Annotated in this window: 58 protein-coding genes and 2 pseudogenes (1 of these 60 cut by a window edge); 26 read left to right on the forward strand and 34 right to left on the reverse strand. The window is 42.5% G+C overall.

Annotated elements, in window-relative coordinates; genetic code table 11:
- Positions 1–219, forward strand: a 219-nt coding sequence (locus FTU64_RS10555) for a zinc ribbon domain-containing protein (RefSeq protein ID WP_180059732.1), incomplete at its 5' end; no start/stop codon positions are given.
- 18 nt (positions 220–237) lie between these two features.
- On the opposite strand, the pseudogene FTU64_RS10560 reads toward FTU64_RS10555, so the two are convergent.
- The 5 genes and pseudogenes from FTU64_RS10560 to ribF form a co-directional block, all read right to left on the reverse strand.
- A pseudogene (locus FTU64_RS10560) lies at positions 238–447 on the reverse strand (NADPH-dependent FMN reductase); the annotation flags it as partial.
- Positions 448–592: 145 nt separating this feature from the next.
- The gene (locus FTU64_RS10565; protein ID WP_078190656.1) at positions 593–1,075 is read right to left on the reverse strand and encodes a peptidylprolyl isomerase; all 483 of its coding nucleotides are present in this window, start codon (positions 1,073–1,075) and stop codon (positions 593–595) included.
- The gene (lspA, locus tag FTU64_RS10570) at positions 1,068–1,607 is read right to left on the reverse strand and encodes a signal peptidase II (RefSeq protein ID WP_078190655.1); all 540 of its coding nucleotides are present in this window, start codon (positions 1,605–1,607) and stop codon (positions 1,068–1,070) included. The genes FTU64_RS10565 and lspA overlap by 8 nt, the downstream gene beginning before the upstream one ends.
- Positions 1,600–4,446, reverse strand: coding sequence for an isoleucine--tRNA ligase (gene ileS / locus FTU64_RS10575; RefSeq protein WP_180054139.1), 2,847 nt, complete (start codon positions 4,444–4,446; stop codon positions 1,600–1,602). Before ileS ends, lspA begins: the two co-directional genes overlap by 8 nt.
- A 63-nt stretch (positions 4,447–4,509) precedes the next feature.
- Positions 4,510–5,511, reverse strand: coding sequence for a riboflavin biosynthesis protein RibF (gene ribF / locus FTU64_RS10580; RefSeq protein WP_168379800.1), 1,002 nt, complete (start codon positions 5,509–5,511; stop codon positions 4,510–4,512).
- 208 nt (positions 5,512–5,719) lie between these two features.
- Here ribF and FTU64_RS10585 point away from each other — a divergent pair.
- The 3 genes and pseudogenes from FTU64_RS10585 (at position 5,720) to FTU64_RS10595 (ending at position 8,872) form a co-directional block, all read left to right on the forward strand.
- Positions 5,720–6,851 (forward strand): annotated as a pseudogene (locus FTU64_RS10585) (TDT family transporter).
- A gap of 259 nt (positions 6,852–7,110) precedes the next feature.
- On the forward strand, positions 7,111–8,187 hold the full coding sequence (locus FTU64_RS10590) for an aromatic ring-hydroxylating dioxygenase subunit alpha (RefSeq protein WP_180054141.1): 1,077 nt from the start codon (positions 7,111–7,113) through the stop codon (positions 8,185–8,187).
- Positions 8,188–8,305: 118 nt separating this feature from the next.
- Complete coding sequence (locus tag FTU64_RS10595) at positions 8,306–8,872, forward strand: 5'-nucleosidase (RefSeq protein WP_111886021.1); 567 nt, start codon at positions 8,306–8,308, stop codon at positions 8,870–8,872.
- A gap of 69 nt (positions 8,873–8,941) precedes the next feature.
- On the opposite strand, the gene FTU64_RS10600 is transcribed toward FTU64_RS10595, so the two are convergent.
- The 15 genes from FTU64_RS10600 to ubiG form a co-directional block, all read right to left on the reverse strand.
- Positions 8,942–9,562, reverse strand: coding sequence for a TetR/AcrR family transcriptional regulator (locus FTU64_RS10600; protein WP_078190649.1), 621 nt, complete (start codon positions 9,560–9,562; stop codon positions 8,942–8,944).
- 347 nt (positions 9,563–9,909) lie between these two features.
- Positions 9,910–10,716, reverse strand: coding sequence for an ABC transporter ATP-binding protein (locus FTU64_RS10605; protein ID WP_180059733.1), 807 nt, complete (start codon positions 10,714–10,716; stop codon positions 9,910–9,912).
- A 10-nt stretch (positions 10,717–10,726) separates the two neighbouring features.
- Positions 10,727–11,542 carry an aliphatic sulfonate ABC transporter permease SsuC gene (ssuC, locus tag FTU64_RS10610; RefSeq protein WP_180059734.1) on the reverse strand — a complete coding sequence of 272 codons (816 nt, stop codon included), beginning with the start codon at positions 11,540–11,542 and terminating at the stop codon, positions 10,727–10,729.
- Positions 11,542–12,717, reverse strand: coding sequence for an FMNH2-dependent alkanesulfonate monooxygenase (ssuD, locus tag FTU64_RS10615; protein ID WP_168379803.1), 1,176 nt, complete (start codon positions 12,715–12,717; stop codon positions 11,542–11,544). Before ssuD ends, ssuC begins: the two co-directional genes overlap by 1 nt.
- 33 nt (positions 12,718–12,750) lie before the next feature.
- Positions 12,751–13,740: an aliphatic sulfonate ABC transporter substrate-binding protein gene (locus FTU64_RS10620; RefSeq protein WP_111886024.1), complete on the reverse strand. Its 990-nt coding sequence runs from the start codon at positions 13,738–13,740 to the stop codon at positions 12,751–12,753.
- A gap of 26 nt (positions 13,741–13,766) precedes the next feature.
- Positions 13,767–14,729: a sulfonate ABC transporter substrate-binding protein gene (locus FTU64_RS10625; protein ID WP_180059735.1), complete on the reverse strand. Its 963-nt coding sequence runs from the start codon at positions 14,727–14,729 to the stop codon at positions 13,767–13,769.
- Between the two features lie 338 nt (positions 14,730–15,067).
- On the reverse strand, positions 15,068–16,420 hold the full coding sequence (argA, locus tag FTU64_RS10630; RefSeq protein ID WP_180004326.1) for an amino-acid N-acetyltransferase: 1,353 nt from the start codon (positions 16,418–16,420) through the stop codon (positions 15,068–15,070).
- A gap of 86 nt (positions 16,421–16,506) precedes the next feature.
- Positions 16,507–17,568, reverse strand: coding sequence for an RNA-guided endonuclease TnpB family protein (locus tag FTU64_RS10635; RefSeq protein ID WP_180059736.1), 1,062 nt, complete (start codon positions 17,566–17,568; stop codon positions 16,507–16,509).
- A 178-nt stretch (positions 17,569–17,746) separates the two neighbouring features.
- Positions 17,747–18,157, reverse strand: coding sequence for an RcnB family protein (locus FTU64_RS10640; protein WP_111885092.1), 411 nt, complete (start codon positions 18,155–18,157; stop codon positions 17,747–17,749).
- 242 nt (positions 18,158–18,399) lie between these two features.
- Positions 18,400–18,810, reverse strand: coding sequence for an RcnB family protein (locus FTU64_RS10645; protein ID WP_180059737.1), 411 nt, complete (start codon positions 18,808–18,810; stop codon positions 18,400–18,402).
- A gap of 311 nt (positions 18,811–19,121) precedes the next feature.
- Positions 19,122–19,277: a hypothetical protein gene (locus tag FTU64_RS10650; RefSeq protein WP_168379727.1), complete on the reverse strand. Its 156-nt coding sequence runs from the start codon at positions 19,275–19,277 to the stop codon at positions 19,122–19,124.
- A gap of 232 nt (positions 19,278–19,509) precedes the next feature.
- Positions 19,510–19,929 (reverse strand): hypothetical protein, encoded by a 420-nt coding sequence (locus FTU64_RS10655; RefSeq protein ID WP_111885093.1) that lies wholly within the window; start codon positions 19,927–19,929, stop codon positions 19,510–19,512.
- Between the two features lie 169 nt (positions 19,930–20,098).
- Complete coding sequence (locus tag FTU64_RS10660) at positions 20,099–20,848, reverse strand: YciK family oxidoreductase (RefSeq protein ID WP_078190639.1); 750 nt, start codon at positions 20,846–20,848, stop codon at positions 20,099–20,101.
- A 36-nt stretch (positions 20,849–20,884) separates the two neighbouring features.
- A complete protein-coding gene (locus tag FTU64_RS10665) occupies positions 20,885–21,583 on the reverse strand; it encodes an HAD family hydrolase (RefSeq protein ID WP_180059738.1) in 699 nt (232 codons plus the stop codon).
- Entirely contained in the window at positions 21,583–22,293 is a 711-nt protein-coding gene (gene ubiG, locus FTU64_RS10670) for a bifunctional 2-polyprenyl-6-hydroxyphenol methylase/3-demethylubiquinol 3-O-methyltransferase UbiG (protein WP_078190637.1), read from the reverse strand. The genes FTU64_RS10665 and ubiG overlap by 1 nt, the downstream gene beginning before the upstream one ends.
- Positions 22,294–22,475: 182 nt before the next feature.
- Here ubiG and FTU64_RS10675 point away from each other — a divergent pair, with 182 nt between their 5' ends.
- Positions 22,476–23,093 (forward strand): thiol:disulfide interchange protein DsbA/DsbL, encoded by a 618-nt coding sequence (locus FTU64_RS10675; RefSeq protein ID WP_078193271.1) that lies wholly within the window; start codon positions 22,476–22,478, stop codon positions 23,091–23,093.
- A 59-nt stretch (positions 23,094–23,152) separates the two neighbouring features.
- On the opposite strand, the gene FTU64_RS10680 is transcribed toward FTU64_RS10675, so the two are convergent.
- Positions 23,153–23,830: a TetR family transcriptional regulator gene (locus tag FTU64_RS10680; RefSeq protein WP_078190635.1), complete on the reverse strand. Its 678-nt coding sequence runs from the start codon at positions 23,828–23,830 to the stop codon at positions 23,153–23,155.
- 176 nt (positions 23,831–24,006) lie between these two features.
- Here FTU64_RS10680 and rph point away from each other — a divergent pair, with 176 nt between their 5' ends.
- On the forward strand, positions 24,007–24,723 hold the full coding sequence (gene rph, locus FTU64_RS10685; protein WP_078190634.1) for a ribonuclease PH: 717 nt from the start codon (positions 24,007–24,009) through the stop codon (positions 24,721–24,723).
- Positions 24,724–24,873: 150 nt separating this feature from the next.
- Positions 24,874–25,113 carry a hypothetical protein gene (locus FTU64_RS10690; RefSeq protein WP_168379723.1) on the forward strand — a complete coding sequence of 80 codons (240 nt, stop codon included), beginning with the start codon at positions 24,874–24,876 and terminating at the stop codon, positions 25,111–25,113.
- Between the two features lie 73 nt (positions 25,114–25,186).
- Here FTU64_RS10690 and nadC read toward each other — a convergent pair whose 3' ends face one another.
- Positions 25,187–26,032 carry a carboxylating nicotinate-nucleotide diphosphorylase gene (gene nadC / locus FTU64_RS10695; protein WP_180054153.1) on the reverse strand — a complete coding sequence of 282 codons (846 nt, stop codon included), beginning with the start codon at positions 26,030–26,032 and terminating at the stop codon, positions 25,187–25,189.
- Positions 26,033–26,230: 198 nt separating this feature from the next.
- Between nadC and ampD the strand changes: the two genes are divergently transcribed.
- Positions 26,231–26,803, forward strand: a complete 573-nt coding sequence (gene ampD / locus FTU64_RS10700; RefSeq protein WP_078190631.1) for a 1,6-anhydro-N-acetylmuramyl-L-alanine amidase AmpD — start codon at positions 26,231–26,233, stop codon at positions 26,801–26,803.
- A gap of 86 nt (positions 26,804–26,889) precedes the next feature.
- Positions 26,890–28,431 (forward strand): murein biosynthesis integral membrane protein MurJ, encoded by a 1,542-nt coding sequence (gene murJ, locus FTU64_RS10705; RefSeq protein ID WP_078193266.1) that lies wholly within the window; start codon positions 26,890–26,892, stop codon positions 28,429–28,431.
- A 163-nt stretch (positions 28,432–28,594) separates the two neighbouring features.
- Here murJ and FTU64_RS10710 read toward each other — a convergent pair whose 3' ends face one another.
- A complete protein-coding gene (locus FTU64_RS10710; protein ID WP_005006601.1) occupies positions 28,595–28,753 on the reverse strand; it encodes a DUF1328 domain-containing protein in 159 nt (52 codons plus the stop codon).
- 167 nt (positions 28,754–28,920) lie between these two features.
- Here FTU64_RS10710 and FTU64_RS10715 point away from each other — a divergent pair, with 167 nt between their 5' ends.
- On the forward strand, positions 28,921–29,373 hold the full coding sequence (locus FTU64_RS10715; protein ID WP_168379729.1) for a YcgN family cysteine cluster protein: 453 nt from the start codon (positions 28,921–28,923) through the stop codon (positions 29,371–29,373).
- A 27-nt stretch (positions 29,374–29,400) separates the two neighbouring features.
- Here FTU64_RS10715 and FTU64_RS10720 read toward each other — a convergent pair whose 3' ends face one another.
- Positions 29,401–29,877: a DUF523 domain-containing protein gene (locus FTU64_RS10720; protein ID WP_180022315.1), complete on the reverse strand. Its 477-nt coding sequence runs from the start codon at positions 29,875–29,877 to the stop codon at positions 29,401–29,403.
- Positions 29,878–29,897: 20 nt separating this feature from the next.
- Complete coding sequence (locus tag FTU64_RS10725) at positions 29,898–31,694, reverse strand: EAL domain-containing protein (RefSeq protein WP_180059739.1); 1,797 nt, start codon at positions 31,692–31,694, stop codon at positions 29,898–29,900.
- A 252-nt stretch (positions 31,695–31,946) separates the two neighbouring features.
- On the opposite strand from FTU64_RS10725, the gene FTU64_RS10730 reads away from it, so the two are divergent.
- A complete protein-coding gene (locus FTU64_RS10730) occupies positions 31,947–33,218 on the forward strand; it encodes a replication-associated recombination protein A (RefSeq protein WP_111885104.1) in 1,272 nt (423 codons plus the stop codon).
- A gap of 336 nt (positions 33,219–33,554) precedes the next feature.
- Here FTU64_RS10730 and purC read toward each other — a convergent pair whose 3' ends face one another.
- Genes purC through dapA form a run of 3 tightly spaced genes read right to left on the reverse strand, consistent with a single transcriptional unit; the run spans position 33,555 to position 35,831 of the window.
- The gene (gene purC / locus FTU64_RS10735; RefSeq protein WP_078190626.1) at positions 33,555–34,274 is read right to left on the reverse strand and encodes a phosphoribosylaminoimidazolesuccinocarboxamide synthase; all 720 of its coding nucleotides are present in this window, start codon (positions 34,272–34,274) and stop codon (positions 33,555–33,557) included.
- 36 nt (positions 34,275–34,310) lie between these two features.
- The gene (locus FTU64_RS10740; RefSeq protein ID WP_078193263.1) at positions 34,311–34,916 is read right to left on the reverse strand and encodes a lipoprotein-34 precursor (NlpB); all 606 of its coding nucleotides are present in this window, start codon (positions 34,914–34,916) and stop codon (positions 34,311–34,313) included.
- A gap of 15 nt (positions 34,917–34,931) precedes the next feature.
- Positions 34,932–35,831: a 4-hydroxy-tetrahydrodipicolinate synthase gene (gene dapA / locus FTU64_RS10745; protein ID WP_078193262.1), complete on the reverse strand. Its 900-nt coding sequence runs from the start codon at positions 35,829–35,831 to the stop codon at positions 34,932–34,934.
- Between the two features lie 723 nt (positions 35,832–36,554).
- Here dapA and mhpT point away from each other — a divergent pair.
- From mhpT to ppk1, 5 genes are all read left to right on the forward strand, one after another.
- Entirely contained in the window at positions 36,555–37,766 is a 1,212-nt protein-coding gene (mhpT, locus tag FTU64_RS10750) for a 3-(3-hydroxy-phenyl)propionate transporter MhpT (protein WP_180059740.1), read from the forward strand.
- A gap of 152 nt (positions 37,767–37,918) precedes the next feature.
- Positions 37,919–38,308, forward strand: a complete 390-nt coding sequence (locus tag FTU64_RS10755; protein ID WP_180059741.1) for a hypothetical protein — start codon at positions 37,919–37,921, stop codon at positions 38,306–38,308.
- A gap of 70 nt (positions 38,309–38,378) precedes the next feature.
- Positions 38,379–39,029: a bifunctional nicotinamidase/pyrazinamidase gene (gene pncA / locus FTU64_RS10760; RefSeq protein ID WP_180022346.1), complete on the forward strand. Its 651-nt coding sequence runs from the start codon at positions 38,379–38,381 to the stop codon at positions 39,027–39,029.
- Positions 39,030–39,102: 73 nt separating this feature from the next.
- Positions 39,103–40,071: a bile acid:sodium symporter family protein gene (locus FTU64_RS10765; RefSeq protein WP_180059742.1), complete on the forward strand. Its 969-nt coding sequence runs from the start codon at positions 39,103–39,105 to the stop codon at positions 40,069–40,071.
- A gap of 205 nt (positions 40,072–40,276) precedes the next feature.
- Complete coding sequence (gene ppk1 / locus FTU64_RS10770) at positions 40,277–42,340, forward strand: polyphosphate kinase 1 (protein WP_180059743.1); 2,064 nt, start codon at positions 40,277–40,279, stop codon at positions 42,338–42,340.
- 48 nt (positions 42,341–42,388) lie between these two features.
- On the opposite strand, the gene FTU64_RS10775 is transcribed toward ppk1, so the two are convergent.
- Complete coding sequence (locus tag FTU64_RS10775) at positions 42,389–43,645, reverse strand: hypothetical protein (RefSeq protein ID WP_180059754.1); 1,257 nt, start codon at positions 43,643–43,645, stop codon at positions 42,389–42,391.
- 77 nt (positions 43,646–43,722) lie between these two features.
- Here FTU64_RS10775 and serB point away from each other — a divergent pair, with 77 nt between their 5' ends.
- The 4 genes from serB to FTU64_RS10795 all read left to right on the forward strand — a co-directional run bounded on the left by serB (position 43,723) and on the right by FTU64_RS10795 (position 46,905).
- Positions 43,723–44,943, forward strand: coding sequence for a phosphoserine phosphatase SerB (serB, locus tag FTU64_RS10780; protein WP_180059744.1), 1,221 nt, complete (start codon positions 43,723–43,725; stop codon positions 44,941–44,943).
- Between the two features lie 414 nt (positions 44,944–45,357).
- Entirely contained in the window at positions 45,358–45,690 is a 333-nt protein-coding gene (gene aciT, locus FTU64_RS10785; RefSeq protein WP_078190616.1) for an AciT family ciprofloxacin tolerance protein, read from the forward strand.
- 157 nt (positions 45,691–45,847) lie between these two features.
- Positions 45,848–46,327, forward strand: coding sequence for an SCP2 sterol-binding domain-containing protein (locus FTU64_RS10790; RefSeq protein WP_078190615.1), 480 nt, complete (start codon positions 45,848–45,850; stop codon positions 46,325–46,327).
- 68 nt (positions 46,328–46,395) lie between these two features.
- A complete protein-coding gene (locus FTU64_RS10795) occupies positions 46,396–46,905 on the forward strand; it encodes a hypothetical protein (RefSeq protein ID WP_168379710.1) in 510 nt (169 codons plus the stop codon).
- A 61-nt stretch (positions 46,906–46,966) separates the two neighbouring features.
- On the opposite strand, the gene dtd is transcribed toward FTU64_RS10795, so the two are convergent.
- The gene (dtd, locus tag FTU64_RS10800) at positions 46,967–47,407 is read right to left on the reverse strand and encodes a D-aminoacyl-tRNA deacylase (RefSeq protein ID WP_180054167.1); all 441 of its coding nucleotides are present in this window, start codon (positions 47,405–47,407) and stop codon (positions 46,967–46,969) included.
- Between the two features lie 229 nt (positions 47,408–47,636).
- Here dtd and FTU64_RS10805 point away from each other — a divergent pair, with 229 nt between their 5' ends.
- The 5 genes from FTU64_RS10805 to asd all read left to right on the forward strand — a co-directional run bounded on the left by FTU64_RS10805 (position 47,637) and on the right by asd (position 53,044).
- Positions 47,637–49,154 carry a catalase gene (locus FTU64_RS10805; RefSeq protein ID WP_180054169.1) on the forward strand — a complete coding sequence of 506 codons (1,518 nt, stop codon included), beginning with the start codon at positions 47,637–47,639 and terminating at the stop codon, positions 49,152–49,154.
- 184 nt (positions 49,155–49,338) lie between these two features.
- Positions 49,339–49,839, forward strand: coding sequence for an ankyrin repeat domain-containing protein (locus FTU64_RS10810; protein WP_078193253.1), 501 nt, complete (start codon positions 49,339–49,341; stop codon positions 49,837–49,839).
- 146 nt (positions 49,840–49,985) lie between these two features.
- Positions 49,986–51,194 carry a nicotinate phosphoribosyltransferase gene (gene pncB / locus FTU64_RS10815; RefSeq protein WP_180011649.1) on the forward strand — a complete coding sequence of 403 codons (1,209 nt, stop codon included), beginning with the start codon at positions 49,986–49,988 and terminating at the stop codon, positions 51,192–51,194.
- 153 nt (positions 51,195–51,347) lie between these two features.
- On the forward strand, positions 51,348–52,196 hold the full coding sequence (locus FTU64_RS10820) for a sulfurtransferase (protein WP_180024687.1): 849 nt from the start codon (positions 51,348–51,350) through the stop codon (positions 52,194–52,196).
- Positions 52,193–53,044, forward strand: a complete 852-nt coding sequence (gene asd, locus FTU64_RS10825; RefSeq protein ID WP_078190610.1) for an archaetidylserine decarboxylase — start codon at positions 52,193–52,195, stop codon at positions 53,042–53,044. The genes FTU64_RS10820 and asd overlap by 4 nt, the downstream gene beginning before the upstream one ends.
- Before the next feature lie 146 nt (positions 53,045–53,190).
- Here asd and FTU64_RS10830 read toward each other — a convergent pair whose 3' ends face one another.
- Both FTU64_RS10830 and argS read right to left on the reverse strand, forming a co-directional pair.
- Positions 53,191–53,790: an SPOR domain-containing protein gene (locus FTU64_RS10830; RefSeq protein WP_180004357.1), complete on the reverse strand. Its 600-nt coding sequence runs from the start codon at positions 53,788–53,790 to the stop codon at positions 53,191–53,193.
- A 302-nt stretch (positions 53,791–54,092) separates the two neighbouring features.
- Positions 54,093–55,883, reverse strand: coding sequence for an arginine--tRNA ligase (argS, locus tag FTU64_RS10835; RefSeq protein ID WP_180054170.1), 1,791 nt, complete (start codon positions 55,881–55,883; stop codon positions 54,093–54,095).
- Between the two features lie 177 nt (positions 55,884–56,060).
- Between argS and FTU64_RS10840 the strand changes: the two genes are divergently transcribed.
- Positions 56,061–56,348 carry a DUF2798 domain-containing protein gene (locus FTU64_RS10840; protein WP_372491143.1) on the forward strand — a complete coding sequence of 96 codons (288 nt, stop codon included), beginning with the start codon at positions 56,061–56,063 and terminating at the stop codon, positions 56,346–56,348.
- A 59-nt stretch (positions 56,349–56,407) separates the two neighbouring features.
- Here FTU64_RS10840 and FTU64_RS10845 read toward each other — a convergent pair whose 3' ends face one another.
- Positions 56,408–57,001, reverse strand: a complete 594-nt coding sequence (locus tag FTU64_RS10845; RefSeq protein ID WP_168379702.1) for a hypothetical protein — start codon at positions 56,999–57,001, stop codon at positions 56,408–56,410.
- A gap of 106 nt (positions 57,002–57,107) precedes the next feature.
- A protein-coding gene (locus tag FTU64_RS10850; protein WP_180025876.1) for a DUF445 domain-containing protein crosses the window boundary here: on the reverse strand, positions 57,108–57,373 show its final stretch. The gene runs 1,045 nt beyond the window's last position; only the last 266 of its 1,311 coding nucleotides appear in the window; its start codon lies off the right edge, out of view — the gene reads right to left on this strand; it ends in the stop codon at positions 57,108–57,110.

The following is a 57,373-nucleotide window of genomic DNA, read 5'->3' on the forward strand; positions in this document are numbered from 1 at the left end:
GGCGTATTGTTTGAAGAAGTCCAAGAAGCCTATACCACCCAAATCTGTTCGTGCTGCGGTGAGATCACCTCAAGTAGTCCAAAAGGTAAGACAGATCTTGGAATAAGAGAATGGGAGTGCATGAGCTATGGTACAGCTCATGATCGAGATATAAACTCAGCTCTAAACATTCTTGCGCTTGGGCATAAGCGTCTAGCTGTAGGAATCACCCTCTTTTAAGGGGGTGAGGATGTCAACTGCCCATGCTTGTTGTTTGGGTTGGTCATAAATCCCGGTTAATGGTGGATGTGCGCCTGCAAAAATAGGCAGATCCCATTCTTTTAAATCGACAATTTCAGTTTCTACGGTACTGTAGTCATAGCTTTCGATTTCTGAAAGTAGCCAGTTGGCAATCTTAATTGCCGTGCGGCCTTCGCGGACACTGCCGACAATAATATGAAGTTTCATGGTATTTCCCGTCTTGTTTTAAAGTCTTGCATTAAATTAATATGAATTCGGTCCGTTGCATATACAGAAAATGTATCGAGTCGATTGATAGTTATAAAAATAGTGATAAAAAAAAGCTCCCGAAGGAGCTTTCATTTGCTGAAACTTAGATCAGTTTCACGCCTTGTTGACCGGCAGGGGTCACTTTGAAAATTTCAACTTCAAAGGTGATATTTTTACCGGCTAGAGGGTGGTTGAAATCCACTTCGGTAATGTCTTCACCTACAGTTTTGATCACCCCATACAGACTTTGTTTGGCTTTATCTTCAAACTCAATCATATGGCCTTCAACAGGACGTTGCTCAAATTTGACAGTATCAAATTTTTGTACGTTTTCCGGGTTCCATGGACCAAAAGCATCTTCAGGAGGAAGGCTCACAGTACGGCGGTCACCTGCACGTAAACCGAATAAAGCTTTCTCAAAACCCGGTAATAAGCTGCCATCACCCATGACAAGGCTGACAGGTTCAGCACGGCTACGGGTATTGTCAATTTCTACGCCATTTTCAATAGCAACAGAAAAGTGAAGGTCTACTTTAGAACCTTCTTCAATACGAGTTTCCTCGTTAGGATTGATAAAATCAGTCATTTTGCGCTTCCGCACGTTGAATTCGGTGTTTTTCTAAGAAAAACGTATCGATAAGAAGCAGAATCGTGCCTAATGTAATGGCACTGTCTGCAATATTAAATGCAGGAAAGTGGCTGTTGTTGTAATACACGTGAATGAAATCCACCACATAACCTAAAGATACGCGGTCAATTAAGTTGCCGATTGCGCCGCCTAAAATCAGGGCAATGGCAATTGGAAGGACTTTCACGTTTTTTGGCATACGCATGAGCCAAAATACAAAAATGACAGACACAAGTCCTGCGAGTGAAGTAAAGAAATAACGTTGCCATCCACCGGCATCGGACAAGAAACTAAAGGCAGCGCCATAGTTATGTAGTAATGTCCAATTTAAAAAGGGCATGACAGGTACAGGATCTGCGTAGTTCAGATGTGTACTTGCAATCCATTTGGTCCATTGATCCAAAATAATGGCAACAATGGATAAGCCCACCCACACTAAATTGTGTGGGTAGAATTGAAAGAAGCCCTTTTTTTCTTGTGGATTAGGCATATTTTCTCTCTTCGCCTTGACCTGTAGGAAGGTTAATAATACAACGAGAACAAAGACCTGGATGTTCGTGATGTGTATTCACATCTGGCAGTACATGCCAGCAGCGTGCACATTTTTCACCATCAGCAGCAGAGACTTTGACATTTAAACCGTCAAGGTCAGAGGCTTCACCTTGCGCTGCATCAAACGCATTGACAATCACTTGAGAAGTGATGAGGACAAAACGCAGTTCTTCACCGAATTTGTCTAAAACAGCTTTCAGCTCAGCATTGGCCCAAAGTTCAACTTTGGCAGACAAGTTTGAACCCACAGTTTTTGCAGTACGTGCAGCTTCAATAAACTTGTTCACCGCAGATTTGACGGTGATCAAGGTTTGCCATTCAGCTTCAGTCACCAGATTCGCTGTAGAGGCTACAGGAATGTCATACCACTCCGCAGTAAATACATATTTCTCAGATTGCTCTGGAATCAACGGCCAAGCTTCTTGTGCGGTAAAGCTCAAGATAGGAGACATCCAACGGACAAAGGCTTGAACCAAGTGATACAACGCCGTTTGTGCAGAATGACGCGCTGCTGAGTCTGCTTTGGTGGTGTACTGACGGTCTTTGATGATGTCGAGATAGAAACCACCCAAGTCATTAATACAGAAGTTGGTCAATGCGCTAGTCACGATATGGAAGTTCATATCTTCATAAGCTTGTTGAATAGTTTTTTGTACTTCCGCAGCACGTTGCAAGATGTATTGATCCAGTGCGATCAATTGATCGACAGGCAAAGCATCAGTCGATGGTTTGAAGCCATTCAAGTTAGCCAACAAGAAACGCAACGTATTACGGATACGGCGGTAACCATCTGATGCACGGCTGAAGATTTCTTTACCTGCAGTCATTTCATAACGGTAGTCTGCAGACGCAATCCAGAAACGTAGGCCATCTGCACCCATGTCTTTAATGATGTCTTGCGGAGTGATCACGTTACCGATCGACTTCGACATTTTGCGGCCTTTTTCGTCCACAACGAAGCCGTGAGTCAATAAGCCTTTGTAAGGTGCGCGGTTATTAATCGCCATAGATGTTAACAATGAAGATTGGAACCAGCCACGATGTTGGTCAGAACCTTCAAGGTACAAGTCAGCAGGGTCTTGCAATTCTTCATGTTCACGAAGTACTGCAAAGTGTGTTGTTCCAGAGTCAAACCAAACGTCTAGAGTGTCACGAACTGCATTGTACTGCTCTGCATCTGCACCGATAAACTCAGACGCATCACGGTTATACCAACCGTCAATACCTTCTTGTTCAATCAGCTTCGCGACTTCTTCGATTAGCTCAGGGGTACGCGGGTGAAGTTCGTTGGTATCTTTATGCACGAAGAATGGAATTGGCACGCCCCATGTACGTTGACGTGAGATACACCAATCTGGACGACCTTCAATCATCGATTGGATACGGTTTTTACCCCAATCCGGTACGAAGCTGATGTCATTTTCAATCGCGTTCAATGCACCTTGGCGTAAACCTTTTGCATCCATGCTGATGAACCATTGCGGTGTTGCACGGAAGATAATCGGTGTTTTATGGCGCCAGCAATGTGGGTAGCTATGTTTGATCACCACATGTGCCCAAAGTTTGCCTGCTTCGGTTAAAGCAGCAATGATTTTTGGATTGGCTTTGTAGATGTGTTCGCCTGCAAAAATTGGCGCAGTCGGTAAATATACACCGTTGCCGCCAACTGGATTGTCGACTTTCAGGTTGTACTGTAAGCCAACTTTATAGTCGTCCACACCATGGCCTGGCGCGGTATGCACAGCACCTGTACCACTGCCGTCTGTGACATGCTCACCCAAAATCACTGGCACTTGGCGTTCAGCAATTAACGGATGTTGTAGTACTAGATTTTCAAGTTTTGCACCAGCAAATTCAGCAATCACTTCTACTGCGTTAAAACCATAACGCTGAGTTGCAGATTCAACCAATGATTTTGCAAGGATGAAGTTTTGCGCTGCTTTGTCTTCGCCAGTTGCTTTCACCAATTGGTATTCAAGCTCAGCGTGTAGAGCAACCGCTTGGTTGGCAGGCATGGTCCAAGGCGTAGTTGTCCAGATCACGATATCTGTAGAATCGCTAACTGTAACACCTAGGCGTGCAGATAAATCAGCTAAATCAACAACGCTAAAACCAACGTCAATCGCATCTGATTTTTTGTCTTCGTATTCCACTTCAGCTTCAGCTAAGGCAGAACCACAGTCCAAACACCAGTTCACAGGTTTAAGACCCGGCTCAATATGGCCTGCTTTGGCAATCTCACCGAGCGAACGAACGATGTCGGCTTCTTGTTTGAAGTTCATGGTGAGGTACGGATTGTCCCAATCACCAAATACGCCCATACGCACGAAGTCTTTCTTTTGTAATTCGACTTGGGTGTAAGCATATTCACGGCATGCTTTACGGAAAGTTGAGGCATCTACTTTCACGCCGACTTTACCGACTTTTTCTTCAACTTTCAGTTCGATTGGAAGACCGTGACAGTCCCAGCCCGGCACATACGGCGCGTCAAAACCGTCCATTACACGGCTTTTGATGATGATGTCTTTCAGGACTTTGTTTACCGCATGGCCTAAGTGGATTTGGCCATTTGCGTATGGAGGGCCGTCATGAAGCACATATTTTTTCTTGCCAATACGCGATGCACGAATCTGCTGATAAATGTTGTCGGCATACCACTCTTCTAACCATTTCGCTTCACGTACTGCGAGATTTGCTTTCATCGCAAATTCAGTACCTGGGAGGTTTAGCGTGGCTTTATAATCCACTGCATTTTCAGGAGTTTGCTTATCGCTCATGCAAGTTGTCTTCCAAATTTATCAGCCCGTTGACTGACGCGTTTTACAATAAATAATCGGGGTTTAAAAGGGGAAATGAGGGTGCTGACCTCGAAACTCAAGGAGTTTTTCGACGTCGTCATCAATTCCGGCTTTCAATGCTTCAAGCGAAGGGTAGTCCTTTTCGCCATGTAAAAAGTTCAAGAACGTCACCCGCATTAACAGGCCATACAGATTAGCAGAAACATCAGGAAAATGTACTTCTAATCGCCATTCAGGATGTTCCTGTTTAATCGCGGGACGCGTACCAACATGCCCTGCACCAAACAGGGCAGAGGGTGCATAACCTGCAACCCCTAATTTGTCAGCATTTTCGTTTTTTACTTTATCTGTTAAAGATTCGGTTTCACAAATGACATCGACTGCATAAATGCCATTTAAACAAGGTTTATGACGGTTTAAACGCACATTAATGGTAGGAAAATTAATGGTGCGACCGATTTGATCGCCATACTGCACACGACCGGTGATGCTATAAGGACGACCTAAAAGTTTTGCGGCATGGGCAAGGTCGCCTGCTTGTAATGTCTGACGAACCAGTGTCGAACTGACACGTTCGCCATCAACTTCGACATTTTGCAGGGCTGTGACTTGGAAGCCGTATTGGCGTAAAAATTCGCTATTGCCTTGGCGGTTTTTGCCAAAGTGATGATCTTCGCCCAAAACTAAACTTTGTGTATTGAGTTTATTTTTTAAAATATCGGCAAATTCTTCGGCGCTGAGATTACGAAAGGCATTGTCAAATTTCGCCACCACAATATAGTCGACGCCTAGTTCAGTTAAATATTCGACTTTTTCACGTAGTGAACTGATTCGAGGCGGTGCATCATAAGCTTTAAAGAATTCAAGCGGTTGTGGCTCAAAAATCATCACAGCTGTTTTTAAGTTTTGTTGCTGTGCTATGTCTTTTAGCTGGCTGACCATCGCTTGATGACCCAAATGTACACCATCAAAATTGCCAATGGTCACGGCAGTTTTGGGGAGTTCTAAGTGGGGCGCTAAAGCATTCAGACGGAGCAGCTTCATGGGCGAATCAATTGTTGAAAATGTTTGAGGGCTATATATTGCCATAATCTTCTGCGTTCGTCTTGTTGTTGTGTTTTTACTCAAGTTTTTTTATGCAGAGATGAATTTACTATCAATAAAATAAATTATAAAAATAAATATTAATCAATTTTTCTTGTTTAATGGTGTGCTTAAACTATAGACATTCCATTTTGATGAGCATCATGCGATGAAAATGCCATTTTATCAACTCCAGCATAAACAAGACTTGATTCGTCATTTCACCCCAAACTGGTTTACGGTGGTGATGGGCACAGGTGTGGTGGCCCTCATTTTACCATCTATAGCGGTGGCGCCGCAGTGGATGTGGTCCTTCGGAGCAGCGCTGTGGCAGATCAGCATCGTGTTGTTCATATTGTTTAGTGGGATGTATCTCAGCCGATGGATCTTGTATCCACAAGAAGCCAAGCAGATTTTCCAGCATCCGGTGATGAGTTTATTTCTTGGGGCAATCCCCATGGCACTGGCAACCCTGATCAATGGCGCATTGAAATTTGGCACCACGCTGTACACTGAGTTTTTGGGCGTAAGCATCATCACATGGGCTGAATATTTATGGTATGTCGATGTGTTGATGGCAATTGCGATTGCATGGTGTGTTCCCTTTCTGATGTTTAGTCGTCAGCAACATGCGCTGCAAGGCATGACCGCAGTATGGTTATTGCCGATAGTGGCTTGCGAGGTGGCTGCCAGTTCAGGTGGTTTATTGTTGGCGCATTTACCTGCACAGGCCCATGCTGTCCATATTTTTCTGGGGAATCTCAGTATTTCCTGCATTTGCCATCTTAAGTATCTTGTTGCTGCGTCTGGCTTTACATCAATTGCCAAGTAAGGAAATGGCGATCAGCAGTTGGTTGGCCTTAGGACCGATTGGGACAGGGGCTTTAGCGCTGTTACTTTTGGGCGAGCAAGCCCCACGTATTTTGACAGCAGTAGACTTGGCAGATTTAGGACAGGTGTTGCTTCAAGGCGGTGTGTTCGCAGCCCTTGTTCTGCTCGGATTTGGTATATGGTGGTTTGGAATCGCTATACTCATCACGCTAAAACATTTACGAGATTTACTCTTTAATCTCGGGTGGTGGGCGATGACATTTCCATTCGGCGTTTTTAGTTTGGCGGTCATCAATTTGGCGGAACATACGCAATTAAATGCTATCCAACAGTGCGGCACCTTTTTTGCAGTTTTGCTCTGTACGCTTTGGTTATTGGTGATGCTGAAAACCATACAAGGGTTTTATCGTGGCAGCTTATTTTTTTCTCCGTGTTTAAAAGCGTATTGTGATGCTCAGAGCACATCTTAAATGATGTCGGGTGAATGTAAATCCGTTGAAGAAAAATATAGCGCGTTGGCTTTGACGGATTTCAACAAACAAATATAGAGCTTCTGCAAGCGTGTGATGCAGTTACGTTATTTTGCTATCCAAGCAAAACATTCATGTATAAAATTTGCGCGTATTTTCGAGAGATCAACTGGCTTCGAGATATAAACTTGCTTGTAGTGTAGGTGCTAGAGCAAGGCATATGGATTAAAACAAAAAAGATAAAAATAAGGATCGAATTATGTGTAATCAAACCCGTTTTTGGGATGATGCCAAAGGATTATTAGAAGAATGGTACGTCGCTTGTACCTCTAAAGAACTCAAAAAAGATCAACCTTTTTCAGCCACCCTGTATGGTAAAAAAATTGTCCTGTTCCGACAAAAAGATGGAAGAGCCGCTGCATTGCTCGATCAATGTGTGCATCGTGGTGTGCCTTTGTCTCAGGGTAAAATGACTGATGGCTGCGTGACATGTCCATATCATGGTTGGTCGTATCAGGGTGATGGCCATGTGGCGCATATTCCCAGTGTCAATGGACAATTTTTTCCAGAAAAACCGCATCCCTTTAAACAGCGTAGTTTTGATGTGTGTGAGCAAGATGGGGTGGTATGGATTTATCTCGGTGAAAAGCCAAAACAAGAACGCCCAGAAATATTTAAATTACCATTTTATGATCAAGCCGGTTGGGTCAGCTATTACATGGTCGGCAGTTATGATGGCGAGATGGGCGCTGTTGCACAGAATATTATGGATGTGACTCATACCATATTTGTGCATGAAGGCTGGTTTCGTTCAGAGTCCGGAAAAGCCGTGGATGCCACCATAGATGTCGGGCCGCGCAAAGTAGTCGTTGACTATCATGACCATGATGCAGATGTTGGCATGATGCCATGGCTGACCAATCCGCATGGTGCTGAACAGGTTCACCGCGACAGTTTTATCGCACCGAATATTACCTTGGTGGAGTACCATTGGGGAGAGCCGTCGGGCATGGTGTTTAATAGTCTGATTAGCCCTGTGGGGCCATTTGAGTCAAGGGTTTATACCTGTGTTAGCTATAAATTTCCCATTCCAAAATTGTTGTCTAAGGCATTGATGCCGGCTGTGAATGCCTATACTTGGGTGGTCAACAAACAAGACATTAAAATTTTGTCAGCGCGAAGAGCTGGCATCGAGCATATGCCGATGACCCATTCGCATAGTGTGAGAGGGGATATGGCACATATTGCCTTAGAGAAGATTTTAGATGCCTTACGTCATGACCAACAATTGGCACCGTCATTTATTGGCAAACGTCCGATGCAATTTCAAATTTGATAGCATTGAAATCTGCGTGAGGAATTTATTTTTCTGAGCAATGTGATTTTTGAAGATGATTTTTTCTGCGCACGTGCAAATGTATGCTATATGAAGGCATCAATTTGAGGAGACCGCTATGCGTCAGCAAATCGCTTTAATTATGGCACTGCCGAGTGAATCTAAAGGCTTATTTGAAGCTGCAGGCATTGAAGTGCATTACAGTGGTATTGGTAAAGTCAATGCCGCATTTAAAGCCTTTGATGTGATTCAAAAAACCGGATGTCATACTTTGCTGAATTTGGGCACTGCGGGAAGTTCACATTTTGATGCACATGCTTTGGTTGAAGTAGCTCAATTTGTACAACGGGATATGGATGTATCGCCTTTGGGTTTTGATGTGGGGGTGACGCCGATGGATACCGATCATCCTGCTGAAATTCAGCCAGAGAGCATGTTTAGCCATTTGCCTAAAGGAATTTGTGGTACAGGCGACAGCTTTGAAACTGGGCTGCCGAAAGTACCGTGTAATCTTGTCGATATGGAAGGCTACGCAATCGCTAAAGTATGTAAAAAACTGGGTGTTCGCTTTGTATCGGTAAAATATATTACCGATGGTGCGAATGACACAGCGCATCTGGATTGGGAAGAAAATTTATTATTCGGCGCAAAGAAATTATTGAAATTATATCAAACAGTCAAATAAGGCATTTAGCTAATTTCGGTCGGCGACCATAGAATGCTATGGTCGTATGCCAATTCGACCCAATTCAATTTACTTTTCTGGGCGTGGAATTACACCGTAAAGCATCATATGAACGGTATGTTGAATAATCCGTTGTTGCATACTGCGATTACGTAAGGTTTTTCCAGTGACCATTTCCATTTGGGTTGCAAAGTCAGCATAGTTTTGCGTAATTGCCCAAATGTTCAGAATTAAAAGTTCTGGATCAATATCTTTTGAAATTTTACCTTGCTCTTGCCAGTTGCTGATGACTTTGGCTTTGCGTTTAACTAATTTTTTTAGTGGGCCTTTTAAAATTTCAAGAATGTGTGGTGCGCCCTGAATGACTTCAAGTGCGAACAAACGTGAGGCTTTCGGTTGCGTACGAGATACTTCAATTTTCTGCAATAGATAATTGGTGATCGCTTCTTCAGGCTCAAGGTCTGCTTCCAACATTTGTAGCGGAGCAAGCCACTTTTGTAGAACCGTTGTCAGAACTTCAACATAAAGCGCTTCTTTATTTTCATAGTAATAGAAAATATTCGATTTATGCATTTCTGCAATCTGTGCGATCTCATCCAAGCTGGCGCCATTGAAGCCATACAGGGAAAAGACATCCAGTGCTGCATTAAGCAACTGGTGGCGTTTCTGGGTACTCTTTTTTTGTTCCATTAGCTCTTTTAAGAAAATGAAAAGGGAATATTGAATTGTACGGCAAATCAACAGATTTGTGCACAATCATCGTTTCTAATTTTATGAATTTTGGCAGTTTATTCTGTTCAACGGTCAAATAAATACGACGAATACCATAATATTTCAAATAATCATTTTAGGGTGAAATTTAAATAAATCATTATTTTTAGTCATGGATTTATATGATTTATCGTAATTTTTGTGATGTATTTGTCAACAGGCGATAAATCTCCCCTCAATGCTAAATATGGTTTTGTTGCGATATTGTTCTTGAATAGGACAGGAAGTCACACGGTTTAAGTGATGATTTCCTGCACAAGTACAGCTTAAGTGGCCAAGACCGCTTGTAAGACTTGTTGTTCAAGTTCAGTAAATTCAATGCCTTTTTTTCGTGGACGGGTCAAATCGACACTAAATTCTTTGGCAATATGGCCTTTATCAAGCAAGATTATACGGTCTGCCAACTGTACGGCTTCACTCACATCATGCGTGACCAAAATCGCGGTAAACCCTTGTTCAGTCCAGAGTTTTTCAATCAAATTCTGCATATCTAAACGTGTTAAGGCATCGAGCGCACCCAGTGGTTCATCTAGCAGCAAAATGCGTGGTTTATGTGACAAAGCACGTGCCAGTGCAGTACGTTGACGTTGCCCCCCTGATAGCTGTGTTGGCCAAAGCCCCGCTTTGTCTTTTAAACCAACTTTCTCGAGGAGTGCTGTGGCATTGGCATGTTGGTCTTTGCTTAAACCAAGTTGTACATTTTTCTCAATGCTACGCCAAGGCAGAAGGCGAGGGTCTTGGAACATCACACGAATATCATCACTGGTGATGCCTTCACGAATATGACGTGCAGACTTAAATTTAATTTCGCCATAACTCGGTTTTTCTAAGTCGGCGATGAGGCGAAGCAGGGTACTTTTACCACAGCCACTACGACCGACAATTGCCAAGAATTCACCGGGTTGAATATGCAGGTCAAGGTCCTCAAGGACTTTAACATCGCCATAAAATTTGTGTAGTTGTTCAATCAGGATCTCTGCGCCCAACACCGCATGGGGGGTGATATCCTCGACTGAAGAACGCTGAGGTTGGGTTGAGTCGTCTGCATGACGGCTTATGCTTAAATCGGTCATCACATGCTCCTTATTTTTGGTAACCCGAGTGCCAACGGAGTAAATATTTTTCTAAGGCAACAGCCAGTACATCGGCTAATTTACCGAGTAGGGCATACAATAAAATCCCGACCAAGACGATATCGGTTTGTAGAAATTCGCGTGCATTCATGGTCATATAACCGATGCCGGCTTGTGCAGAAATGGTTTCTGCCACAATCAACAAAACCCAAATGAGCCCGAGTGAAAAACGCAGACCAACCAAAATAGACGGCATCGCCCCCGGTAGAATGATTTCTTTATACAGTTGCCAGCCACTCAAACCGTAGCTTTTGCCCATTTCAATCAGTTGAGGGTCTACAGAACGAATACCATGATAGGTATTGATATAAATGGGAAAGAATACGCCAATAGCGACTAAAAAAAGTTTGGCCGATTCATCGATCCCAAACCATAAAATCACCAAGGGAATCAGGGCAAGAGCAGGAATGTTACGGATCATTTGCAGCGTGGTATCGAGTAGCGTCGATGCTGTTTTGGATGAACCATTCAGCAGCCCTAAAAAAAGACCTAAACCACCGCCGACTAGAAGTCCAACCAAAGCACGACCTGCACTGATTTGAACATGCTTCCACAGTTCACCACTGATCAGTAAGTTCCAAAAGGCCACCACCACCGCACTTGGCGCAGGCAAAATACGACTTTCTAACAGCCCTGTAACAGAGGCAATTTGCCAAACAATAATTAATGCAATAGGAAACAACCAAGGCAGCAAACGCTGCCCGAGTTGTGTTCCACGTGAAACCTTCGGTGCTTTGAAGGTTTCAACAGAAACAGTTTTGGACATTAGGCCGGCTCCTGAATCTTTTCAGCTTTTTTATTTTCATCTGGTGTGTAATTGTTCGCGACAATCTCACCAAATGGGCCGGTTAAGTTAGGTTGAACCAATTTCTGACGTGTTTCCAATGGCAGTAATGGGAACACTAATTCTGCAAAACGGATAGACTCTTCAAGGTGTGGGTAACCAGAGAAAATAAAGGTGCTAATCCCGAGATCGGCATATTCTTGGATACGTGCGGCGACAGTTTCAGGATCACCAACGAGTGCCGTACCTGCACCACCACGAACCAATCCAACACCGGCCCATAAGTTTGGCGATACTTCTAATTTGCTACGGTCGCCATTGTGCAGTTCAGCCATACGGCGTTGACCAACAGAGTCCATGGTTTTGAACTTGGCTTGCGCGGCTGCAATGGTGGCATCGTCGACATATTGGATCAGCTCTTCAGCTGCTTTCCATGCCTCTTCATTGGTTTCGCGCACAATGACATGTAAACGAATGCCATAATTCAGTTCACGTCCTTTGGCTTTGGCTTTTTCACGCACCACTGCAATTTTTTCTTTTACCGCTGCAGGTGGCTCACCCCAAGTTAAATAGGTGTCAACTTGATCCGTTGCCAGTTCAACAGCAGCCTCTGAAGAACCGCCAAACCATAGTGGTGGATACGGTTTTTGTACCGGTGGATAAAGTAATTTGGCGTCGTCCACACTCAGACGTTCGCCATGGAAGGTATAGCTTTCACCGGTATGTGAACGGGTTAAAATTTCACGCCAAATCGTGGTGTATTCAGCAGCTGTTTGGTAACGCGTTGCGTGATCTTCATAGACACCATCACCCTTGAGTTCCTGCTCATCACCGCCTGTAACTAAGTTCAGTAAGATACGGCCGCCAGATAAACGGTCAAAAGTTGCAGCCATACGTGCAGTTAGTGCAGGCGTTGTCACCCCCGGACGTAGCGCCACTAGAAATTTTAAATTTTTAGTGGCATCAATCAAGCTTGCAGCTGTAAGCCATGGATCTTCACATGAACGACCTGTTGGAATCAGAACGCCTTCATAGCCAAGATTATCCACCGCTACTGCAATTTGCTTCATGTAGGCGTGATCGACTTGGCGTGCACCTTTACTTGTTCCTAAGTAGCGACTGTCACCGTGGGTAGGGATAAACCAGAAAATTTTCATGTTCAGTTCCTTGTATTTTTGATGGCTCGGGTATCAATGTGATGAAGGTGTCCAAACTTGCTTTTGGACTTGAATGTTGTTTGGAATCAGTTGGACTTGTTTAAATAAGTCCGCAATATTTTGCTGTGCTTGAATGACCTCAGGTGTCAGCGGGCGCACAGGAGATGGTTTAGATCGGCGAGAAAAGGCTTGCGCAGCAATATTCTTTTGCAGCCCAGTGCTGTTTTGATAAATCTCTAAAGCCACATTTTGGTTCTTCACAATCCACTGATCGGAAGCATCTAGGGCCTTTAAAAATTTAGCTGGGGCATTAGGGTGCGCTTGAACGACTTTTGGATTTGCCACATAAAATGAATAGGTCTTTGGAAAATCACCGGATTGAATCAGCACTTTAGCCTGAGCATCCAACTCCGCAGCAGATAAAAACGGGTCCCAAATGGCCCATGCATCAATTGATTTTTTATCAAATGCGGCACGTGCATCTGCTGGTGGAATCCAAATCGGTTGAATGTCATTCCAAGTCAAACCGGCTTTTTCTAAAGTTTTGGCTAATAACTCATGCGCACTCGAGCCTTTTTGTACAGCAACGCGTTTGCCACGTAATTCTTGAATGGTTTTGATTGAGCTATCAGCTGGAATCACGACAGCGAGCGACTGTTCAGGCACCACTTCATAGCCAATATAATTGAGGTCTTTATTGGCAGCTTGGGCAAAAATAGGCGGGGTGTTGCCGACATAGCCATAATCCACCGCACCAACCGCAAGAGCTTCTAACATTTGTGGGCCAGCAGGGAATTCCTTCCACTCAATGTGAGCGCCGGGAAATTGTTGTTCAAAGAGCTTTTGTTCACGGGCAACTAGCAAATTTAAGGCTGATTTTTGAAAACCAATAACCAAGGTTTTTACGGCTGTTTCAGCTGGTTTTTCACCATCCTGCTGTGCTGTTTCTTGTTTTTGGCAGGCACTGAGTCCAAGGCCCAAAGTGGCTAAAGTCAGTATGGAAAATGTTCTTAGAATACGCATGGCATCGCCCTTATGCTGTGGTCGCCTTATTTGATAATGGCCGACTCAATATTTAATTTATTGGGAATTAATTTTTCGTTATAAAACGCATCAGCGACTTGCTGCTGCTCCTGCACCACTTGTGCAGTAATCGGCGTCACTTGATTGCCTAAGCGTGAAATAGATGTTTTAAGTACATCCAGACCTAAGCCAGTTTTGCCTTCGAGTAACTTGGCCGCTTCGTCTTGATTTTTTGAGACCCATTGCGTGGTCAAATTCAACTCATTCACCACAGCTTGCAGCACTTTTGGATTTTCCTGAGCAAATTTACGATCGGCCAAATAGAACTGGTAGTTCTTCACCAAGTTTTCGCCATTGGCAATGCTGCGAGCATTAAGTTGATGCTCAGCAGCAGAAAGGAACGGGTCCCAAATTACCCATGCATCAACGGCACCTTTTTCAAAAGCAGCACGTGCGTCGGCAGGTGGTAAATACACGACATTGATGTCGCTAAATTTAAGCTGATTGGCTTCCAACAGCTTGAGCAACAGGTAATGCACGTTTGAGCCTTTGTTTAAGGCCACACGTTTACCTTTTAAGTCCTGAATACTGTGAATAGCCGAATCTTTTTGCACAATTAACGCTTCAGCTTTTGGAACTGCAGGTTGGTTGGCAATGTAAACCAAATCGGTTTGAGCGGCTTGAGCAAAGATAGGCGGTGCTTCACCGACTTCACCAAATGACACGCTGCCCACATTGAGCCCTTCAAGCAGCTGTGGACCCGCAGGAAATTCCACCCATTTGATATTTACACCTTGGCTTTTTAAGGCTGTTTCTAAGGTTCCGCGTTCTTTTAAAATTGGCAATAAGCCATATTTTTGGAAGCCAATATTTAAGGTGACATTTTCATCAGCCTCTTTTTTGCCACAGCCCGACATCATCATGGCACCCACAACCGCTGTAGACAGTACAAATGTTTTTGTCCAAAGTTTTACTTTGTGAGTACGCATGTGTTGCTCCTATAAAGGTCTAAATTTGCAGAACTGTTGATTTATGAACACATAAGCTAAAGAGTTTTCTTTTTCGAAAAAAATAAGAAAACTTAAATTTAAAATCAGGAAAAAAGATAAATAAAAATCAGCAAAACTTATGAAAAATTATGATTTTAGAAAAACATATAATGTGTCAAAGTATTATTTTAAGTTATTGAAATTATTTATTTATTTGGGTTATTTAAATGGCAGATATGGTTATTCTGTGGCTTGCAAAGTGATTTGAGGGGGATAGCCAAGGGATTAGGCATAACCTTATGCAAAATAATGCTATTCAGCGCATAAAAAAAGCCACTTTAAAGTGACTTTTTACAAACCAATGAGTTTCTTTGGTAGTTGTATAAGGCCTGACGGGCATTCGGTAAGTCATCGACACTGACTTGTTCAAAACCTTGTTCAAGGAACCAATGCGCTGTCCGTGTGGTCAAAATAAACAATTGTTCAATACCTAAATCTCGCGCTTTTTCTTCTAAATAATGCAAAATTTGGCTACCGCGATTTGATTTTCGATACCCCGGATGCACAGCTACGCACGCGATTTCAGCAGAGCGTTTTTCATTCCCTGTGACAGGAATCGGGTATAACGCAGCGCAGGCCAAAATCGTACCGTCACGTTCAATCACTGCAAATTGTCCAATTTCATTTTCCAGACGTTCGCGTGAGCGATAAACCAAGATGCCTTCTTGTTCGAGAGGGCGTAAGAGATTGATTAAGCCACCCACATCTTGAATATCGGCAGTACGCACTTCTTCATAATGCGCATCGGTGATCATGGTGCCAGAACCGTCACGTGTGAACAATTCTTCGATCAATGCGCCATCATAGGCATATGAAATAAGATGAACACGGTGTACGCCTTGTAACGAGGCATCTTTAGCAACGCTTAAATGCAGGGCAATATCGGGATTAGAATCTTGATATTGCAAAATATGCTGATCAAGTTGATGAGGTGTAATTTCGCGTTGTAGCTGCCCATGTTCATTGTGCAAACCATGTTGTTTGCCCAAGAAAATCAACTTATCCGCTTTTAAACTGATCGCGGTTTTGGTCGCAACTTCTTCAGCCAATAAATTAAACACTTCACCTGTCGTGGAATAACCTGTTGGCCCAAGCACCACAATATTTTGGCTCTCTAAATGACGTTGAATCGCATCGATATCGACGGAACGAACTTCACCAGACAGTTGAAAATCGATACCGTCACGAATGCCATACGGTTTTGCCGTGACCAAATTGCCTGAGACCACATCAATACGCGCGCCGTACATCGGTGAGTTGGCTAAACCCATAGACAGGAGGGCTTCAATTTGCAGACGAATGGAACCGACGGCATTCATCACCGCAGGTAAGGATTCGCGAGTGGTGATGCGACGGTGATGATGAAATGGTGTCTTGATGCCGCTGCTTTGTAAATTATGATTGATTTGCGGACGAGCACCATGCACCAAAATTAGACGAATACCAAGTGAGTGTAATAAGGCAATATCATGAATAATGTGTTGAAAATTTTCATGTTGCAGCGCTTCACCATCAAACATGATGACAAAGGTTTTGTTACGATGCGCATTAATATAGGGTGCAGAATGACGGAACCAATGCACATACTGTAAGGTTGTGCTGGAAGATGGTTCAGTGATATTCGTTTGCATGCCTATGCCTGTTTATTCGCTTTGGTATGGATGATTCTAAACAAAAACATATGACAGCGGAAAGCAAATTTGACATCCTCACCCCCTTAAACGAGGGTGATTCCTACAGCTAGACGCTTATGCCCAAGCGCAAGAATGTTTAGAGCTGAGTTTATATCTCGATCATGAGCTGTACCACAGCTCATGCACTCCCATTCTCTTATTCCAAGATCTGTCTTACCTTTTGGACTACTTGAGGTGATCTCACCGCAGCACGAACAGATTTGGGTGGTATAGGCTTCTTGGACTTCTTCAAACAATACGCCTGCGTTCTCGCATTTATACTTGAGCATTGTTTTTAGTGCAGAAAATCCTGTATCCAAAATAGATTTTGCCATTTTGGTTTTTACTAATTTTTTAGCACTCAAGTCACCTACAATAATCAATGCATTTTCATTCACAAGCTTGGTGCTTGCTTTATGCAAATGATCTTTTCGACTATTTGCAATCTTGGCGTGTAATGCACGAACACGCTTCTTATTCCTGGCTCTCTGAGCAATACCTAATTTCTGCTCATATTTTCGATAGAATTTTGGATTTGAAATTACTGTGCCATCAGAACAGGTGGCAATATCTTTTAAGCCTAGATCAATACCAATCGCTTTGGTTGCTGTCGATTTATCTTGCTTAGGCGATTCAACAACAAGACATACATACCAACGCCCACGGCTATCCTCTACAAATGAACCTGTTTTTAACGTGTATTTGCTTAAACCGTAGCTATCCCAAAACTTAAATTGGTGTTTTCCATACTGGACATATCCATTGGTATATTTGACAGCCACCTTTTTAAAGGGAACCCATCCCAAAGAGCGCCTTGCTGATTTTTTATTGCTGACACGCCATTTCAGCTTTGCCTTTTTAAATTGCTTTCTTCGGGTGACTAATTCTTCAGTTACAGCCTGAATGGTTTGACTATGTAAATTACATTCTTTGGATGTGCCTTTCGTATATTTGGCAATATCAAAAGCAGAGAGAAATTCACCTTTCCGCTTCAAATGCCTAAACCCTAAATCATTGACATAATTCCAGACGAAGTTCACTTCTGATGCTAGTTGGTCTAACACCTTGCAATGTTTGTCTTTTATACGTAATTTAAGGGTTTTCATGTACTTATATTAACAATCAAAACTCAAGGAAAATAGTCCTTAGTTAAATCAAACGACACTTCATGTCGTGTCGCTTATATCTCTGACCTGAAGGACAGAGTTTTACCCTCCATTTGATAAAAAAACACCTGAACAGTGTTCAGGTGTTGGGAAAGGGACTTAAGAGATCGTCGAATGATTAGCCATTCTTAATGCGAATGATGCGATCGGTACGATCATTGACTAGCACGTAGTCACCATTGATTTTGTACCATTGTTGATAACGACCGGTGTTCGGTAAGCGGCGCGCTTCACGGTCACTCACTTTGTAGCGGCTTGAATCGAAATAACGAGGAAAGCTTTGACCAACACGCCAATCGCGGCTTGGATTTACACGACGAAAGTCATTACGGTCGTAGCGATTATTGTCATAACGGTTGTTGTTATTCCAATTACTCGGACGGTGATCTTTGTCCCAACGGTTGTCTTGATGTTGGTATGACGGATGGTAACGGCGGTCATCTTGACGATGGTCTGGCGCAGCAATGGCTGCTGTTGTTGCCATCAAAGCCGATACTGAAAGAACTAAAGTCGATACGATTTTGTTCATGGGACACCTCTATACATTTCTAATCTGTTTTTCGATGATTCAAAATTAGCGAGAAAGTTCAGAGAAAGCGTGGGGGCAATATAGTTGAATTGTGAAATGTATGGAGGAAATTTGAAGGCGTGTAAATGATCTGAACGCTAGGCAGCATCAGCTTTTGCGGTTAAACATTAAAAAAAACTCATAAAAAAAGCCCAGAGTTGATCTGGACTTTAAAAATATGGCGAAATTAAATTCAAAACGGCTTACATACCTAAAATTTTCAGAATACTGTTACTATCTGAGTTGACCAATATGTAGTCATTATTGATTTTATACCATTGCTGATTACGCGATGGTTTAGGTAAGTTATGGTCTTTATAATCGACTTTATAACCATTACCACGATAATGCTGTGGCATCACATAGCCCGTTTGCCATTTATGTTGTTGCAAACGTTTGACTCCACGTTGTTCACGCATACGGCGTCGATCTTCAAGATCGTCATCGTCCTGATAACCACGGAAATCATGATCTTTTTTCATTTGACCATATGCATTGCCGCGTGGGCCATCAAAGCCACGTTCATCGTTCTTGAAGTGAGGCGCTGCAGACGTGATGCTGCTTGCTATTAAAGCACTGAAAGAAATAGCCAAAATTGGCAAAATCTTTTTCATGTTCAACCCTCATGAGTAATTTATCTTCAATATCACTACTGTACGCATTAAATGCAGAGAAACTGTGAAGAAAGATGAATATTTCTTTAAATAAAACGAAGAGATTGCGGATATTATGCGATAAATTTCGCGCTGAGAACAATCTTTCCATCTTGGAAGAGATGGTCCGATAATGCGCGCTTTTTATCCTTGCAATTCAGCTTTGATTAAATTTGAGGTCTATTGTAAGCACGATCAAAACAGCCCATCAAGTCTTGACAGGCAAATGAGGGGAGAGATGAAAGACTGAAAATGTTGAGTAACTTCGGGTTTCAGTACCACTGCTCGTTTAGGCATTGGAGTGAATAAATTGCTTGAGCCACAGATTCAGCTTGCTCGGCATCGTCCATTGCAGAGATCAAATTTTCAGTCAGTTGTAAGTTTTCAATTGAACGAATGGTTTCAATTTTGCGTGTTTGATCAGCCATTTGGGTCTCCTTGCCGTCGGTCTATGTCATGGCAAGCAGTCTATGCTTTTATACTTAATTTGAAAAACCGAATATTATTATAAAAATAATTTAAAAATACGATCAATGGAAAGTTGGGTAATGAAGCTGTCTATTGATCAAAGCTTGTTGAATTTCAAATGCTAATCTAAGGGTTTAAAAAAAGGGCATCAAATGGCCCTTTTTAAACATGAATTTTTCACTTGGAACACACTTAGTATGCGTATTTCAGGTCAGTATAATCCGTTAATGATTTTTGAATATGAGCTTGAATAAATTCATTAATATCTTCAGGTGTCATTGCTGCACCTTGTTTGGTAATCACATGCTCAAACGGTGCTTGATCTTGCGCAATGATGCGATAAACAAAGTTAGTGATCACTTGAAAGCCTGCTTCTTGCTTTTGAATGCAAGTGACATAGAAATAGGCATGCTCAAAGTTTAAGTCAGTATGCGAAAAAATAAATTGTTCAAATAATTTTGCATTTTGACCGACATCTAAGCCTTTTAAATCGTCCACGATACTCGGGTCGAATTTCATGCCATATTTTGCTGAAATCGGTTGACCATCGACCAGTAGGTTAACCATGCCATCCTCAGTTGGAGTCACTGTAATATTGCTAAAGTCAGACATGTATCAATCCAATGTTTTTAAAGAATGCCCCAAGTATCGGCAAATTTGCTAAAAACTCAAGTCGACTTTCGCGTGGTCACTGCAAAATCATTCGGTTAATGATGCGTTGTAAAGATTCAAGACATAAAAAAAGGAAGCGCGATCTTCCTTTTTAAATTGGGTTTTCACCCTATTCATCTTGGGCATCTATGCTGGCACCGGTTAAATGCAAGCTGTCGTCACCCATTAAATATAAATATGCAGGCATGATGCTTTCAGGCGTAGGCAAAGTTTTTGGATCTTCGTCTGGATAAGCTTTTGCACGCATGGCAGTACGTGTCGCACCGGGGTTAATACAGTTAAAACGAATATTGGGATGCTCATTTTCTTTGGCGAACAATGTACTCACGGCTTCAATGGCAATTTTTGAGACTGAGTATGCGCCCCAACGTTCACGGGCTTCACGTCCCACACCTGAACTGGCAAAGACCACTGAGGCATGCTCAGATTTTTGCAGTAGGGGCATCAGCTCTTGAGTCAGTACAAAGGGCGCACGAAGGTTCACCGCCATGACATCATCCCAAACATCCACAGGATAATGTTCTAGTTCAGTTCGCTCACCCAAAATCCCTGCATTATGCAAAATGCCGTCTAGGCGACCAAATTGCTTTTCTAAGGTATCGACCAACAGCTCATAATCACGAGGAGAGGCACTAGACAGTTGTAGCGGTAAAATCGCCGGTTGGGGGGCACCCAAGCCTTCAATTTCATCGTAAATCACTTCTAGTTTATTCAGTGTGCGTCCATGTAAGACCACGGTTGCGCCATGTAAGGCATAACTGAGGGCAGCCGCACGGCCAATACCATCGCCCGCACCTGTAATCAGGATAATGCGATCTTTGAGCAGATCGGGGCGAGGTTGATATTCTGAATATTTCATCCGTACCTCCTCGTTTTATTGTGTTGTGTTCTATCGTTATAAAGTCGCTGTGTTGAGCGTTTTCGGTTTGATGACCAAATCATGAATGACTTCATGCAGGTCAGCAACAGTCTTCACTATACAATCTGCATGCCAAGCTGTTAAGTCATCTTTGTGTTGTAAAGGTAAATAGCCATAAGCCGCAAGAATTGTGTACATCTGCGCATTACGACCTGCATCGATATCACGTGGATGATCACCGACATAGATACAATCTTGAGCATCTAGATGAATGTGCTTGGCGGCTAAATACATCGGCTCTGGGTCTGGCTTGGTTTTACTGACATCATCTGGGCAAACCAATACCGAGCAGCGCTCAGTTAAATTCAGCGCTTTGAGCAACGCTTCACTGAGTGAGCGCGGTTTATTGGTGACGATACCCCACGGAATTTGATGCTGTTCCAGTTCATCGAGTAGCGGATACATGCCTTCAAAAAGGTCTGTATCGACGGCTATATCAGCACCATACAGATCTAAAAAGCGTTGACGATGTGCCAGAAAGACAGGATCTTCAACGTCTAACTCTGGATAGACCAGTTTGACCATGGCACGCGCGCCTTCAGATACTTGTACACGAATGTCGTCAGCACTGACCACCGCAATGCCTTTGTCACGGCACATGTCTTGAATAATACGAATAAAATCAGCCGCGGTATCAATCAGTGTACCGTCAAGATCAAAGAGTACAGCTTTCATTAGGCTTCTTTCACCGTATGAACCATGTAGTTCACATCCACATTCGGTGCGAGCCAATAGCGTTTGGTGATCGGGTTATAATGTAAACCTGTCATATCTTTGAGTTTTAACTCGGCTTGACGAATATCATGAGCTAATTCTGAAGGTTTAATAAACTTGGAATAATCATGAGTGCCTTTCGCCAACATGCGTAAAACATATTCCGCACCAATAATCGCAAACAAATAGGCTTTAGGATTACGGTTAATGGTCGAGAAGAACACATGACCACCCGGTTTTACCAGCTTTTGACAGGCTAAAATGATCGAAGCTGGATCGGGTACGTGTTCGAGCATTTCCATACAGGTGACGACGTCATATTGACCTGCTTGCTCTTCTGCCAATTGCTCTACAGGTACTTGGCGATATTCAATATTTTGTACATTTTCTTGTTCGGCATGTAAGCGTGCAACATTCAACGGCGCTTCGCCCATGTCGATACCCAATACTTGCGCACCGCGACGTGCCATGCTTTCAGCTAAAATACCGCCGCCACAGCCCACATCTAATACTTTCTTGCCAGTGATACCATTTGAATGCTCATCAATCCAGTTCAAACGCAGGGGATTAATCATGTGCAAAGGGCGGAACTCAGAATGCTGATCCCACCATATGGCTGCGAAAGCTTCAAATTTGGCAATTTCTTGTGGATCAACATTCAATTGCGACATCGGTTGCACCTCAATCAAGTCTTTATATTTTAGAAAAAAGTTTATGGGAGTTAGTGTAGCGCGTCCTGAAAAAAAAGCGATAAAAGCCTTAAAAAAGTTCACAGAATGAAAACGAAATCGACAGATTTGATTTATAGTGTTGCCATAAACTAATCATAATGATTTTGAGGACGATAAGTTCAATGAAAAAATTCCTTTTAGGCACGATTACAACAGCTATTTTGGCTTTTTCTGGCAGTGCGATGGCAGCGCAATTTGTCGCGGGGACTGATTACACAGTTATTCCAAAACCGATTAAAGTCGAACGTCCGGGTAAAATCGAAGTCCGTGAGTTCTTTTGGTATGGCTGCCCACATTGTTTTACATTAGAACCGCATATGCAAACGTGGTTAAAGCAATTGCCTAAAGATGTACGTTTTGTCCGTACACCTGCAGCAATGAATCCACTTTGGGAACAAGGCGCGCGTGCTTACTATGCATCGGAAGCACTGGGTGTTCGTCAAAAAGCACATTTACAATTGTTCCATGACATTCATGTGGGTCAGAAAAATATCTTAGAACAAGGCGCATTTGCGAAGTTCTACACCCGTTATGGTGTTCCTGAAGCGAAATTTAACAGCACATTTAAATCATTTGCTGTGTCTTCAAAAATTGCTCAAGCGAAAAACTTAGCAGCTCAATATCAATTGAGCGGCGTGCCTGCGATTACCGTCAATGGTAAATACATCGTACAAGGTGAAGATGCCCGTACCGTTGAAATCGTGAAATTCCTTGTTGATAAAGAACGTAAAGCGAAATAACAGTGTTTTGAAAAAGCCGCACTCGATGCGGCTTTTTTTATGCAGGCATATTTTGCGTTTTAGGTCGATAAATTTTGTGGATCAGCGATTTGAGCCAAAGATCGATCCCAATGCAAAATGCCACGAAATAAGAGCTGAACTTGAGTCTGAGCTTGGCGGCGAAATTGTTGTAGCGCATCCGTACGTTGTGGAAGCTCAACATGTCGATGTAAGTCAATCCACTGCATTGCCCAACTTAAGGCCAATTCAAACAAAATTTGTCCCAATACTTTGAGGTCTTGTTCGGATTGAATGTGTTGAGTCGCTTCAACTTGAGCCAGTGCATGGGCCAAATCAGTACTGAGAAAATTAAATTCACGTGTAATGGCTTGTCTTAAGGAAGCTGAACCACCCCAACGCTCTGCAATGAGAAACATCCATGCCTCAGGAAATTGCTCAACGGCATGAAATAAATAATCCAGACTCTGTCGTGTACGTGCATCGGGTGCTTGAAAGCATTGCTGACTCAGTTGATTGAGTACATTGCGAAGGTGCAGGGCCATTTGGTCGACTAGTTCCAAACCGAGCTCATCCATGTCCTGAAAATGGCGATAAAACGCAGCAGGAACCAAGCCGACATGACGGGAAATTTCGCGTAAGCTCAGACTGCTAAAAGAACGGCCTGTGGTACTCAATGCAAGCGCTGCATCAAGGATAGCTTTACGACTTTGTTGCTTACGTTCTTCCCGTATCGACATGCAATTCGTCCTGAATTTTGCGTGGCTTCAGTCTAACAAATTTCCTGATGTCGTACGATGGGCCTATCAAAACTTGGATGAATGGATTTTGTAAATGCACACGAATGCGTCCCGAATCTGGCTGTACCTTCTGTTATAATGTGCCGCAATCAATTTTGTCAGATTAAGGACTCATTATGCGTATCGACCAACGAGCATTAGATCAATTACGTGAAGTAAAAATTACCCGTAACTACACACGTTATGCGGAAGGTTCTGTATTGGTTGAATTTGGTCATACAAAAGTTCTTTGTACTGCAAGTGTCGACAACTCAGTGCCGCGTTTCCTTAAAGGAAAAGGTCAGGGTTGGGTGACTGCTGAATATGGCATGTTACCTCGTTCAACACATACACGTACTGACCGTGAAGCGGCACGTGGTAAACAAAGCGGTCGTACTCAAGAAATTCAACGTCTGATTGGTCGTAGCTTACGTGCGATGGTCGATTTGAAAAAATTGGGTGAAAATACCATCAGCATCGACTGTGATGTGATTCAGGCAGATGGCGGTACACGTACAGCATCAATCACAGGTGCAGCAGTTGCCTTGGTCGATGCAATGAATGTCTTGCTTGAAAATAAAAAAATTAAACAAGATCCATTAAAAGGTTTAGTTGCTGCGATTTCTGTAGGGATGTATCAAGACGAAGCATTACTTGATCTTTGCTATGAAGAAGATTCAAGCTGCCAAACAGACATGAACGTAGTGATGACACAAGCTGGTGAGTTCATTGAACTTCAAGGTACAGCAGAAGACAAACCATTTACACGTACACAGTGTAATGAAATGCTTGAACTGGCTGAAAAAGGCATTCAAGAATTGATCAAAAAACAACAAGAAGCTTTAGGCTGGTAAGTTGTTTGATTCAGTTCAAACTGAATAAAGAACGCATCTTCGGATGCGTTCTTTTATGCGTTGAATATAGAAAATCCAACACGAATCGGCTATTCAGTAGCGTGTCTTTGACTCAAATTAATAGGATCAGGATGCTTTGAAGGACTAAATATGAAAAATTGGATGATGTATTTTTCTTTGTTCAGCGTATTGTTGATCAGTGGTTGTGATTTTTTTGGGAATCAGGATCAAGAGCGTGAAGGTGGTCGTTTTTCTGAACAAAGTGAAAACTCAAAAGATCAGGACGATGATCAAGATGAGCGCGAGCAGCATGAAGACGATGCGGCGCATGAAAAGGACTCTGAACATGAAGATCAACGAGGTGCAAAACAACAGCAAGATGATGATTAAGTCATGCTAGAGGTTAAGCATCAAAAAGGGTGCAATAGCACCCTTTATTTATGTTTAGAGTAAGTCTAGAGCGTTAGGCATTAAAGCGCATCGATAAATCAATCGCTGTGACATCTTTGGTGAGCACACCCATCGAAATATAATCGACCCCTGTCGTTGCCACTTCACGTAAGTTTGCAATAGTGATATTGCCTGACGCTTCAAGTTTGCAGCGACCATTGACGTGTTTAACGGCATCAATCATTTGTTGCTGACTAAAGTTATCCAACATCACAATATCCGCACCTGCTTCCAATGCTTGGTTGAGTTCATCCCAAGTTTCGACTTCAACTTCCACAGGTTTACCCGGTGCAATCTGGTGTGCTTTGGCAATCGCTTGTTGGATGCCACCTGCTGCCATGATGTGATTTTCTTTAATTAAAAACGCATCAAATAAACCTAAGCGATGGTTTTGACCACCTCCGACAGCAACTGCATATTTTTGTGCAATACGTAGGCCTGGTAAGGTTTTACGGGTATCGAGTAAACGAGTATTCAAACCTTCAAGCTGCTGGACATAGGCAGCAGTTTTAGTCGCTACTGCAGATAATGTTTGTATAAAATTTAAGGCTGGACGCTCAACCGTGAGTAAACTACGCGCAGAACCTGCGAGTCTTAAAAAGGCTTCGCCTGCGGCAACACGGTCACCATCATGTTTCAACCAAGTGACTTGGACAGCGGCATCGTAAGCCTGAATGAGTGCATTAACCCAAGGCTGACCCGCCAAGATCATCTCTTCACGGCTGATAATCGTTGCAGTGGCTTGTTCATCTTCTGGAGTTAACAGGGCTGTAATATCGCCTTCGCCAATATCTTCTTGTAGTGCGTGTTGAATATTGATTTGGATAGATTGTTCAAGCAAAGATTGCGATATGCTCATAAGAAGTTCCGTATCTTTTTAACCCAGGAAAATGTGCGCGTTATATTAGCATTGTTCCTTAAAAATGAGCGATTTTTAACTCCTTTCACAGACTTGAATTGAGATTTCAATGTGAAAGTTTTAGCATTAAACCTTTCAAGTAGGGCTCGGCGTTTTGATCTGTAGCATTGCAGGCCGGCTTAGACACAGGATTTTTTTATGTCACAAGCAACAACATTTCAGGTGCAGGATGGGCAATTGCTAGGTGCGCGTCAAATTCCATCACCGAATTTTAACCAGCGTCCTGAAGATACCGAAATTCAGCTTGTCGTCATTCATAATATTAGTTTGCCACCTTCTCAGTTTGGCGGTGGTTATATCGAACAATTTTTCCAAAATCAGTTGGATTGGTCGAAACATCCTTATTTTCAAACCATTGAAGGGATGCAGGTATCGACACATTTATTGATCCTGCGTACAGGCGAAGTCCTACAGTTTGTCAATTTTAATGATCGGGCTTGGCATGCTGGTCGTTCAACCTATTTAGCGCAAAAAGAATGTAATGATTATTCGATAGGTATTGAGCTCGAAGGAAGTGATGATTTACCTTTTGAAGCTGCACAATATGCCGTGCTGACAGAGGTCGTGGCGTGTTTACAACAGGCTTATCCTAAAATTCAACAACATATTGCAGGGCATTCAGATATTGCACCGGGACGTAAAACTGATCCGGGTCCATTTTTTGAGTGGAACGCTTTTCGTCAGCAGCTGCATCATTTTAAAAACAAATAAACAATACACACTGCGTTTAATAAACCAATGAAATTCCTTGACGAGTTTCATTACAATAGGCGCACTTTCAAAAGTGAGAAATACCGATGGCGCTTTGGCGTTCGACAGTTATTGTCAGTGCAATGACTATGTTGTCCCGTGTATTGGGACTGGTACGGGATATTGTCCTGTTAAATGTATTTGGTGCAGGTAAAGACTTCGATACCTTCGTGGTTGCCTTTCGTATTCCTAACTTTTTTAGGCGTTTATTTGCAGAAGGGGCATTTTCACAAGCCTTTATTCCTGTATTGACTGAATATAAAACCAGTCGAACCCATGCCGAAGTCCAGATTCTGATTAGCCGTGTTTTTGGCTGTTTAGGTCTAGTGATGACCAGCTTGACGTTCATCGCGATGGTGGCCGCACCCGCGATTATCTATATCTATGCACCGGGTTTCCATGGTGATGCAGACAAGTTTGCGTTAGCCACCGATATGTTTCGCCTAACGATTCCTTACTTACTGTTTATGTCCTTAACGGCATTTGCCAGCAGTATTTTGAATAGTTATGGCTCATTCAGTACACCTGCGTTCGCTCCAGTGTTACTCAATGTCGCGATGATTGCCGGTGCGCTATGGTTAACCCCTTATATGGCTGAGCCAATTATGGCTTTGGGTTGGTCTGTTGTCGCGGCAGGCTTCTTGCAATTGGCGATTCAGATTCCAGAGCTGTGGCGTAAAAAATTACTGATTCCACCGAAAGTTGACTTCAAACACGAAGGTGTTGATCGCATCATGAAGTTGATGCTGCCAGCACTGTTTGGTGTCTCAGTGACGCAGATCAACCTACTGTTGAACACCATTTGGGCGTCTTTCATGCAAGATGGTTCGGTGTCATGGTTATACAGTGCCGAACGGATGACCGAATTGCCATTGGGCTTAATTGGTGTCGCGATAGGTACCGTAATTTTACCTTCGTTGTCTGCGCGTCATGCTGAACAAGATCAAGAAAAATTCCGTCGTATGATTGATTGGGCAGCTAAGGTCATTATCTTGGTGGGTGTGCCTGCAAGTATTGCGCTTTTCATGCTCTCTACACCTATTATTCAGGCCTTATTTGAACGTGGTCAATTTAGCTTTGAAGATACACAGATGACCGCATTGGCATTGCAATGTATGAGTGCCGGTGTGATTTCATTCATGCTCATTAAAGTGTTTGCACCAGGGTTTTATGCGCAACAAGATACCAAAACTCCAGTACGTGTAGGTTTAATGGCGGTCGCAGCGAATGCCATTCTTAATGTGGTGTTTATTGGATTCTTTAAACTGATTGATTGGCATGCTGAGCATATGGCCTTGGCCTTGGCATCATCGGGTTCCGCTTTAGTGAATGCAGGGATGCTGTATTTTTATTTACATAAGCGCAATATTTTTCGCTTTGGTGCACATTGGAAAAAGTTGGTGATTCAGTTTGCGATAGCCAATGCTGTGATGATTGCTGCACTGTGGTATGGCTTAACATGGTACAACGGTGATGTATCTGCGTGGATGCGTGTCGCGGAAGTGATCATCTTATGTGTGATTGGTGTTGCTGCTTATGGTATCGCCTTAATTGCAACAGGCTTTAGACCACGTCACTTAAAACCTTAAAGCTAAAACCTACAGCGTAATGCGTTTGACGTTGATGTAAAAAAATAAGAGCCCATAGGCTCTTATTTTTTTGATTAAGACTCAAGATGATAAAAACATACGTTTCTGAATCATGAGTCTGAGGGGAGTAATTTGTAGTTTAAAACGACATTCAATCAGTCGCCTAAACTTTTCCTCGAGAGAGGAAACCAACAATTGCGAGAATGACTGCAATAACCAAAAGAATAACAGCAAAGTCTTTGGATAAGCCTGCCACACCACCAAAACCTAGCAGACTCGCAATCAAAGCAATTACAGCGAAAATAATAGCCCAGCGGAACATAGTTTTATCTCCATGTGATTTTTTATTCTGTCTCATCAGTATAGGAGTCACAGAAAGCATGCTATGTATTCTTTTGTTTATTTAATGTTCAATATTCGGTAACTTAAATGAGGAATTTATGTGCGGGTTCAGTTAATATGCCTGCCACCTTCGTTGCGAGCGAGAAGATGACCGATACTCTACGCCCACATTTTTGGAAAAAGCATGCTTTGACTGAACTCACCCATTTGGAGTGGGAGTCCCTCTGTGATGGTTGCGGGCTTTGTTGTTTAATCAAGCTTGAAGATGAAGATACGCAAGAGGTGGCTTACACCAAAGTGGCATGCAAACTTTTAGATTGTGAAACCGCCAGTTGTTCCGATTATCCAAATCGCAAATCACACGTTGCAGACTGCATACAGCTGACACCTGAACAAATTCACCAATTTCATTGGCTACCGCCGAGCTGTGCTTATCGTAGAATTTCTGAAGGGAAAGATTTACCGCGTTGGCATCATCTAGTGACGGGAAGTCGTGACAGTATTTTGAAGGCACGAAAGTCTGCCGCAGGGCGTTGCATCAGTGAAGAAGACGTCAACCCTGATGATATTGAAGATTATATTGTGCGTTGGGTACGCTAAAGGACACAGATACGCTCAATTTTGGGTCTAGAGTTGATCTTGTATCATGGCCAGAAAGTCTTGTTCTGACAGAACCTGAAATCCATGCTGTTTAAGGAGTGCTGTGGTTACTCCATAGCCCTCAATTTTTGTACGCGTAAAGCTGCCGTCATAAATATAATGACTACCGCAAGACGGACTACGATCCTTCAATACCACCACATCAACCTTATGCAATTGGGCCAATTCCAACATGCGATGGGCACCCGCGATAAATTCAGCACTGACATCTGTGCCCAAGACATCTTTGACTTGGGCTGTGCCATTGAGCACATCACTGGCTTGACCATTTTGAATTTCTGCAGGAAAACGTGGACAGCTCAGGCCGCCCATCATTTCTGGGCAGGCCGTAATGACTTGGTGAGTCTGCATCAGTTGGCAAATTGCTTGTTGTGTATTTGATTTGGCATCATAACGAACGGGTTGGCCTGCCAGACAGGCACTGACTAAATACTTCAGTGTCATCGTGTCTTGCTCCACAAGTTTTAGTGACTCAAAAGTTCCATCGCATGGTCATAACTGAGCGGACGATAAAAGTAAAAACCTTGTCCAGTATGACAATTACATTCTTTTAAGGTATCGACCTGTTCCGGTTTCTCTATACCTTCGACTAATATATTCAGGGAAACACTCGCACCAATTTGTGTAATCGCTTTGACAATGGCAAGTGCTGAACAGTCGGTATGCATGCGTTCCACAAAATTACGGTCGATTTTAATACAGTCGACAGGGTAGTTACTTAGACGTGTTAATGATGAATGACCTGTACCAAAATCATCTAAAGAAATGTGGATGCCATGGTCTTTCAATAAATGGAGAGCGCGAATCACATAATTTGAGCCACGTTCTGACAGGCTTTGCTCGGTAATTTCGACCTCAATAATATCTGGTGATATACCAAACTGCTTTAAGCGATTCAGTAGTTTTTCCGCATAATCATCACGTAAAAATTCGACAGGTGCAGCATTTATTGAAATCGGTAGCGGTTGCAGTCCAAGTTCAATCCATTTTTGAATATCTTGAAAGATTTTAATTTGCATTGTTTCACTAATGCGTGAAGCCAATTCATAATCTTGAAATGCAGCAAAAATTTGAGAAGGTAATTGTAATTGTTGGTCTTTATCGTACCAACGCAGCAAAGCTTCAAAGCCGACCACTTGACTGTCAGAAAGGCGAACTTTGGGTTGATAAAACGGAATAATTTGATTGGACTTAATCAGGCTGCGGGCTAGCGTTAATTGGCGAGTGGTGTTTTCAAGAATTTTAAACATGGTGTGGTTGAACATTCGCACCCCACCACGACCACTGCCTTTTAAATCATTCAGTGCAATATCTGCGCATTTAAGTAAATTCGAGGAATTTTGTGCATCGCGTGGGTAGATCGCACAGCCAATACTCATACCTATATTGATGCTTTGTCCATTATAGAAAATCGGCATATCCATTTGCTGACAGGCGATGCTGGCAATATCTGTTAATTGTTGTTGCGATTTTAAGTTCGGAATAGAAATGGCAAATTCATCGCCACCTAAGCGTGAAACCACGATATTTGCATCAAAACAGTGCTGAAAACGCTGTCCAAGGGTATGCAGTAAATGGTCTCCAGCACTATGCCCTAAGGTGTCATTAATATGCTTAAAATAATCCAGATCGATCAATAACAAACCCAGTTGTTGCTGATGTTCTCGTGCCACTCTTAAGTGACTTTTAAAGACTCGACTAAACGCACGGCGGTTTAATAAACCTGTTAAATCATCCTGTTCAATGATCCGTTGGAGTTTATTTTCCGCCAGTCGCTGTACCGTAATATCACGGGAGACACAGAGAATTTCTTTGACTTGACCATATTCATTGAATACTGGGCTGAGCATGTTATCCCAATAAGCCATGGGTTCATCGGCCACTTGGCTCATGCCGACAAAGCGAGAAGTTTTTCCTTGTTTGGCTTCTGCAAAAGCATTCAGACACGCGTCGCGGACTTCTTCAGGCAATAATTTGTGCCATGACATACCAAACTCAGTTTCAGTCGGCGACACACCGAGAGCTAAGCAACCAGCGCGGTTCATATGCAGAATATGACCGTCTAGGCTTAATAATTTAATACAGTCGACACTGGCATCTAACATTTGATTACGGCTGTCGAGTTTTTCGCGTAATTCTGCACATTGGGTATGTTGTAATTGTATATTCTTGGCTTGAGGCATTTGTTGAAATGAATATATAGATAGATCAATGCCTTGTTGAACTTGAGGTATTTGCTTTTGCTTTAATGATTGCTTCATACAATCTGTCCAATTGGGTCAGGCAAGCTAAAAATGGGATATCTAGCCGATCATACTTTAATTTGATCGATAAGGGATAAGATCTCTTGTTACATTATAGTTAACATTCGCCTAAGGATTTTTACATGCAAGATACTTAAATAATGACATCAAACCAGCCTCTTAAATTGAATATCGAATAAAGCAAAGATTCTGCCAAGGCAGTGTTAGAATAGAAAAAACGTCCCCAATTGCCGGAAACGAAATAATAAGATGTCAGACAGCCAAATTCCTCTTCCTGAACGCATGCGTCCTCATGATTTATCGCAAATTATTGGACAAGATCACCTTTTGGGTGAAGATGCACCGTTACGCCAGATGATTGACCAAGGGCATTTGCCATCGATTATTTTTTGGGGACCACCGGGTGTAGGTAAAACCACAATTGCATTGTTGTTAGCGCAGGCCGTTGACCGACCATTTATTAGTTTATCTGCGCTCAATACTGGGGTGAAAGAGTTACGTGAAATCATCGCCGATGGTGGAGATTTATTGACACCTGTGGTGTTTATTGATGAAATTCATCGCTTTAATAAGTCACAACAAGATGCCTTACTGAATGCAGTTGAAAAGGGCAAAATTACCCTGATTGGTGCAACCACAGAAAACCCTTCATTTGAAGTTAATAATGCCTTATTGTCGCGTTGTCAGGTCTATACCTTAAATGCTCTGGATAATGACGCAATTCAGCGCTTATTGGATCAAGCGATTCAGCAAGATTCGTTTTTAAAAGAGCGTTATATTCAAATCGAAGAATATGAAGCTTTATTTCAATTTGCCGCAGGTGATGCTCGTAAAGCATTAAATCTTTTAGATTTAATCGCCAGTACGTTTGAGCCAGACTTAGAAAATATCATTAACAATGCGGTGGTGGTCAAAGTTGCGCAGCAAAATATTGCACGCTATGACAAATCGGGCGAACAGCATTATGATTTAGTTTCGGCTTTTATTAAGTCGATTCGAGGCAGTGATCCAGATGCCGCTTTGTATTGGATGGCTCGAATGCTCAAAGGTGGTGAAGATCCTGTTTTTATTGCCCGTCGTATGTTGATTGCGGCATCTGAAGATATTGGCAACTCAAATCCAAATGCTTTACTGTTGGCTGGAGAATGTTTCCGATCTGTGCAGGCAATTGGTATGCCTGAGTGTCGAATCATTTTGGGGCAATGTGCGGTGTATTTGGCAACCAGTGCTAAAAGTAACAGCACTTATTTGGCCATCAACAAAGCCTTAGATTTGGCAGAAAAAACCTCGAATCTACCTGTGCCACTACATTTGAGAAATGCACCAACCAAATTGATGAAAGAGCAAGGCTATGGCGTGGACTATTTATATCCACATAATTATCCTGAGCATTTTGTCATGCAGGATTATATGCCGCCTGAACTGAAAGGCACTAAGCTGTATGAGTCTGCACGTAATAAACGTGAAGTTGAAGGTGAGCGTTTGCAGCAACGACGTTGGATGCAACAACAGCAACAATGATTTGAATGATCATAATGGCAAGGCGCTTCGGCGCCCTTTTTTATGTCTATTTCATGCAAAAAAAAGCCCAACTCAAGGCGAGCTGGGCTGAAAAAATAGGATGTCTTTGGGGGAGATACATCCTAGAGGGTAGATGGAAAATCTGGTCGGCATACACATTGGAGAAGTATAGATCCTGGTGCTGCTTGATATGTAGCTATCTTAGTGTGAACGTGGGTAAATGTGAAACAGAGGATTTTTATCGTTAACATTTGTTTTTTCGATCATAGATTAATCGAGTAATATTTCATTAAAAAACCGAGCTAAAGAGCTCGGTTTTTTACATCGATGAACGACTTAGATATCAGAAAGGTCGATACCTAAACGTGCAGCAACTTCTTCATAAGCTTCAACTACACCGCCTAAACCTTGACGGAAACGGTCTTTGTCGAGTTTTTTCTTAGTGTCTTTGTCCCATAGACGGCAGCCGTCTGGAGAGAATTCGTCACCCAGTACGATACGGTCGTGGAACACACCAAATTCAAGTTTAAAGTCAACAAGCAGCATGTTGCCTGCATCGAATAGACCTTTAAGTACTTCGTTTACTTTATAAGTCAATTCTTTCATTTGAGCGAGTTGTTCTGCAGTCGCCCAACCTAATGCAATCGCTTGTGATTCATTCACCATTGGGTCGCCTAACGCATCGTCTTTGAAGAACAATTCGAAAGTTGGCGGAGTAAGTTCTTTACCTTCTTCAACGCCTAAACGACGGCAAAGTGAACCTGCTGCATAGTTACGGATTACGCACTCTACAGGAACCATAGTCAATTTTTTCACTAAAACTTCAGTTGGAGAAAGAAGTTTTTCGAAATGAGTTTCTATACCAGCCGCAGCCAATTTTTCCATGATAAAGGCGTTAAAACGGTTGTTCACCTTACCTTTGCGATCCAGTTGTTCAATTTTTTCACCGTTGAATGCAGAAGCATCGTCACGGAAAACTAGGATGAGGTGGTCAGAACTATCTGTTTCATAAACAGATTTCGCTTTACCAGTATAGAGCAAGGTTTGTTTTAACATGAGGGAACCTTTTTCGAGAAAAAATGCCTAGTACGACTAGGCTGGCCAATTTTGGTAAATCTGAGCTAACAGATCTGCAGCTTTTTCTTTGTCTGCAAAACTGTTATCGGCATTGAACACAGCGATGTTATTGCTTGAACCTACAGAAGAAAGTCTTAAAACATAGGTCTGTTGATCGACCTTGACGGTTACTTCGTAACGGTTTTTGCTCTGACCAACAATGGTATGGTTAAGGCTGCTGAGGGTAGCAAGTGTGTATTGCCAAATTGTAGCAGAATTTCCTTCAACTTTGATCAGTGGATTTTGATTTCCATCCACCAATAGTTGAGGGCGGCTAATATTTGTACTGTCTGTTGAGGAATCTGCAACGACATTATTTTTTTCCGCGGCTGGACGCGGAAGGGCATAGCGATTGCCGCGCTTATTTTCAAGCTTTGGTGCATGCTCAATTGCTAGTGGGTCAACAGATGGAGCAGGATACAAAGGCGTTGCAGGACGAACCATCGACCCTTCAGGGTATTTCAGTGGTTCAACATCTGTGGTTTGTTTATAGTCCAGTGTGCCATTATTAAAGGCAAGTGAACTACAACCGGCTAATGTAAACACTGAAAGTGCCAGGCTAAGTCCTAAACGTAATTGCATGATGTTTGCTCTTCTTTATTTGATAACGCCCGCAGTGATGAGTGCTTCACGAAGCGGAGTGCGATATTGTTCTGCAAGGGGTGTTAATGGTAAGCGAATGCCTGTTTCAATCAGGTTCATCTCATGAAGTGCCCATTTCACAGGAATTGGGTTCGATTCGCAAAATAAAATTTGATGTAAATTTGCAACAGTATTGTTTTGTTGCTCGGCTTGGACTGCGTCACCCGCCAAAGCGCTTGCACACACTTCGCTCATTTCTTTTGGCGCCACGTTCGCAGTAACCGAAATGTTGCCCTTAGCACCTAAACCCATTAACTGATAAGCCGTTGCATCATCACCTGAGTACACCACCATATCTTTGCCTTTAAGGCCTTCAATGAGTTCTTGACCACGAGGAACATCGCCAGTGGCGTCTTTAATGCCCACGATTTGTGGAATATCAGCAAGACGGATCACGGTGTCGTTGTGCATGTCTACACCGGTTCGGCCAGGTACATTGTATAAAATTTGAGGTAAATCAACAGCTTCAGCAATTGCTTTGTAGTGTTGATACAGGCCTTCTTGGGTCGGTTTGTTATAGTATGGTGTTACTAATAATGCCGCATCTGCACCTAATTCTTTGGCTTCTTTGGTGAGTTCAATCGCTTCGTGGGTTGAGTTTGCACCTGTGCCGGCAATAATTGGAATGCGTTTGTTCGCCACACGGATGATTTCTTTGATCACCTGAGTGTGTTCGGCCATGCTCAAGGTAGAAGCTTCACCTGTAGTCCCTACAGCAACAATACTGTTGGTGCCCTGCTTTATATGCCACTCAACCAGCTTCTCGAGGCTCTTCCAATCTACGCTGCCATCTTCAAACATTGGGGTGACGATTGCGACAATTGAACCTTGAATGGTCTGAGCTTGCTGAGTCATTTTGAAAAGCTATCCTATTTGTCCATCCGACAAGATGAAATATAGATTTCTGGATGGTTTCGAATTTTGATTTGTAGCATGTTCATTGGGCTATACCCAAATTGAATAATGCTTACGCAAATTATGACTGATCAAACGCATAAGAACAATATGCTTTGGTCAAAGCCATAAAATTCTTTATACAAATCAAACTTAAAACAATCAAGTGTAAAATAGCGGTTTTTTTGCAGTCTGAAAATTGTTCAGCAGGGCTGAATCTAGAAAATGTTTTATTCAATCGAGAGGGGTGGCATGGCTGATGGGGATTGATTAAATCATCAGCAAAAGGTTGATCTATGTGTATTCCGTGCTTTTTAATCAGAATTTAAGATTAAATAACAATGACTAAAGATTTAAAAACTATATCAATTCGCTCGGGTTTTATTACAAATGATTGTTAAAAACTTGGGTAATAATCTTTTTTATATCTAATAGAAATAGACATGTTTTTATGAGTGTTTAAAAAGATCGCTTGATTTGACTGTTCATTGCACGATTCATATTTTTTTATTTTAAATTTTTAATTGTTTTTACGACTTTGTGACTTAAAGCACAAAAACTATTACACCATGCACGTAATCCAATTTTGGACGAAAGGCTTCAACTTATTGGTAGTTATATCCTTTATAAGGCTCAGCGATGATGCGACTTAATTTGAACGCTGATGACAACAAGGATTCTCCAATGGAAAAGTCAGATAATAAGCATGCTATTGTCACGGTAGCAATCTGCTTCCTTATTGCCGTAATCGAAGGTCTGGATATTCAGGCTGCAGGTATTGCAGCAGCAGGGATTCGTGAATATTTCGGGCTGGATAGCTCGCAGCTAGGGGTGTTTTTTAGTGCCGGTATTTTAGGATTATTACCTGGTGCTTTGGTGGGTGGTCGGATTGCAGACCGAATGGGCCGTAAAAAAGTATTAATTTGGTCTACGGGGATGTTCGCCATCTTTACCTTATGTACGGTATGGGTAAATAGCTTCCATAGCTTACTCGCTGTACGTTTTCTTGCCGGTGCAGGTTTAGGGGCAGCAATGCCAATTTTAATTACCTTGGCATCTGAAGCGGTAACGCCACAAAATCGTGGTCGTGCAGTCGGTTTGATGTACTGTGGTATGCCTGTGGGTGCGGCAATCTTGTCATTAGTTGCAATGACGAACTTCGGTGCAAACTGGAAAAATATTTTCTATTTAGGCGGTTTATTACCGATTGTTGTGATTCCATTGATGATTTGGTTCCTGCCCGAATCGCGTGAATTCTTGAAAGCCAAAGATCAAGCGGTTCAAGCGACTGCCAATGGTGAAGTGCAACAAGGTGCTTTCAAAAACCTCTTTAACACAGAAAACCGTTTACGTACTTTCTCAATTTGGGTGAGCTACTTCTTCACCTTGATGGTGGTGTACATCATGTTGAGCTGGTTACCGTCGTTGTTCACCGAACTCGGTTTCACTCGTAAAGATGGTGCAACTGCGCAGTTCTACTTCATGGTGAGTGCAACCATTGGTACGATCATTTTAGGTATGTTGACTGATCGTTGGAAGAAAGCTTATGTGATCATTTTGATGTACGGCGGTATTTTGGCAGGTCTATTTGCGCTGAATGGTGCAGGTTCATTGACTCAAATGTACATGGCGTCAGCTTTAGTCGGTGCATTCGTGATTGGTTGTCAAGGTGTACTGTATGCCTTCGGTGGTATCGTGTATCCAACACAGTTACGTGGTACGGGTGTTGGCGTAGCTTCAGCCGTTGGTCGTGTCGGTGCAATGTTAGGCCCTGCAATTGCGGGTCAGTTATTGGCAGCAGGTTTTGGTGCGGCAGGGGTGATTACCGCGGCAATTCCATGTATCGCAATCTCTGCAATATTTATGTTGTTATTGGTACGTCGTATTCCATCTTAAGGAACATGTCATATCAAAAAAAGCCCGCATCATGCGGGCTTTTTTTATGGCGACAATAGAAGTCGCACTAATGCTCTAAACCAATATAAATAAATGTATTTTATGTAAAAATACAGCAGAAAGAGAAAATAAAAAATCAATGTAGAGGGGCTATGTCAGCAAGAAAACTGGTCGCAATTTTTAAAGTTGAGCAACGTGAATTCAGTTTGTATCTACATCAATACGAATTTATCTTGGAACTCAAACCTGTATTTCAAAGAAATCGCCAACAGCCGAGACAAAATGCGTGGTTAGCCTTTGCCGATGAACCTACCCTAGAAGATGTTGCTGAAAATATTAATGCGTTTGAGGTCATGCAACAGACACGTAGCCATTTATTAAAATATATCTTTCAACATCAACCGCGATATTTTTATTTTCATGCCTCGACTCGGCGAAAAGCCCGTATTTACCCACGCTTTGCACAACGTTTGGTTGAGCATTTGCCCAAGTATCGGTATTGTCAGGAAGGACAGTCATTTTATTTTTACGCACAGGACTGAATACTAAGGCTTTTAAAATATGAGCGAATCAGTAGAGTCGCCGAAAATGCATGACAACGGATGGAGAGATATGCAAAAAAATACAGCGCTGATTGTGGTTGATGTACAAAATGGTTTTACCCCAGGCGGTCAGTTGGCTGTTGCCAATGCCGATCAAATTATTCCAGGGATTAATCAATTGGGACAATACTTTACGAATATTGTGCTGACTCAAGATTGGCATCCAGCCGACCATATTTCTTTTGCTGAAAATCATCCTGAGCATGCACCTTATGACAGCATAGAGCTGAATTATGGAACGCAAGTATTGTGGCCGACGCATTGTGTACAAGGCACACAGGATGCCGAATTGCATCCGGATTTAAATTTACCGACGGCGCAGCTGATTATCCGTAAAGGTTTTCATCAGCATATCGACAGCTACTCTGCTTTTATGGAAGCGGATCAGAAAACTTCAACGGGTTTGGCGGGCTATTTGCGCGAACGTGGTATTGATACGGTCTTTGTGGTGGGCATTGCCACGGATTTCTGTGTTGCATGGACGGCAATGGATGCACGTAAGCTTGGTTTTGAAACTTTTGTGATTGCTGATTTGACCAAAGGGATCGATTTACAGGGTTCTTTACAGCATGCATGGCAAGACATGTTGGCGAATGGGGTGAAGCGTATTTACCTGAAAGATATTGTGCAGCAGCATGCACAGGCATTATCTTTGGCATGACCCAGTGGGCTCAGTTGAGAAAAGGCACAAGGGTGTGCCTTTTTTTGTCCCTGTTTTTAAATGGAAGATGCCTATGTCGGCTTTCTTAAAATTCACTCAATTTGTGCAGAAAACATTTGCGATTTGGGTGGTGCTGTTTGCAGCGCTCGCCATGTTTTTTCCCGATGTATTTGTTTGGTTAAAAGCATATATCCCATGGATGCTAGGCATCATTATGTTGGGTATGGGCATGACCATGACACTGCAAGATTTTAAAAGTGTATTGCAAAGCCCTAAAGCTGTGATGATCGCGGTTTTGGCACAGTTTATTGTGATGCCGGGATTGGCTTTTTTCTTGTGTAAATTATTACAACTGCCGACAGAAATCGCGATCGGGGTCATTCTTGTCGGTTGCTGTCCGGGTGGAACGGCTTCTAATGTCATCACCTATATGGCAAAAGGCAATACCGCATTATCTGTTGCCTGTACCTCTGTTTCGACATTACTCGCACCGGTTTTAACCCCTGCGATTTTCTATTTGTTAGCAAGCCAATGGATTGAAATTAATGCTGCATCGATGTTGGTTTCAATTTTACAAGTGGTTTTATTTCCGATCATTGTGGGGTTAATGATTCGAACTGTCTTTAAGCATCGAGTGGATGCTTATATACAGGTCATGCCATTGGTTTCTGTTGTGGCAATTGTGGCGATTGTGGCGGCCATCATTGCGGGTAGCCGAACACAGATTTTGCAATCAGGTTTACTGATTCTTGGGGTAGTGGCCTTACATAATGGCTTGGGCTATCTATTGGGTTTTTGGGCCAGCCGACTATTTAAATTGCCCTATGCAGACTGTAAAGCAGTGTCGATTGAAGTTGGGATGCAAAACTCAGGTTTGGGTGTGGCATTGGCGGCGACCCATTTTGTCGCTTCACCTCTGACCGCTGTGCCGAGTGCGATTTTTAGTTTGTGGCACAATATTTCGGGTCCCGCACTGGCAACCTATTGGGCAGCGCGGACGAGTGAGCCCAAAGCATCGGAACAAGACAAGCCTGTGCAATAAACAAAAAACAATTCAGTAAAATAGAGGGTAATCTCCCTCTTTTTTTATGTCGAAAATAAATTTTACGATTTGATGAATACGGTTTTAGAGAATTGGATGCTTTTTTAATTGATTAATGCTATTTGTAACATAAGTGTCATATCCGCTGCCTAACATGCCGGCAAACACTTTAGATATAGACTGTTTCAAACAGCATTGAGAGGGTATGCAACATTTTCAGCATTCATCAGAGACCTATTATAATCGTGAATTGTCACTTTTAGATTTTAATCGGCGGGTCTTGGCTCAGGCACTCGATTCAAGTTTACCTTTACTTGAACGCTTGAATTTTCTCATCATTTTTTCACGCAATTTAGATGAATTCTTTGAAATTCGTATTGCGGGGCTGATGAAACAACGAGATTTGAATGCGATTGCACGGACGCCAGATGCCATTCCGACTGAAGTGGTCTTAGATGAACTTTCCCAAGTGATTCATGACACGGTTGCAGAGCAATACCAGACCCTCAATCATGCTGTATTGCCTGCGTTACAAAGTGAAGGTATTCGCTTTATTCAATTTAAAGATATTTTAGAAAAACATCGGGCGTGGATTAGCCATTATTTTAGTAAAGAAGTTCAACCAGTTTTAACACCGATTAGCTTAGATCCATCTCATCCGTTTCCACGCTTGGTCAATAAAAGCCTCAACTTTATTGTGAGCCTAGAAGGCAAAGATGCCTTTGGTCGTGCCATTGAAATGGCGATTGTGCCTGCGCCACGTTCGTTGCCGCGTTTAATCAAAATGCCCGTCGAAGTTGAAGGCAGTGCAGAGACACAAATTTTCCTGACCGCCATTATTCAGCAACACATCAATGACCTATTTCCGGGGATGAAAGCGACGGGCTGTTATGCCTTTCGAGTGACACGCAATGCAGATTTGGTTTTGGCTGAGGATGTGGATGACTTGGCGGTGGCATTAAAAGATGAATTGTCTTCACGCCGTTTTGGTCGGGCAGTTCGTTTAGAAATTGAAGCTGATTGTCCGCAAAGCATTATTGATTATTTGTTAGATGAATTTGATTTGAGTGAGCAGGAGCTCTATCGCATTGACGGCCCGATCAATTTATCGCGGCTCAGTACCAGTTTTAATCGGCTAGAACTGAAATATCCGGTCTATACACCAATTATTCCTAAAGTTTTTCGGAAACAAACCGCGATTTTTGATGTATTAAAAACACAAGATGTGTTGTTACATCATCCGTTTGACTCCTTTCAACCGGTCATTAACCTATTACGTGAAGCTGCAAAAGATCCTCAGGTTTTAGCCATTAAGCAGACGCTCTATCGCAGTGGGCCAGATTCGGACATCGTACAAGTTTTGGCGGAGGCTGCTCGCAACGGCAAGGAAGTAACCGCAGTTATCGAACTTCGGGCGCGGTTTGATGAAGAATCCAATATTACTGTGGCCAATATATTGCAAGAAGCTGGGGCTGTCGTGGTGTATGGCATCGTGGGCTATAAAACCCATGCCAAGATGATTTTGATTGTACGCCGTGAAAATAATCAGCTGCTACGCTACGCCCATTTGGGAACAGGTAATTATCACGCAGGCAATGCGCGGATGTATACCGATTATGGCTTGATGACGACGCATCCCGATATTTGCGAGGATGTGCATCGTATGTTTCAGGAACTGACCGGTATGGGCAAGATGGCGAAGCTGAAAGCTTTATTGCATGCACCATTTACCCTGCATACTGAATTATTGAAACTAATTGAACAGGAAATTGTTGCTGCACAAGCGGGAAAATACGCACGAATTATTGTGAAGGTCAATGCACTTACGGAACCGCAACTGATTGCTGCTTTGTATCGTGCATCGCAAGCAGGGGTACGTGTAGATTTAATTATCCGTTCGATTTGTTGTTTGATTCCTCAGGTCAAAGGGATGTCTGAGAATATTCATGTGAGATCTATCGTCGGACGCTTCTTAGAGCATACTCGAGTGTATTATTTTGAGCATGCAGGCGAAAAACGATTGTACTGTGCCAGTGCCGATTGGATGGGACGTAACTTATTTTCACGGGTCGAAACCTGTTTTCCCATTTTAGAAAGCCGTTTGAAAAAACGCATTATGAAAGATTGTTTACTTAACTATTTGGAAGATAATCAAAATGCATGGGAAATGCAGTCGAATGGGCAATGGGAGAAAGTCGCGGTTGAAGCAGGTACCGAACCGCATAACGCGCAAAAATATTTGATTGCACAGAAAATTTCGACTGTTTAAGACAAAAAATCCCGACTTAAGTCGGGATTTTTGATTTCGCTCAAACCTTTACGAGGCTTTTGACTGTTTGGATTTTAAAATTTCAGTTCTGAAGTTTTGAGCCAATTCAGCGGCATCACTGTCCATCCCATTGAGCATAAATGCATGACGAGTGAGCACATTGGTCGGATTTGGCAAGCTGACCAATTGGAAATGATCTGAAATCTCTTTGAGCAAAGTTGTCGGCACATGAATGGCACTTTCTTTGGCAACCAATTGTTGGACTAAACGTTCAGCCGCTTCTACAGAAGACAATTGCATGGCTTCGACAGAGCTTGAAATTGCACTACGGGTTTGTAAAACGAAACGTTTTTCTTCACGGTAGCGTTTATATAAAACATCAGAAAGCAATTGGAATACTGAGCTGATCATGGTGAGGCAACGCAGCGCATCTGGAGTGTCAGCGGTCATGCTGATGGTTGCGCCATGTTCATCAAACTTATGTACCGTACTGATGTCAGAACTGTTCAATTTGTAATGTTGAACACAGAGTTCTGTGGTTTTATTTAAGAAAATTTGGCAGAGATTAAAATACGGCACAGACACGGTTTTGTTGACGCTATCGAGCAGCTGTTTCGGATCATAAAATTGAATATTTAATGCCAAGCTGTTGCTGTCGAGAACCACTGGTTTCATGTCTTTATGTTGTTTTGCTTTGGCTTGCGCATTTTGCTGCGCTTGAGCAATCGCCACAGCGGCATTATGTTTTTCTTGTTCTAAAGCCTGCGCTAGCGTTTGAATTTCATATTTTAGACGTGATTCATTGTTGATTCGCGCTAAATATTCAGTACGACTTGGACGTGCAATTGCGCGATACGCCAACCATAACAAGCCATGTAAGAATAATGAAAATAGAATCGCAGCCCATTGCGTACGTAAGATTTCACCAATACTTGGTTTAATTAAGGTGATTTCAACCGTTCCAACTTTCTTTTCGTTTTGCAGCGCATCACGAACAAAGATTTCACCGTCACGGGTTTTGGTCAAACCGCCTGTGGCCAAAACTTGATTATTGGCATTTAAGATGCGGATGGAAGCCACGCTCGGGTTAGTTGCATAGCGGTCAGCAAGTAAGGCTAATGATACGGTATTGGCCGGCTCAAGCTCAGATAGGCTGTCTGTAACCAATTGACTGGTCATCAGTTGTCCCTGACTGGCACGGTTTTCGTTCAGTTGGTGGGTTGTTGCCAATACCAATAAAAAGGTATGCAAAGCAAAACAAACTACTAATAGGCTAGCAAATAGCCCTTGTCTAGGCGCATTCAACGTAAACTTCCAAGGCAATTCTATTCAATTTAGATTATGATTCTTACATTAGTTGTAGCTCAGACCCGAGTCAATTCATGCGAGAAATCATTCTTATATCACTTTTAGGACCTGACCAACCTAATCAATTTACACGATTAATGCAGGTTTTGTCCGCACATTCCTTACAGATTTTAGATGTCGGACAAGCAGTCATCCACAATCAGCTGACTTTAGGTATTGTTGTTTCGTCGGAAGACCAGACTGCGACAGCATTAGCCATGAAGGAGATGTTGATTTTAGCACATGATATTGGCTTAACTGTGCGCTTTAAACCAATCTCTACAACAGAATATCAACAATGGGTAAATGAGGGAGGCCGCACACGCTATATCATTACGGCACTTGCGCCAGAATTACAGGCGTCTCATTTACAGGCAGTTACAAATATTGTGTCGAGCCAAGGCTTCAATATCGAAACAGTGACTCGTTTATCTGGCCGTCCAGAGTTAGATGGATCAAGCGAAGGTCCGCGCCGTGCCTGTGTTCAATTTGGTTTAAAAGGCCAAATGTTGGATGCCACTGCGATGCGTGCAGCATGTTTACGTCTATCTACCGAACTTGGGGTAGATGTTGCCGTTCAAGAGGACAATGCTTACCGTCGTAATCGTCGTTTAGTCTGCTTTGATATGGACTCAACGCTGATTGAGCAAGAAGTGATTGACGAATTGGCGATTGAAGCGGGTGTCGGGGCTCAAGTGGCTGAAATCACTGAACGTGCTATGCAAGGCGAGCTCGATTTCCAACAAAGTTTCCGTGCACGTGTGGCACTGCTCAAAGGTATGGATGCTTCGGTATTGCCTAAAATTGCAGAACGTCTGACTGTCACAGAAGGTGCGGAACGTCTGATTTCAACGCTTAAATCATTGGGTTATCGCACGGCTATTTTGTCAGGTGGTTTTCAGTATTTTGCTGAATATCTACAAGCAAAACTGGGTATCGATGAAGTCCATGCCAATGTACTGGACGTCCAAGATGGCGCGGTAACCGGTGAAGTGAAAGGCCATATTGTGGATGGTGCGCGCAAAGCCTTCTTATTGACTCAAATCGCTGAGGAAATGGGGATTTCATTAGAACAAGCCATTGCGGTCGGTGATGGTGCGAATGACTTGCCAATGTTGTCTTTAGCCGGCTTAGGCGTTGCCTTCCGTGCGAAACCTTTGGTGCGTCAAAATGCCAATCAAGCCATTTCAAGCGTGGGTCTAGATGGTGTTCTTTACCTGCTTGGTGTGCATGATAAAGATTTAAATCGCGCTTAAAACCATTTAATTCATACTAAAAAACGTAGCCAAAAGGCTGCGTTTTTTTATGCCAAGAATTCAGCTCATCCGATGAACGGTAGAAGAAAATTGTCGATAAAAACAACGATTAACAGCATTCGAAAAATTAATTTTTTTAGCCTAAAACCAGCTGTTTTTTTTGTAATGACACTCGAAACGAGATGCCATCATTGTTCTAGAAATTCTTTAAAAAGAAAAAATGTAATGACAAAATAATGTTGCGACAAGGTGTGTCGCATGGACAAAAAACGAGACTTTTTTTATGCAAAAAACTCAGCATAATGCTTGCAAGAGATTGAGATCGACCAAATCTATTTACTGAAGATACAGTAGTGAGACGGCTCAGCATCCTGTAAGACAAGAGATGTCAGCTGTCAAATGACGGAGGTTTTTATGTTAACAGCGAATTTAGCAACAATCGTTGGCCTGAGCTTGGTATCGGCGGCTGTGATTGCTGTTTTCTTCTCGCCTTATCGTCGCTGGTTAAGTTTTATGCTGGCGGGGATGCTGGTGTGGGGACTCATTGAAGTGATTCGATTTGGCACACAAACCATGTTTGAATTATCAGTGACCTATAGTTATTTAACGGCATTAATGGCCGCAATGGTGGTATTCACTTTAGTATTGTTACGTGAAGACCGTCGTGCAGAGCGTGCGATGGCAAAGCGTCAATGTATAGAGCATACGCCTGTATATGATGAAGAGCAGCAATGTTCGAGCCGATAAATGCCAGAACAAAATTTCAATGAAAATGCGCCTGAGGGCGCATTTTTTTTATGAACGCATTAGTCCGATTTGAGATACAAAGCCTTACTTCTCAAAAGCCAAGTTATGGTAGGATGAAACCAGTCAATTTTCCAACAATTACAATAGGCTTTAAGTCATGAAACTATCATCAATTCCTGTCGTAAAACTACCTTTAGTTGATGTCAGTACGGATCCACTTGATTTACTCGTGGCAGGTTTAGCGCTTCGTATGAAACAGCTTGCACGTACTAGCCCTAAATTCATTGAATTGGTTCATGAACGTCAATTCCGCATTCAAATCGGTACAGATTTGGGTGTTGCACGTCAAATTATTGTAAATAATGGACAGATTGATACTGTTTCAGGCGATGCGGAAAAAGCAGACTTTATTTTGCAATTTGCGGACAGCGAACAGGGTGTAAAAACCTTGATGAAAGGTGACCCAACAGCATTTATGACGGGTATGCAAAATGGCAGTATTAAAATGGAAGGTGATTTTGGTCTACTGGTCTGGTTTAACCAAGTGGCGAAGTTAATTCCACCTAAACTTCCAAAACCGGTTAAAGAAAAAATCAAAATCGCACGTGCGTTTATTAAAGAAAAAACAGGAAAATAATTTTAATTTTCGTTGAAAATTAACGTTTTTTTGGTAAAAATACCCCCCACTTTTTAGGGGGTATTTTTATGAAAAAATTAATTACGTCGGGTTTAATTGCTGCATCACTTACTTTGACAGGTTGTGCAAGTATCATTTCTGGATCGACTCAAACTTTAACCTTTAAGTCAGTTCCTGATGAAGCATCGATTTCAATTACAAATAAAGCGGGGGAAAAGGTACATACAGGTATCACACCTGCAACTGTAACTTTAAAACGCGGTACAGGATATTTTAAACCAGCAGCTTATGAAGTAACGTTCAAAAAAGATGGTTTTCAAACAAAAACTGTGCAGGTAACAGGGACAGTAAATGGTTGGTATGTAGCCAATATTATTTTTGGTGGATTAATTGGTTTATTAATTGTTGATCCAGCTACTGGTGCAATGTATACATTGAATCCCGCTGATGTAAATACTGTTCTAGACGCAAATCAAACAACAACGTCAAAGAAAAATGATCAGTCATTAACAGTCATGCTTGTGAAAGATATCCCTGTGGAAGTAATGCAACGTGCAAAACTGATTACAACCATTTAAGACCGTATTATTCTAGCTTGTGAAAAGCCCTCAAAAGAGGGCTTTTTTAATGCTTCAGTGGTTATTCAACTTCTAAATTAAAGGTCACTGGACCGTCATTGACCAAATGCACTTTCATGTCGGCAGCAAAGATGCCTGTTTGTACATGGTCATATTGGCTCTTGGCGTAATCGACCAGCTGTTCATACAGCGCTTTGGCATCGCTTGGCGGCATGGCAGGGCCAAAATCGGGGCGCAGGCCTTTTTGCGTTTGTGCCATCAGAGTAAATTGAGACACCAAGAGGATACCGCCGCCGGCTTGACTGACATTCCAGCCCATCTTGCCTTGTTCATCATCAAAAAAACGGTATTTCAAGATCTTATCGATCAGTTTTTTGCCCTTTTCTAAATCGTCAGCTTTACCAAGTCCTAAAAACACTAAAATACCGTGATTGATTTCACCCGTGATCTCACCATCGACCACTACTTTGGCTTCCAAAACACGTTGTAACAAGGCCCGCATAAATTCTTCCGAGTAGAAAATTGAACATAGGGCAGGGATTGTAGCAAAGACAGCATTCTTTCGAAGCGATGTTTAGAAAATTTTGGGCTCAAACATTTGAAAATGAAATGTATATTTTTTATAAATCTAATAATACGATTGAATTTATGAAAATAATCTGTTTTATCTATTTATTGAATATCAGTATCTTTGCGGGGCAGGAAAGGTATTTAACAGAGAGATTAAGACGATGTTTAAGCGTTCTTTATTGGTTGCGATGTTAGCAACAGCAACAGCGGCGACTCAAGCAGCGCCATTAACCAAAGACAATGGTGCACCAGTAGGCGATAACCAAAACTCGATTACTGCGGGTCCAAATGGTTCAGTTCTACTTCAAGACGTGCAATTGGTTCAAAAATTACAACGTTTTGGTCGTGAGCGTATTCCTGAGCGTGTGGTACATGCCCGTGGTACAGGTGCTTATGGTGAATTCGTTGCAACTAAAGATTTATCTGATCTAACCATTGCTTCATTGTTCAAAGCAGGTACCAAGACTCCAGTTTTCTTACGTTTCTCGACTGTAATTCACGGTAAAGGTTCTCCAGAAACTTTACGTGATCCGCACGGTTTTGCGATTAAGTTCTATACACAAGAAGGCAACTGGGACTTAGTGGGTAACCAAACTCCAGTGTTCTTCATCCGTGATGCGATCAAATTCCCAGACTTCATCCATGCCATGAAGCCTAGCCCAATCAACAACGTTCAAGACGCAAACCGCGTATTTGATTTCTTGTCTAGCCAGCCATGGGCAACCAACATGTTGACTTATGTGTATGGTAACCAAGGCGTGCCTACCAGCTACCGCGAACAAGACGGCTTTGGTGTGCATGCATACAAGCTTTATAACGACAAAGGCGAATACAAATACGTTAAATTCAACTTCCGCTCTAAACAAGGTGTGAAAGGTCTGAACGTTAAAGAAGCTGCTGAGCAACAAGGTAAAGATTTCAACCACTTGACTAACGATCTTTATAACAACATCAATGCTGGTAAATTCCCGAAATGGGATCTTTATATCCAAGTGTTAGATCCTAAAGATTTAAACAGCTTTGATTTTGACCCACTTGATCCAACTAAAATCTGGCCAACGAACTTAGTTCCAGAAACTAAAGTGGGTACATTGACGCTGAACCGTATGCCGAAAAACTTCTTCCAGGAAACGGAACAAGTGGCATTGGCTCCAGGTAACTTAGTCCCAGGTATCGAGCCATCAGAAGACCGTCTGCTGCAAGGCCGTATCTTTTCTTACTCAGATACACAAATGTACCGTTTAGGTGCGAACCACCAACAAATTCCAGTCAACCGTCCATTAGTTGCTGTAAACAACAACAACCAAGATGGTTACATGAATGTTGGCGGCACTTCATCAAATGTGAACTACGAGCCAAGCCGTATTGAGCCAAAACCAGCGACTGCGAAAGCGCGTGCTGTTGAAACACCGCTTTCTGGCACAGTTCAGCAAAAAGGCGTGAAAGAGCAAAACTTCAAGCAGGCGGGTGAGCTTTATCGTTCATACTCTGCGAAAGAGAAAGAAAACTTAATCATGAACTTGGCTGCTGACCTTGGCAACGTAAAAGATTCGGAAACGAAACACATCATGTTGTCTTACTTCTACAAAGCAGATGCAGACTACGGTATGCGTATGACCAAAGCAGTAAACGGTAACCTTGCAACTGTAAAAGCCAAAGCAGCACAACTGAAAGACTAATTTCGATCAGTCTGAAGGATTGGTAACTAGGGGCTAGAACGTTACCTCAAAAAAGTCCTATGAAGCTCCATACCTTTCCTGCACCCTAGGGGGAGTTTCATAGGCACTCCTTAAATATTCATTTTTTTAATGAAATGAATTGTTTCCAATTCAATTCTACATTCGATTTCTGTTGGAGTTCATCATGAAAGTTATGCAACATTTGACTTTAGCCAGTCTTCTAGCGTTTGGTTCCGCATTCGCAAACGTGGCAATCGCGGAAGATATCTCCCCCGCTAAAGCAACTGCAAGCGATCAGATGACCTCACAACAGGAATTGATCGCAATTTTCTTTGCTGCAGCCAAAACTGGCAATGAAGAAGTCATCAATGAATTTCTTAAGCACGGTTTTCCGGTCGATGTGCGCAATGCTTCGGGTTTTACACCACTGATGATGGCGACCTATTATGGTCATCAAAATATTGTGACTCGTTTGCTAGAACAAGGTGCAGACCGCTGCGCACGTGACAATAAAGGCAACACCGCATTGATGGGTGCCATGTTTAAATTAGAATGGGCGATTGCAAAGCAATTACGCCAAGTGGATTGCGATGCAAATGCCAAAAAAATGGGGCAAAAGACTGCAGAACAGTTTGCGCGTGAATTTGGTCAAGAAGAAAAATATCGACAGTTACTCAAAAAATAGTGAGCTTGATCGCGCTCAGCTTCAGCAAAAAAATTGAAAAAAGTCGATGAATCGCGGTGATTTATAAGTTATTCCACTAAATCAATCGGCTTTTTATCAATAAAGTATGCTTTAATGCAAAGAGTTGATAAAAACTGAAAGTCTTTATGTCTCCAATCATCCAATCCTTATTAGACACAGATCTGTATAAATTCACCATGCTTCAGGTGGTGTTACACAAATTTCCGCAAACCCATAGTGTGTATCACTTTCGTTGCCGTAACTTGGATGATACAGCCTATCCACTGGTTGAAATTTTGGATGATTTAAACATGCAGCTCGACATGCTTTGTCAGTTGAAGTTTAAAGAAGATGAATTGCAGTATTTACGCAGTTTACGTTTTATTAAAAGCGATTTTGTTGATTATCTTGAATTATTTCAGCTTAAACGCCGTTTTATTAAAGCGGGTATTGATGATGAAGGTCGACTCGACATTTGGGTAGAAGGCCCAATGGTTCAAGCGATGATGTTTGAAATCTTTGTTTTAGCCATCGTCAATGAATTATATTTCCAACGTATTCGTACACCCGAAGTTTTAGCCGAAGGTGAGCGCCGTTTGCAACATAAGATTGCCTTGCTGAAGCAGTATGAAGCACGGCAAAATCCAAATGATCCACCATTCTTGGTCTCTGATTTTGGCACGCGTCGTCGTTATAGTTATGCATGGCAAAAGCATGTAATTGAAGAATTAAATCAGGCTTCACCGTATATTTTCCGCGGTACAAGTAATGTTCTGATTGCCAAAGACTTGAACATTACTCCAATTGGTACAATGGCGCATGAGTTCCTACAAGCATTCCAAGCGCTTGATGTTCGTCTACGTAACTTCCAGAAGTCTGCGCTAGAAACATGGGTACAGGAATACCGCGGTGACTTAGGAATAGCCTTAACGGACGTTGTCGGTATGGATGCGTTCCTACGTGACTTCGATTTGTACTTTGCCAAACTATTCGACGGTTTACGTCATGACAGTGGCGACCCGTATGAATGGGGCGATAAAGCCTATGCACATTACAAAAAGCTTAAAATTGACAGTAAAACCAAAATGCTGACTTTCAGTGATGGCTTGAACATTGAAAAAGCTTGGGATTTACACAATTACTTTAAAGACCGTTTCCAAGTGAGTTTTGGTATTGGCACCAACTTGACCAATGATATGGGACAAACTGCACTGAATATCGTGCTGAAGTTGGTTGAATGTAATGGTCAATCTGTGGCAAAAATTTCAGATAGTCCGGGTAAAACCATGACGGATAATGATACTTTCTTAGCGTATCTACGTCAGGTGTTTGACATCTCTGAAGTTAGCGCTTAAACACAGCATTAGATAAAAATAAAAAAGCCGAATCAATGATTCGGCTTTTTTATATCTAAAATATTGCTAAAGGAATGCAAAAATTCAGAATAATAGTGAAAATGACTTATGCTAAGATCGAATTTAATCGCACAAAATACAACACGAACAACGATGACAGCATCTACACTGAATTTTGGTCTGCTGATTGAAGCGGAAGAATTGGTTCCACATCTTGGTAATGAAAAACTACGGATCGTCGATTTGAGTCGTCGTTCGGTTTATGACCAATTGCATATTCCACATGCACTGCATGTGCAGCCGAAACTGTTAGTGCGCCAAGAAGAACAAGCGATGGGGCTATTACCTGACCAAGCTGGCTTAGAACAGCTCATTCGCTATCTGAATATCAGTCCAGAACATCATGTAGTAGTGTATGACGATGAAGGTGGGGCATGGGCTGGTCGACTGATTTGGAACTTACATTGCCTCGGTTTTGAAAATACCAGTCTCCTCAATGGTGGCATCCATGCTTGGCTTGGGGCAGGCTTACCGACCTCGTCTGAAATTGAGCAATTTGAACCCGTGAGCCCATTGGTTGAAGTAAGTGCAGAGGCGCGTGCTCAGTATCAAACAAACTATGATGAGCTATTGGCTCGTGTACAGCAGGAGCAGATCCAAGTATGGGACTGCCGTACCGAAGATGAATATACAGGCTTACGTTTGGCTGCGCGACGCGGCGGTCACATTCCGGGGGCACGACATTTCGAATGGAGTACTGCCCTTAACCGAGAAAATCATTTAAAATTGCATCCTTTAGAACGCACACAACAACGCTTAGAACAATTGGGATTCAATTTAAACGAACCCGTGGTGGTGTATTGTCAGTCCCATCATCGGTCGGGCCTAGCTTATATACTGGGACGTTTACTCGGTTGGAATATTCGAGCTTATGATGGTGCGTGGAGCGAGTGGGGCAACCGACTCGATAGTCCTGTGATCACCGGAGAGTTGCCGTCTTGAGCCTTACATCTCAGTTAAAAAAACAAATTTTTATTCAAGCTCAGCGTGTTGTTCCACAGCACAAATTATCACGTATCGTGGGTAAATTGGCTGCAAGCGAAAACCCTGTGGTGAAAAATGCCGTGATTACCGCATTTAAAGCGCAGTATGGCATCGACATGTCGATTGCTGAGCAAAGCAATGCCTTAAAATTTAAATCCTTCAATGAATTTTTCACTCGCTCTTTAAAAGAAGGCGTGCGTGCAGTCGATGCTGATCCATCCAGTGTTGTTTCACCTGCAGATGGTGCGATTTCACAACTGGGTAAAATTGAAAATGGTGATGTATTTCAGGCCAAAGGCCAGAAGTTCACTGTTGAAAACCTAATTGCCGATCCACAATTGGCTGAACCCTTTAAAAATGGGCAGTTTGCTACGGTTTATTTGTCACCAAAAGACTACCACCGTGTACATATGCCATTTGCAGGGACATTGACAGAAACTTTGTATGTACCGGGTGAATTATTCTCTGTAAACCAAACCACTGCTGAAAATATTCCGGGTTTATTTGCTCGCAATGAACGCATGGTCTGCTTATTTGATACAGAAGTTGGTCGTATGGCGGTTGTACTGGTAGGTGCAATGATCGTGGCAGGTATTGAAACCGTGGCTACAGGTAAAGTTAAACCGACAGGGCGTTTGGAACTGAATCAACACGATTTATTCTTAGAAAAAGGTGCAGAATTGGGCCGTTTCTATTTAGGTTCAACAGCGGTTGTGTTGTTTGAAGAAAACAAAATGCAATGGGATGCGACCTTTAAAGCCAACTCGACTGTGGTGATGGGCGAAGCTTTAGGGCATACCATTTAATGAATTCCCTGTCCCTTTAGGAGAGGGTTAGGGAGAGGTTTTTGAGCTAAGCTGATGTATTCAAAAAAGAATCCCTTCTAACCTCCCTTTATTAAAGGAATGAATAAAAAAAAGCGCCATCAGGCGCTTTTTTTTAATTTCAAAATTTAGCGTTTTACGACAATCGAGTCGATACTGCTATGACGTAAAGTTTGCTGTGCAATCACAGCAGCTTCTTGTGAATCATAGGGGCCAGACACAACGCGATACCAAACTTTGCCGTTTTCATTACTTTGAATCACATCGGCAGATAAACCGTTCAAAATAATTTCAGCACGTCGTGCATCGGCTTGATCAGGATCATCATAACTGCGCACTTGCAGAATATAACTTGCAGCAACAGGCGCAGTTTCTGTGGTTTCTAGTCCAAGCTCTGTGGTTTCAACTGGCTTTTGTTCTGGTGCATCAACAATCACCACCGTTTCTTTATTTTCGGTTTCTGGAACAGCTTGTTCAGGAATTGGCGTCACTTGTTGCTGAGGCAATAGGTCGTAGAAACGATAGTCTTTATTGGTTTCTTCTTGGTAGTGTTCAGAGGTAATTTGACCTTTTGGCTTCACAGGCTCCCAAGGTTTCCAAAGCATGAGCGCAACTAAGAAACTCAACACGATTAAAATGATGACAAGTGTACCTAGCCATGCTGGAATCAATGGTTTTTTAGGCTTATTTGGCCGATCAGATACACCGCGCTGCGTTTTTCCAAACACGTGGAAACCTCATTTAATTTTAATTGTCACGAACCACTTTGGGGCAGCCCAAAGTAGCAAGTCTTGATTGTTATATATTACATGAGTGTCATCAGGAATTTGTTTAATTTTCACAATTTCAGCACAGCCAAGATGACACGGACATATTGCTGAATATAAACGAAATACAGGCTCATTTCGAGCCTGTATTGAAAAGGATTCTTTTTAGCACAATGCAATTGATGACGCTTAAACCCATGCGCTGTGTTTGTGCATGGGCGATGCCGATGAATTTCTATTGTGCTCGCAACATAAAGGGTTGCTTACATGCTTTCAGGCGCACTCACACCCAATAATTCAAGACCATTGCGTAAAACTTGCTGTACGTTTACAGACAGTAATAAGCGAGCTTGAGTCAGTTCTGCATCATCACCCAAGACTTTATTTTCGTTGTACCAACCATGGAACAACGCCGCCAACTCTTTCAAGTAGTTACCCACTTGGTGTGGTTCATAGCTGTTTGCTGCACGAACCACAATTTCAGGATAAGCCGCAAGTTTAGCAAGAACTTCAGTTTCAGCTTCTAACTCAAGTTTAGCTGCAAATTGACGTGCAGCTTCAGCAGAGAATTGAACGTCTGTCGCAGCAGCTTTTTCGAGCATACGGCAGATACGTGCGTGTGCGTATTGGATGTAGTACACCGCATTGTCTTTACTTTGAGACACAGCAAGGTCTAAGTCGAAGTCAATGTGTTGTTCTGATTTACGCATGACGTAGTAGAAACGAGCAGCATCGTTGCCCACTTCTTTACGTAAGTCACGTAAAGTCACGAATTGACCTGAACGAGATGACATTTGAACCATCTCGCCGCCACGCCATAGGCTCACAAATTGAACCAAAAGTACGGTCAATTTTTTAGAATCATAGCCAAGCGCATCAATCGCTGCTTTCACACGTGCAATATAACCGTGGTGGTCTGAACCCCAGATATCAACGATATCGGTATATCCGCGTTGTAGTTTATTTAAGTGATAAGCAATGTCGGATGCGAAGTATGTAGTCTGACCATTACGACGTTTCACAACACGGTCTTTTTCATCACCAAATTCAGTTGATTTGAACCAGATGTTGCCATCTTTTTCGTATAAGAAACCACGTTGATCGAGCATTTGTAATGCTTCATCAATTTTTTCAGTCAAGGTTGCTTCGCTGAACCATTGATTGAAAGTCACGCCAAATTCACAGAGGTCATCTTTAATGTCATCAAGAATGGCTTTCAGCGCAGCTTGATGGAACACACGGTAGCCTGCAGCCAAATGGTTTTGAGAATTATGAATCAAACCATCAATATGCTTTTCTTTGTCGCCAGAAAGCACCACTTTGTTGCCTTCAGCATCAAGCTCAGCTGCATATTGAACGTCTTCTGGTACATCTTTATAGATGTCGGCAACAGGGCGTACATAAGCATCGCCATCTTTGTCGATAATGCTTTGAGCGATTTCTTTAACGTAGTCGCCTTGGTATGCATTTTTAGGGAAGACCAGTTGTTGACCGGTCAATTCTAAATAACGCAGGTAAGTCGATGTCGCCAAGATATCCATTTGACGACCAGCATCGTTGACGTAGTATTCACGGTCAACTTTGGCACCTGTTGCTTCAAGAAGATTGGCAACGGTCATACCGTAAGCTGCGCCACGACCATGACCCACGTGTAGGCTAGACGTTGGGTTGGCTGAAACGAATTCCACTTGAACACGTTTTTCAGCATTGGCCTGTGTGCGACCGAACTGATCTTTCTGAGCTTGAATTTGGTCTAAGACAGCAAAACGTTGGTCAGCATTTAAAAAGAAGTTAATAAAGCCAGGACCTGCAATTTCTGCTTTGCTGATATCTGCGACTTCTGGAAGATTTGCCAGAATTTTTTCGGCTAAATCACGCGGCTTCATACCTGCAGCTTTAGAGGCAATCATGGCAATGTTTGACGCAAAGTCACCGTGGCTTCGGTCTTTGGTTCGGGTCAAATTGCTAGTATTGTTCCAGTCATTTGGGAGTACACCTTCAGCTTGAAGGGATTGCACTGCATGATCGAGCGCTGCTTGTATTGCCGTATTCATAATCAGTCGAAAAATAAATGTCGCAGAAAAACGGTAAATATAGCAAATTTCAGGCTCTTTAGGTGAACCCATTTGTTGCGAATAAAAAATATTCGATAAAAGTGAAGCATTGCTTATATCGAAGTAAAACGATATAAGTGGTTTAGCGATTCAGGATCACTGCTTGAGTATATGGACATGTCACAACCCACCCCTAAAATTTTTGGCAATGTGCCGAAGTTAGCTGCACGCTGGGCGCTGATTATCGTGCCGTTTATTTTGTCTTGTCTCATGAGCGGCATTATTTCGTTTATTAATATGCTCAGAAATTTAGGTTGGTTTGAGGGTTTTCTTACCCTATGGCTGCATAATTGGATGATTTCTTGGGCAATTGCTTTTCCCATTGTGCTGATTTTATTGCCGTTTGTTCGAAAATTTACAGGCCTGTTGGTCGATATGTCAGGGCCACAACCACCTGCAAAATAAGCCTGCATGTAAGTCACAGCTGAGTCAAAAGGTGACTTACTGCATTTTGCCTTGAATATTTATAAGCTATCGCGACAACTTACGGCTTTAGAGAGTAACTCGGCTTTGTTGTTTTGGAAGGTATAGAGTTTTGAGGCATTAAACACTTTGATGACTTTAGCTTGAGCGATAGCGGTTTTAAAGTTTTGGAACTTTTGCTGATTGGCTGTCTCAAACGGATTTCCAAAGTTTTTATTGTCGAGCAAAATTTGAATTTGCCCCACATTCGTGTCATGTGCTTTTAGGATGTCTTGGCCATCTGCATTGCTTAAACTGAAAGTAGGGCGCTGAGTGCTGATTTTGCAATTCAATTTGAGGCTCAAGGTGAAATTGTCTGCCGATTTATTTTTGAGGGTAGATGTGCCTTGTTGATCATTTTCAATATAGACCCACTGATTTTTCGGCATATTGGTCAGTAGGGTTTCTAACTGTTGTTGGGTACTTTTGCTGATATCGACTGTGCCTTTTTTATCGATTTCAGGGGCTTTTTCTTTACCGAGCATGCCCATCACTTTGTCGCTGACTGTGCTACTGGTTTTGGAAATGGTCTGGCAAGCGCTTAAGCTACTGATGATTAGAATGAATGGTAGTGTATAGATGGCAGGTAAGTGCATAGATTTTATTGTTCTATTAAATTTTCGGATCGGCAAAGTTTAACGGTTCTACGCATAAAGCTCAAACCTGCGGCCAATCTCCTTTGAGGAGGACTGCTGCAGGCGGCTAAAGCAGCCATTCTACACAGGCACGAATAATCCCTAGTGCGAGGCCAATAAAACCACCGACCACGACACCATTGACTCGAATCATATGCAAGTCGCCACCGACTTCGTTTTCGATCTTATCTATCATTTCACGTGAGTCCCATTCATGTATACGTTCACTGATAAACCGAATGACTTTTTCGCTATATTGATCGGAGAGATTGATGGCAATATCACTCATTTTTTCATTCAGCAATTGGCGTACAGCGACGTTAGAGACAATAT

Origin of the sequence: Acinetobacter sp. YH12128 (genome assembly GCF_013418655.1) — a bacterium.
GTDB lineage: Bacteria > Pseudomonadota > Gammaproteobacteria > Pseudomonadales > Moraxellaceae > Acinetobacter > Acinetobacter amyesii.

What these genes read in the sequence shown, in the direction of transcription:
- FTU64_RS10565 (WP_078190656.1), bottom strand. Translation starts at nt 1,075, where the DNA reads ATGACTGATTTTATCAATCCTAACGAGGAAACTCGTATTGAAGAAGGT.
- lspA (WP_078190655.1), bottom strand. Translation starts at nt 1,607, where the DNA reads ATGCCTAATCCACAAGAAAAAAAGGGCTTCTTTCAATTCTACCCACAC.
- ileS (WP_180054139.1), bottom strand. Translation starts at nt 4,446, where the DNA reads ATGAGCGATAAGCAAACTCCTGAAAATGCAGTGGATTATAAAGCCACG.
- ribF (WP_168379800.1), bottom strand. Translation starts at nt 5,511, where the DNA reads ATGAAGCTGCTCCGTCTGAATGCTTTAGCGCCCCACTTAGAACTCCCC.
- FTU64_RS10590 (WP_180054141.1), top strand. Translation starts at nt 7,111, where the DNA reads ATGTGTAATCAAACCCGTTTTTGGGATGATGCCAAAGGATTATTAGAA.
- FTU64_RS10595 (WP_111886021.1), top strand. Translation starts at nt 8,306, where the DNA reads ATGCGTCAGCAAATCGCTTTAATTATGGCACTGCCGAGTGAATCTAAA.
- FTU64_RS10600 (WP_078190649.1), bottom strand. Translation starts at nt 9,562, where the DNA reads ATGGAACAAAAAAAGAGTACCCAGAAACGCCACCAGTTGCTTAATGCA.
- FTU64_RS10605 (WP_180059733.1), bottom strand. Translation starts at nt 10,716, where the DNA reads ATGACCGATTTAAGCATAAGCCGTCATGCAGACGACTCAACCCAACCT.
- ssuC (WP_180059734.1), bottom strand. Translation starts at nt 11,542, where the DNA reads ATGTCCAAAACTGTTTCTGTTGAAACCTTCAAAGCACCGAAGGTTTCA.
- ssuD (WP_168379803.1), bottom strand. Translation starts at nt 12,717, where the DNA reads ATGAAAATTTTCTGGTTTATCCCTACCCACGGTGACAGTCGCTACTTA.
- FTU64_RS10620 (WP_111886024.1), bottom strand. Translation starts at nt 13,740, where the DNA reads ATGCGTATTCTAAGAACATTTTCCATACTGACTTTAGCCACTTTGGGC.
- FTU64_RS10625 (WP_180059735.1), bottom strand. Translation starts at nt 14,729, where the DNA reads ATGCGTACTCACAAAGTAAAACTTTGGACAAAAACATTTGTACTGTCT.
- argA (WP_180004326.1), bottom strand. Translation starts at nt 16,420, where the DNA reads ATGCAAACGAATATCACTGAACCATCTTCCAGCACAACCTTACAGTAT.
- FTU64_RS10635 (WP_180059736.1), bottom strand. Translation starts at nt 17,568, where the DNA reads ATGAAAACCCTTAAATTACGTATAAAAGACAAACATTGCAAGGTGTTA.
- FTU64_RS10640 (WP_111885092.1), bottom strand. Translation starts at nt 18,157, where the DNA reads ATGAACAAAATCGTATCGACTTTAGTTCTTTCAGTATCGGCTTTGATG.
- FTU64_RS10645 (WP_180059737.1), bottom strand. Translation starts at nt 18,810, where the DNA reads ATGAAAAAGATTTTGCCAATTTTGGCTATTTCTTTCAGTGCTTTAATA.
- FTU64_RS10650 (WP_168379727.1), bottom strand. Translation starts at nt 19,277, where the DNA reads ATGGCTGATCAAACACGCAAAATTGAAACCATTCGTTCAATTGAAAAC.
- FTU64_RS10655 (WP_111885093.1), bottom strand. Translation starts at nt 19,929, where the DNA reads ATGTCTGACTTTAGCAATATTACAGTGACTCCAACTGAGGATGGCATG.
- FTU64_RS10660 (WP_078190639.1), bottom strand. Translation starts at nt 20,848, where the DNA reads ATGAAATATTCAGAATATCAACCTCGCCCCGATCTGCTCAAAGATCGC.
- FTU64_RS10665 (WP_180059738.1), bottom strand. Translation starts at nt 21,583, where the DNA reads ATGAAAGCTGTACTCTTTGATCTTGACGGTACACTGATTGATACCGCG.
- ubiG (WP_078190637.1), bottom strand. Translation starts at nt 22,293, where the DNA reads ATGTCGCAATTGAATGTTGATCCACAAGAAATTGCCAAATTTGAAGCT.
- FTU64_RS10675 (WP_078193271.1), top strand. Translation starts at nt 22,476, where the DNA reads ATGAAAAAATTCCTTTTAGGCACGATTACAACAGCTATTTTGGCTTTT.
- FTU64_RS10680 (WP_078190635.1), bottom strand. Translation starts at nt 23,830, where the DNA reads ATGTCGATACGGGAAGAACGTAAGCAACAAAGTCGTAAAGCTATCCTT.
- rph (WP_078190634.1), top strand. Translation starts at nt 24,007, where the DNA reads ATGCGTATCGACCAACGAGCATTAGATCAATTACGTGAAGTAAAAATT.
- FTU64_RS10690 (WP_168379723.1), top strand. Translation starts at nt 24,874, where the DNA reads ATGAAAAATTGGATGATGTATTTTTCTTTGTTCAGCGTATTGTTGATC.
- nadC (WP_180054153.1), bottom strand. Translation starts at nt 26,032, where the DNA reads ATGAGCATATCGCAATCTTTGCTTGAACAATCTATCCAAATCAATATT.
- ampD (WP_078190631.1), top strand. Translation starts at nt 26,231, where the DNA reads ATGTCACAAGCAACAACATTTCAGGTGCAGGATGGGCAATTGCTAGGT.
- murJ (WP_078193266.1), top strand. Translation starts at nt 26,890, where the DNA reads ATGGCGCTTTGGCGTTCGACAGTTATTGTCAGTGCAATGACTATGTTG.
- FTU64_RS10710 (WP_005006601.1), bottom strand. Translation starts at nt 28,753, where the DNA reads ATGTTCCGCTGGGCTATTATTTTCGCTGTAATTGCTTTGATTGCGAGT.
- FTU64_RS10715 (WP_168379729.1), top strand. Translation starts at nt 28,921, where the DNA reads ATGACCGATACTCTACGCCCACATTTTTGGAAAAAGCATGCTTTGACT.
- FTU64_RS10720 (WP_180022315.1), bottom strand. Translation starts at nt 29,877, where the DNA reads ATGACACTGAAGTATTTAGTCAGTGCCTGTCTGGCAGGCCAACCCGTT.
- FTU64_RS10725 (WP_180059739.1), bottom strand. Translation starts at nt 31,694, where the DNA reads ATGAAGCAATCATTAAAGCAAAAGCAAATACCTCAAGTTCAACAAGGC.
- FTU64_RS10730 (WP_111885104.1), top strand. Translation starts at nt 31,947, where the DNA reads ATGTCAGACAGCCAAATTCCTCTTCCTGAACGCATGCGTCCTCATGAT.
- purC (WP_078190626.1), bottom strand. Translation starts at nt 34,274, where the DNA reads ATGTTAAAACAAACCTTGCTCTATACTGGTAAAGCGAAATCTGTTTAT.
- FTU64_RS10740 (WP_078193263.1), bottom strand. Translation starts at nt 34,916, where the DNA reads ATGCAATTACGTTTAGGACTTAGCCTGGCACTTTCAGTGTTTACATTA.
- dapA (WP_078193262.1), bottom strand. Translation starts at nt 35,831, where the DNA reads ATGACTCAGCAAGCTCAGACCATTCAAGGTTCAATTGTCGCAATCGTC.
- mhpT (WP_180059740.1), top strand. Translation starts at nt 36,555, where the DNA reads ATGGAAAAGTCAGATAATAAGCATGCTATTGTCACGGTAGCAATCTGC.
- FTU64_RS10755 (WP_180059741.1), top strand. Translation starts at nt 37,919, where the DNA reads ATGTCAGCAAGAAAACTGGTCGCAATTTTTAAAGTTGAGCAACGTGAA.
- pncA (WP_180022346.1), top strand. Translation starts at nt 38,379, where the DNA reads ATGCAAAAAAATACAGCGCTGATTGTGGTTGATGTACAAAATGGTTTT.
- FTU64_RS10765 (WP_180059742.1), top strand. Translation starts at nt 39,103, where the DNA reads ATGTCGGCTTTCTTAAAATTCACTCAATTTGTGCAGAAAACATTTGCG.
- ppk1 (WP_180059743.1), top strand. Translation starts at nt 40,277, where the DNA reads ATGCAACATTTTCAGCATTCATCAGAGACCTATTATAATCGTGAATTG.
- serB (WP_180059744.1), top strand. Translation starts at nt 43,723, where the DNA reads ATGCGAGAAATCATTCTTATATCACTTTTAGGACCTGACCAACCTAAT.
- aciT (WP_078190616.1), top strand. Translation starts at nt 45,358, where the DNA reads ATGTTAACAGCGAATTTAGCAACAATCGTTGGCCTGAGCTTGGTATCG.
- FTU64_RS10790 (WP_078190615.1), top strand. Translation starts at nt 45,848, where the DNA reads ATGAAACTATCATCAATTCCTGTCGTAAAACTACCTTTAGTTGATGTC.
- FTU64_RS10795 (WP_168379710.1), top strand. Translation starts at nt 46,396, where the DNA reads ATGAAAAAATTAATTACGTCGGGTTTAATTGCTGCATCACTTACTTTG.
- dtd (WP_180054167.1), bottom strand. Translation starts at nt 47,407, where the DNA reads ATGCGGGCCTTGTTACAACGTGTTTTGGAAGCCAAAGTAGTGGTCGAT.
- FTU64_RS10805 (WP_180054169.1), top strand. Translation starts at nt 47,637, where the DNA reads ATGTTTAAGCGTTCTTTATTGGTTGCGATGTTAGCAACAGCAACAGCG.
- FTU64_RS10810 (WP_078193253.1), top strand. Translation starts at nt 49,339, where the DNA reads ATGAAAGTTATGCAACATTTGACTTTAGCCAGTCTTCTAGCGTTTGGT.
- pncB (WP_180011649.1), top strand. Translation starts at nt 49,986, where the DNA reads ATGTCTCCAATCATCCAATCCTTATTAGACACAGATCTGTATAAATTC.
- FTU64_RS10820 (WP_180024687.1), top strand. Translation starts at nt 51,348, where the DNA reads ATGACAGCATCTACACTGAATTTTGGTCTGCTGATTGAAGCGGAAGAA.
- argS (WP_180054170.1), bottom strand. Translation starts at nt 55,883, where the DNA reads ATGAATACGGCAATACAAGCAGCGCTCGATCATGCAGTGCAATCCCTT.
- FTU64_RS10840 (WP_372491143.1), top strand. Translation starts at nt 56,061, where the DNA reads ATGTCACAACCCACCCCTAAAATTTTTGGCAATGTGCCGAAGTTAGCT.
- FTU64_RS10845 (WP_168379702.1), bottom strand. Translation starts at nt 57,001, where the DNA reads ATGCACTTACCTGCCATCTATACACTACCATTCATTCTAATCATCAGT.